The 57,671-nt window shown below is 40.6% G+C and carries 43 protein-coding genes (2 of these 43 only partly in view); 27 read left to right on the top strand and 16 right to left on the bottom strand.

Annotation, left to right across the window (positions count from 1 at the left end; all coding sequences use genetic code 11):
• From WAA15_RS08725 to WAA15_RS08690, 8 genes are all read left to right on the top strand, one after another.
• On the top strand, positions 1-434 hold the 3' portion of the coding sequence (locus WAA15_RS08725) for a universal stress protein (protein WP_337042344.1). It extends 430 nt beyond the left edge of the window; 434 of the gene's 864 nt are visible here — the last part of the coding sequence; its start codon lies off the left edge, out of view; its stop codon occupies positions 432-434.
• Between the two features lie 41 nt (positions 435-475).
• Entirely contained in the window at positions 476-868 is a 393-nt protein-coding gene (locus tag WAA15_RS08720) for a hypothetical protein (RefSeq protein WP_337042343.1), read from the top strand.
• A 303-nt stretch (positions 869-1,171) separates the two neighbouring features.
• Positions 1,172-3,316, top strand: a complete 2,145-nt coding sequence (gene ccoN, locus WAA15_RS08715; RefSeq protein WP_337042342.1) for a cytochrome-c oxidase, cbb3-type subunit I — start codon at positions 1,172-1,174, stop codon at positions 3,314-3,316.
• Positions 3,317-3,324: 8 nt separating this feature from the next.
• Positions 3,325-3,483, top strand: a complete 159-nt coding sequence (locus tag WAA15_RS08710; protein ID WP_337042341.1) for a CcoQ/FixQ family Cbb3-type cytochrome c oxidase assembly chaperone — start codon at positions 3,325-3,327, stop codon at positions 3,481-3,483.
• Positions 3,484-3,555: 72 nt separating this feature from the next.
• Positions 3,556-4,368, top strand: a complete 813-nt coding sequence (locus tag WAA15_RS08705; protein WP_337042340.1) for a cbb3-type cytochrome c oxidase N-terminal domain-containing protein — start codon at positions 3,556-3,558, stop codon at positions 4,366-4,368.
• A 51-nt stretch (positions 4,369-4,419) separates the two neighbouring features.
• Positions 4,420-5,823: a cytochrome c oxidase accessory protein CcoG gene (gene ccoG, locus WAA15_RS08700; RefSeq protein ID WP_337042339.1), complete on the top strand. Its 1,404-nt coding sequence runs from the start codon at positions 4,420-4,422 to the stop codon at positions 5,821-5,823.
• A 98-nt stretch (positions 5,824-5,921) separates the two neighbouring features.
• Positions 5,922-6,359 carry a FixH family protein gene (locus tag WAA15_RS08695; RefSeq protein WP_337042338.1) on the top strand — a complete coding sequence of 146 codons (438 nt, stop codon included), beginning with the start codon at positions 5,922-5,924 and terminating at the stop codon, positions 6,357-6,359.
• 1 nt (position 6,360) lies between these two features.
• Positions 6,361-7,056, top strand: coding sequence for a sulfite exporter TauE/SafE family protein (locus tag WAA15_RS08690; protein WP_337042337.1), 696 nt, complete (start codon positions 6,361-6,363; stop codon positions 7,054-7,056).
• A 44-nt stretch (positions 7,057-7,100) separates the two neighbouring features.
• On the opposite strand, the gene WAA15_RS08685 is transcribed toward WAA15_RS08690, so the two are convergent.
• Entirely contained in the window at positions 7,101-7,976 is an 876-nt protein-coding gene (locus WAA15_RS08685) for an AraC family transcriptional regulator (protein ID WP_337042336.1), read from the bottom strand.
• Between the two features lie 213 nt (positions 7,977-8,189).
• Between WAA15_RS08685 and WAA15_RS08680 the strand changes: the two genes are divergently transcribed.
• The 4 genes from WAA15_RS08680 to WAA15_RS08665 all read left to right on the top strand — a co-directional run bounded on the left by WAA15_RS08680 (position 8,190) and on the right by WAA15_RS08665 (position 14,582).
• Entirely contained in the window at positions 8,190-9,764 is a 1,575-nt protein-coding gene (locus WAA15_RS08680) for a sodium:solute symporter (RefSeq protein ID WP_337042541.1), read from the top strand.
• 1 nt (position 9,765) lies between these two features.
• Positions 9,766-10,728 (top strand): dihydrodipicolinate synthase family protein, encoded by a 963-nt coding sequence (locus WAA15_RS08675; RefSeq protein WP_337042335.1) that lies wholly within the window; start codon positions 9,766-9,768, stop codon positions 10,726-10,728.
• A 157-nt stretch (positions 10,729-10,885) separates the two neighbouring features.
• On the top strand, positions 10,886-11,896 hold the full coding sequence (locus WAA15_RS08670) for an LLM class flavin-dependent oxidoreductase (protein ID WP_337042334.1): 1,011 nt from the start codon (positions 10,886-10,888) through the stop codon (positions 11,894-11,896).
• A gap of 223 nt (positions 11,897-12,119) precedes the next feature.
• Positions 12,120-14,582 (top strand): AsmA-like C-terminal region-containing protein, encoded by a 2,463-nt coding sequence (locus WAA15_RS08665; RefSeq protein WP_337042333.1) that lies wholly within the window; start codon positions 12,120-12,122, stop codon positions 14,580-14,582.
• On the opposite strand, the gene WAA15_RS08660 is transcribed toward WAA15_RS08665, so the two are convergent.
• Genes WAA15_RS08660 through WAA15_RS08635 form a run of 6 tightly spaced genes read right to left on the bottom strand, consistent with a single transcriptional unit; the run spans position 14,566 to position 25,282 of the window.
• A complete protein-coding gene (locus WAA15_RS08660; RefSeq protein WP_337042332.1) occupies positions 14,566-15,915 on the bottom strand; it encodes a DUF3748 domain-containing protein in 1,350 nt (449 codons plus the stop codon). The two genes, WAA15_RS08665 and WAA15_RS08660, sit on opposite strands and share 17 nt — an antisense overlap.
• A gap of 26 nt (positions 15,916-15,941) precedes the next feature.
• The gene (locus WAA15_RS08655; RefSeq protein WP_337042331.1) at positions 15,942-18,167 is read right to left on the bottom strand and encodes a hypothetical protein; all 2,226 of its coding nucleotides are present in this window, start codon (positions 18,165-18,167) and stop codon (positions 15,942-15,944) included.
• A gap of 46 nt (positions 18,168-18,213) precedes the next feature.
• Positions 18,214-19,392, bottom strand: coding sequence for a sialidase family protein (locus WAA15_RS08650; protein ID WP_337042330.1), 1,179 nt, complete (start codon positions 19,390-19,392; stop codon positions 18,214-18,216).
• 54 nt (positions 19,393-19,446) lie between these two features.
• Positions 19,447-20,508: a polysaccharide deacetylase family protein gene (locus WAA15_RS08645; protein ID WP_337042329.1), complete on the bottom strand. Its 1,062-nt coding sequence runs from the start codon at positions 20,506-20,508 to the stop codon at positions 19,447-19,449.
• A 12-nt stretch (positions 20,509-20,520) separates the two neighbouring features.
• Positions 20,521-22,824 (bottom strand): ligand-binding sensor domain-containing protein, encoded by a 2,304-nt coding sequence (locus WAA15_RS08640; protein ID WP_337042328.1) that lies wholly within the window; start codon positions 22,822-22,824, stop codon positions 20,521-20,523.
• Positions 22,825-22,873: 49 nt separating this feature from the next.
• Complete coding sequence (locus tag WAA15_RS08635) at positions 22,874-25,282, bottom strand: GH92 family glycosyl hydrolase (protein ID WP_337042327.1); 2,409 nt, start codon at positions 25,280-25,282, stop codon at positions 22,874-22,876.
• A 168-nt stretch (positions 25,283-25,450) separates the two neighbouring features.
• Between WAA15_RS08635 and WAA15_RS08630 the strand changes: the two genes are divergently transcribed.
• On the top strand, positions 25,451-26,317 hold the full coding sequence (locus tag WAA15_RS08630) for an alpha/beta hydrolase (RefSeq protein WP_337042326.1): 867 nt from the start codon (positions 25,451-25,453) through the stop codon (positions 26,315-26,317).
• Between the two features lie 10 nt (positions 26,318-26,327).
• Here WAA15_RS08630 and WAA15_RS08625 read toward each other — a convergent pair whose 3' ends face one another.
• Complete coding sequence (locus WAA15_RS08625; protein ID WP_337042325.1) at positions 26,328-27,479, bottom strand: DmpA family aminopeptidase; 1,152 nt, start codon at positions 27,477-27,479, stop codon at positions 26,328-26,330.
• A gap of 463 nt (positions 27,480-27,942) precedes the next feature.
• On the opposite strand from WAA15_RS08625, the gene WAA15_RS08620 reads away from it, so the two are divergent.
• The 8 genes from WAA15_RS08620 (at position 27,943) to WAA15_RS08585 (ending at position 39,279) form a co-directional block, all read left to right on the top strand.
• Positions 27,943-28,482 (top strand): RNA polymerase sigma factor, encoded by a 540-nt coding sequence (locus WAA15_RS08620; protein ID WP_337042324.1) that lies wholly within the window; start codon positions 27,943-27,945, stop codon positions 28,480-28,482.
• A 135-nt stretch (positions 28,483-28,617) separates the two neighbouring features.
• Positions 28,618-32,007 carry a SusC/RagA family TonB-linked outer membrane protein gene (locus tag WAA15_RS08615; RefSeq protein WP_337042323.1) on the top strand — a complete coding sequence of 1,130 codons (3,390 nt, stop codon included), beginning with the start codon at positions 28,618-28,620 and terminating at the stop codon, positions 32,005-32,007.
• 23 nt (positions 32,008-32,030) lie between these two features.
• Positions 32,031-33,671 (top strand): SusD/RagB family nutrient-binding outer membrane lipoprotein, encoded by a 1,641-nt coding sequence (locus WAA15_RS08610; protein WP_337042322.1) that lies wholly within the window; start codon positions 32,031-32,033, stop codon positions 33,669-33,671.
• 85 nt (positions 33,672-33,756) lie between these two features.
• On the top strand, positions 33,757-35,109 hold the full coding sequence (locus tag WAA15_RS08605) for a metallophosphoesterase family protein (RefSeq protein WP_337042321.1): 1,353 nt from the start codon (positions 33,757-33,759) through the stop codon (positions 35,107-35,109).
• 235 nt (positions 35,110-35,344) lie between these two features.
• A complete protein-coding gene (locus WAA15_RS08600) occupies positions 35,345-36,634 on the top strand; it encodes a hypothetical protein (RefSeq protein ID WP_337042320.1) in 1,290 nt (429 codons plus the stop codon).
• 47 nt (positions 36,635-36,681) lie between these two features.
• The gene (locus WAA15_RS08595; RefSeq protein ID WP_337042319.1) at positions 36,682-38,034 is read left to right on the top strand and encodes a PhoPQ-activated pathogenicity-related family protein; all 1,353 of its coding nucleotides are present in this window, start codon (positions 36,682-36,684) and stop codon (positions 38,032-38,034) included.
• A 106-nt stretch (positions 38,035-38,140) separates the two neighbouring features.
• Complete coding sequence (locus WAA15_RS08590; RefSeq protein ID WP_337042318.1) at positions 38,141-38,332, top strand: hypothetical protein; 192 nt, start codon at positions 38,141-38,143, stop codon at positions 38,330-38,332.
• A gap of 83 nt (positions 38,333-38,415) precedes the next feature.
• A complete protein-coding gene (locus WAA15_RS08585; protein ID WP_337042317.1) occupies positions 38,416-39,279 on the top strand; it encodes a glycerophosphodiester phosphodiesterase in 864 nt (287 codons plus the stop codon).
• Here WAA15_RS08585 and WAA15_RS08580 read toward each other — a convergent pair.
• The 3 genes from WAA15_RS08580 to WAA15_RS08570 all read right to left on the bottom strand — a co-directional run bounded on the left by WAA15_RS08580 (position 39,276) and on the right by WAA15_RS08570 (position 42,277).
• Positions 39,276-39,677: a hypothetical protein gene (locus WAA15_RS08580; protein WP_337042316.1), complete on the bottom strand. Its 402-nt coding sequence runs from the start codon at positions 39,675-39,677 to the stop codon at positions 39,276-39,278. The genes WAA15_RS08585 and WAA15_RS08580 overlap by 4 nt on opposite strands.
• A 111-nt stretch (positions 39,678-39,788) precedes the next feature.
• Entirely contained in the window at positions 39,789-40,952 is a 1,164-nt protein-coding gene (locus tag WAA15_RS08575; RefSeq protein ID WP_337042315.1) for a CPBP family intramembrane glutamic endopeptidase, read from the bottom strand.
• 17 nt (positions 40,953-40,969) lie between these two features.
• On the bottom strand, positions 40,970-42,277 hold the full coding sequence (locus tag WAA15_RS08570) for a hypothetical protein (protein ID WP_337042314.1): 1,308 nt from the start codon (positions 42,275-42,277) through the stop codon (positions 40,970-40,972).
• 154 nt (positions 42,278-42,431) lie between these two features.
• Here WAA15_RS08570 and WAA15_RS08565 point away from each other — a divergent pair, with 154 nt between their 5' ends.
• Genes WAA15_RS08565 through WAA15_RS08555 form a run of 3 tightly spaced genes read left to right on the top strand, consistent with a single transcriptional unit; the run spans position 42,432 to position 48,369 of the window.
• Positions 42,432-45,104, top strand: coding sequence for a glycoside hydrolase family 2 protein (locus tag WAA15_RS08565; RefSeq protein WP_337042313.1), 2,673 nt, complete (start codon positions 42,432-42,434; stop codon positions 45,102-45,104).
• A 4-nt stretch (positions 45,105-45,108) separates the two neighbouring features.
• Entirely contained in the window at positions 45,109-47,457 is a 2,349-nt protein-coding gene (locus tag WAA15_RS08560) for a hypothetical protein (protein ID WP_337042312.1), read from the top strand.
• Positions 47,458-47,463: 6 nt separating this feature from the next.
• Entirely contained in the window at positions 47,464-48,369 is a 906-nt protein-coding gene (locus tag WAA15_RS08555; RefSeq protein ID WP_337042311.1) for a dihydrodipicolinate synthase family protein, read from the top strand.
• On the opposite strand, the gene WAA15_RS08550 is transcribed toward WAA15_RS08555, so the two are convergent.
• From WAA15_RS08550 to WAA15_RS08540, 3 genes are all read right to left on the bottom strand, one after another.
• Entirely contained in the window at positions 48,370-49,533 is a 1,164-nt protein-coding gene (locus tag WAA15_RS08550; RefSeq protein ID WP_337042310.1) for an AraC family transcriptional regulator, read from the bottom strand.
• Between the two features lie 41 nt (positions 49,534-49,574).
• Positions 49,575-50,828, bottom strand: a complete 1,254-nt coding sequence (locus tag WAA15_RS08545; protein WP_337042309.1) for an MFS transporter — start codon at positions 50,826-50,828, stop codon at positions 49,575-49,577.
• Positions 50,829-50,951: 123 nt separating this feature from the next.
• A complete protein-coding gene (locus WAA15_RS08540; RefSeq protein ID WP_337042308.1) occupies positions 50,952-51,809 on the bottom strand; it encodes an ROK family protein in 858 nt (285 codons plus the stop codon).
• Positions 51,810-52,170: 361 nt separating this feature from the next.
• On the opposite strand from WAA15_RS08540, the gene WAA15_RS08535 reads away from it, so the two are divergent.
• A complete protein-coding gene (locus tag WAA15_RS08535; protein ID WP_337042307.1) occupies positions 52,171-54,321 on the top strand; it encodes an outer membrane protein assembly factor BamB family protein in 2,151 nt (716 codons plus the stop codon).
• Between the two features lie 31 nt (positions 54,322-54,352).
• Positions 54,353-55,480 carry a YncE family protein gene (locus WAA15_RS08530; RefSeq protein ID WP_337042306.1) on the top strand — a complete coding sequence of 376 codons (1,128 nt, stop codon included), beginning with the start codon at positions 54,353-54,355 and terminating at the stop codon, positions 55,478-55,480.
• A gap of 68 nt (positions 55,481-55,548) precedes the next feature.
• Here the strand turns inward: WAA15_RS08530 and WAA15_RS08525 are convergent, their stop codons facing one another.
• Both WAA15_RS08525 and WAA15_RS08520 read right to left on the bottom strand, forming a co-directional pair.
• Positions 55,549-56,061 (bottom strand): hypothetical protein, encoded by a 513-nt coding sequence (locus WAA15_RS08525; protein ID WP_337042305.1) that lies wholly within the window; start codon positions 56,059-56,061, stop codon positions 55,549-55,551.
• Positions 56,062-56,160: 99 nt separating this feature from the next.
• The gene (locus tag WAA15_RS08520; RefSeq protein WP_337042304.1) at positions 56,161-56,871 is read right to left on the bottom strand and encodes a porin family protein; all 711 of its coding nucleotides are present in this window, start codon (positions 56,869-56,871) and stop codon (positions 56,161-56,163) included.
• A gap of 229 nt (positions 56,872-57,100) precedes the next feature.
• Here WAA15_RS08520 and WAA15_RS08515 point away from each other — a divergent pair, with 229 nt between their 5' ends.
• A protein-coding gene (locus tag WAA15_RS08515) for an ABC transporter ATP-binding protein (protein WP_337042303.1) crosses the window boundary here: on the top strand, positions 57,101-57,671 show its 5' portion. The gene runs 335 nt beyond the window's last position; 571 of the gene's 906 nt are visible here — the first part of the coding sequence; the start codon lies at positions 57,101-57,103; its stop codon lies off the right edge, out of view.

Here is a 57,671-nt window from a genome sequence, read left to right as displayed (position 1 = left end):
AGGTAGAGCCAATCAAGAATGTAGTTTTAGCTGTTGATTATAACCCCATTGCTTCGTTCAAAGAATTTGATGGTCTGAAAGAACTTCTACTGCAAAAGAAAGCTACGCTTACTTTATTGACAGTATTAAAAGAAGGCCAAACAGCCGCCGAGATGGACGGCCTCCTCAAATTTGAATACCATCACTACTTTAAAGGAGTAACCGTAATTGATTATCAGCTTCATGCCGAAAGCGTCGAAGAAGGTATTATTGAATATCTGGCTTTTCATAAAGCCGATATGCTGGCAATGCTTACACGCCACCACTCGTTTTTCGATGTACTTTTTAATCGTTCGTTAACCAGAAAATTTGCTTATAATCCTACCGTACCACTTCTAAGTGTGTTCGATTCAATAGAAGTTGAAGTGCCCGAACACGAAATTGTAACTTTTTAAATACCTCAAGTTCCCTATACAAAACCTTAAAATTCAAAAAGATGGATAATTACTCACAATTAAGTCATACGCATTTCCAATACAAACTATGGCGAAATGAAGTTGAAATGATAAAACAGGAAACAGATTTTTTTCTGACTATCATCAATGAAATACCCGATACTGATGATACTGCGTATAAAACAGAGAAAGAAACATTCATTAATCAGTTTCATCATTTTCAGCGATTCGCTACCCATGTACTGGAAGAACTGGATAATGCCGAGAAAAATCTGGCAGAAAGCGTAGTTAATCATAAAACGCTTGATAAAGAACAGAAACTTGACCAGAAATACCTGCGCGAAGAAGTAGATTATTTTGAACAGGATTACAGAGAAGTAAAAAGTAAGTTCAGAAACTTTGTGGCTTTGTCTGACGCCCTCCCTGTCGATTAAAATTGCTTTAACGCAGATACCGAAAAAGAAAATAGCATTTTTCGGTGATTTATCATACCTAGTGCTTGTTCAGGACAAAGCCACAAAAATCAACAGACTGACTTCTGATTACAAATAATCATTCTTCCAGAAACAATCCTTCGTTTCAGTGTTCCGTATGCTTGATTTTCCTGTGCTGTGCCGAGAAATAAGCCCAAAATCAAATTATGACAAATCTCATATTTTTACCGAACTGTCGTCATGTTTTGCCCATACACAAGCCGGTAATTTTATGCCATCAAAGTTTCATAAAACTCAATAACTATGCAGTCTATTACGCAGCAGGTAGAATCGGTTGAAACCATAGAACGATTCGAGTACGATAACAAAATTGTAAAAGCCTTTTTAATTGTTACCATAGTGTTTGGCTTGGTCGGAATGCTGGCTGGCTTAACACTGGCGGTTCAGCTTTTTTGGCCAGGTGCCAATTTTGAAAACCCGCATGTAACATTCGGGCGACTCAGACCCCTTCACACAAATGCTATCATTTTTGCTTTTGTAGGTAACGCAATGTTTGCCGGTATTTATTATTCTATGCCGAGGTTACTTAAAACAGCAATGTATAGCAAAATGCTCTCTTGGATTCATTTCTGGGGGTGGCAGTTAATTATTCTGGCAGCAGCCATTACATTACCCTTAGGCATGACCACCAGTAAGGAATACGCCGAACTGGAGTGGCCTATTGATATTGCCATTGCATTAATATGGGTAGTATTTGCCATTAATATGTTTGGCACTATTCTTAAACGCCGCGAGCGCCACATGTATGTAGCTGTCTGGTTTTATATTGCAACAGTAGTAACAGTAGCCTTGTTACACATTGTAAACTCTTTTGAATTACCAATATCTTGGACAAAAAGTTACTCTTTTTATGCAGGTGTACAAGATGCCCTCGTGCAATGGTGGTATGGCCACAATGCCGTAGCATTTTTCCTGACAACCCCATATCTGGGTTTAATGTACTACTTCTTGCCTAAAGCAGCCAATCGTCCGGTATATTCGTACAAGTTGTCAATTATTCACTTCTGGTCATTAATATTTATTTATATCTGGGCAGGCCCTCACCACTTGTTGTACTCTTCATTACCCGATTGGGCGCAAAGTTTAGGTACAGTGTTCTCGATTATGCTTATTGCACCTTCTTGGGGTGGTATGCTTAACGGGCTGCTTACGCTAAGAGGTGCTTGGGATAAAGTTCGTGAAGACCCTGTTTTAAAATTCTTTGTCGTAGCCGTTACAGCTTACGGTATGGCAACTTTTGAAGGCCCGATGCTTTCATTGAAAAACGTGAATGCGATTTCTCACTTTACTGACTGGACAATCGCTCACGTACACGTAGGAGCGTTAGGCTGGAATGGTTTCATGATATTCGGGATTTTATATTACCTGATTCCAAGAATGTGGAAAACCCAGCTTTATTCTAAAGCATTAACTAACACACACTTCTGGTTAGGTACATTGGGTATTATTTTTTATGCTTTGCCTATGTATTGGGCTGGTTTTACACAAAGTTTAATGTGGAAAGAGTTTACAAAAGATGGTTTTCTGGCGTATCCGAACTTCCTTGAAACTGTAACTCAGATAGTGCCTTTGTATATGATAAGAGCCGTTGGTGGTACGCTATACCTGATTGGTACGCTGGTAATGATATATAACCTTATCAAAACTGCCAAACAAGGAACATTTGTGCCGGCAGAGTATGCAGAAGCTCCGGCCTTAGAGAAAAACGTGAAAGTCGTAGGCGGTGGCTGGCATACAGTACTGGAACGCAAACCTGTTATTTTCACTGGCCTTGCCCTGATAGCCGTAGCCATAGGGGGTATCATAGAATTTGTACCTACGGCATTGATTGAATCGAATATCCCGACTATTGAGGCTGTAAGACCATACACACCACTTGAACTTGAAGGACGCGATATTTATATTAAAGAAGGCTGTGTGGGTTGTCACTCGCAGATGGTTCGTCCTTTCCGTTCTGAAACCGAGCGTTATGGCGAATATTCAAAAGCCGGAGAGTTTGTGTATGACCACCCGTTCTTGTGGGGTTCTAAACGTACAGGGCCTGACTTACACCGTGTAGGTAGTAAATATCCTGATAGCTGGCATTATAACCACATGATGGACCCTACCACAATGTCGCCTGGCTCTATTATGCCTCCTTATCCGTGGCTGTTGGAAAATGACTACGATAAAGAAATGATTCCGGCTAAAATTAAAGCCATGCGTACTTTAGGCGTACCTTATCCTGACGGATTTGAAGATGTAGCCATTGCAGCAGCCGAAAAACAAGCCGAAGAAATCACTAAAAGGCTGGCCGATGCTAAAATCAAAACAAGTAAAGACAAAGAAATAGTAGCCCTTATTGCGTATTTACAACGATTAGGGACAGATATTAAAACCACTAAATAATTAATACCATGTTTAAACATTATTTTGAACAGATAAACGGAGTTAGTATTTATCCTATATTCTCCTTGCTTGTTTTCTTCTTTTTCTTTGTTGGTCTGGCATGGCATGTATTCAGATTCGATAAAAAGAAACAGCATCATCTGGAAAAATTACCATTAGATGAATAAGCCCTTAGCAGAGGGTAAAAATTGAGAAATTGACTTTAGCAAATCAACAGATTTAAAAATATTCTTTCGTTTATGGGAAAATTAATAACATCAGGCGAAGACCTCATTCAGCTACTGATACTGATTATATTGACACTCACAGCTATTATTCTGCTGATAGTGGTAATAAATATGTACAGTGTAATTCATAAAATTATAGCTGCAAAAGAAGGTAAAACCGTTGAGCCATTCAGTTTTAAAAGATGGTGGCAAAAAGAAGCCGGAACTACAATTCCGCTTGAAAAAGAAGAGGATATACTTTTACATCATAATTATGATGGTATTCAGGAACTTGACAACCATTTGCCGCCATGGTGGGTAAAACTATTCTATGCTACTATTGTTTTTGCGGTTATTTATTTAGGGCTTTACCATGTCTGGAATATCACACCTTTGCAAGAAGAGGAGTACCAGATAGCCATGGATGAAGCCAAAAAACAAGTAGAAGAATACGAGTCGAAAATGGTTAGCAGTATCGACGAAAAAACAGTTAAACTACTCGTAACCGATAGCAAAGTGGTAAGTAGCGGTAAAGAGATTTTTACTTCAAAATGTGCTGCCTGCCACGGGCAAGCAGGCGAGGGGGGCGTAGGGCCAAACCTTACCGATGAATATTGGTTACATGGAGGTACTATTAACGATATTTTCAAAACCGTTAAATATGGCGTACCCGAAAAAGGAATGATTTCGTGGAAAGCCACTTTAAAACCCAATGAAATTCAGAATGTAAGTAACTATATTTTGTCTATTCAAGGGTCAAATCCGCCTAATGCCAAAGCTCCGCAAGGAGAAAAAACAGCCTCAAAAGCCGACTCGTCGGCTACTAAACCTGTGGCAAGCCTCTGATAGAAGCCACCACAGTTATTTTTGAACCAACAATATAAATTACAGAATCAAGTGAGCAATTTGGATTTTATAGATGAAGCATACCGTGACAGCATTGCCACAGTTGACAAAGAAGGAAAACGAATATGGGTGTATCCGAAAAAACCAAAGGGTAGCTATCATAATTACCGTATTATAGCTACCATCATATTCCTGACAATATTCTTCTCGGGGCCGTTCATTAAAATAAATGGGCAACCTTTATTAATGATAAACATATTTGAGCGCAAGTTTGTATTGTTTGGGCAGTTATTTTTGCCACAAGATTCTGTAATTTTTAGTGTTGGTCTTATTACTTTCTTTTTGTTTATTACCTTATTTACAGTAGTATACGGGCGTTTCTGGTGCGGTTGGGCTTGCCCTCAGACCGTATTCATGGAAATGGTTTTCAGAAAAATAGAATACTGGATTGAAGGCGACCGTAAACAACAGCAAGCCCTGAATGCCGCTCCGTGGACCGCCGAGAAAATCATTAAAAAAGGCACAAAACGGCTTATATTTCTGCTTGTTTCTATTCTGATAGCTCATACAACAATGGCGTATCTGATAGGTATTGAAGCTACTAAAGATATTATTACTCAATCACCTTCCGAACATTGGGCTGGCTTTGTGGGGCTTACCGCTTTTACCCTTATTTTTTACTACGTTTTTGCTAAACTCCGCGAGCAGGTTTGTGTAGCTATTTGTCCGTACGGCCGTTTGCAAGGGGTACTAATGGGTAAAAATACCATAAACATTATTTATGACTGGGTAAGAGGCGAACCAAGAGGTAAACTGAACAAACATACAGTTGAAGCCCCTAAGGGTGACTGTATCGATTGTAAATTGTGTGTACAGGTGTGTCCTACAAATATTGATATTCGTAACGGAGCGCAACTGGAATGTGTGAACTGTACAGCCTGTATTGATGCCTGCGATGAAGTAATGATTAAAATTGATAAACCAACGGGTTTAATCAGATACGGCTCTGCCGAAAGCATCGAAAAAAGAACACCTTTTAAATTATCTCCTCGGGCTTATGCTTATTCGGCAGTTTTGCTTTTGCTGGTTGCTGTTGAAGTATTTTTACTATTGAGCCGCTCAACCATTGAAACTACTATTATGCGTGTGCCTGGACAAATGTATCAGGAGCAACCCAATGGTAAAATCAGTAACCTGTATAATGCGCAGATAGTGAATAAAGCTAACGAAAATATGGAGGTATATCTGAAAGTGGGCGACAATGCAGGTGATATCCGGCTTATTGGTGGGAAAAAGAAAATACTTGTACCCAAAGGCGGAAAAGCCGAAGCTGTGTTTTTTCTGGATATGGATAAAGCAGCTATCAAGAAGATAAAAACAAGTCTAGAGATAGAAGTATGGCAAGGTGATGAAAAACTTGAAACGATTAAAACAAACTTCTTGGGTTATAGATAAATATATTTCGGCCAATAATAGCTTGGCTTAATAAATACAACTTTATCAAATTCTGGGTAAAAAAATAGATAATACCTCAACAGTAAATAATTATAAAAATGAACTGGGGACACAAAATCGGAATTCTTTATGGGCTGTTTGTAGTTTTTATGCTTACACTTGTAACACTCTGTATTAAACAGAAAGATATATCTTTAGTAAGCGACGATTACTACAAAAAAGAAATTGCGTATCAGGCTGAGATAGAAAAGCAACACAATGCCGCGGGTTTGTCGGTGCCTGTCAGCATAAAATATGATAGTAATACACAATCGGTAGGTATTAATTTTCCTGAAAACCAGCAAGGAGCCACAGGGAAGATACAGTTTTACCGTCCGGCAGATGCTAAAAAAGATTTTAATCTGGCTTTGAATCTTGGCACTACTGCTACCCAACAAATACCTGTTGCTACTTTGCTTAAAGGGCTTTGGGTTGTAAAAATAGAATGGGAGAAAAGCGGCATACAGTATTCAACCGAAGAAAAAATAGTACTTTAAGATGTTATATACGGCTTTCATACTTGGGCTTGCGGGGAGTTTGCACTGTATGGGTATGTGTGGCCCTATATCTATGCTATTGCCAGGCGATAAAACTAAACTAAACCGATACATTACCGGTAGGGTATTGTATAACCTCGGCCGGATTCTTACTTATAGCTTGCTAGGATTGCTTATAGGGTTGGCTGGTGAACAGATTTCCTTATTTGCTTCTCAGAAAATCCTGTTTATCCTAGTAGGAACCGGTATTTTGTTAGCTTTTATTATGCCGGCTCAATGGCGTGCAAAACTCGATATATTACCCTTTGTGAGCCGTTTTAATAATTTTATCAAATCGTCATTTACAGGTTTATACAAAAAACATACGTTGTTTTCTCAGTTTATATTCGGCGTTCTGAATGGGCTGCTTCCTTGTGGGCTTGTATATGCTGCTTTGAGTGGGGCATTTTTAACAAGCAATACTTTTGAAAGTATGCAGTTCATGGCTTTATTTGGCTTGGGAACCCTACCCATGATGATGAGTTTTGGATTTCTGGGAGGTTTTTTGCGGCGTATAGTTGGTTTTCGCCCCAAAATGATTTATACTGTTTCTTATATTCTTTTGGGTATCTGGCTTATTTTTAAAGGGGCAAACTTGCCCGCCACCAGTTTTGGTAGTCATACAACACAGGAGATTCCGGTTTGCCATGGCAAATAAAATTGCCTGTATTACTAAATTATCGCTTCGTCTGTCCTTTTGGTTTATGCGTCGCTTTTGAGGTACTTTTTTTTGTATTCAAGTGGCGTAGTGCCTTTTACATTCTTGAAATGCCTGTAAAAGTTTGACAGGTTATTAAAACCACTTTCAAAACAAATAATCTCGATACTTAAACGGTTCTCCACCAAAGCTCTGCACGCATGGCTCACCCTGATTTCAGTCAGAAAATCGTTATAGGTTTTATGAGTCATGAGCTTAAAATAGCGGCAGAAAGAGGTAGTACTTAAATTGGCAATAGCGGCAATATCTTCCAGCCGAATGTCTTTGGCATAGTTGGCAAGCGTATAACTACAAACATTATTGAGGCGCACTGTTTCCATTTCGTTCGATTGATAAAATGTATTTGCGTCAGTAATCATCTCCATTTCATCCGATTCGGTAAGTAATTCAAGTATCGATAATAATATAATTAATCGTTGTAAGGCACTCGCCGATAATGCCGATTGCAGTAGGTTTTTTATCTGTTGGGCAGTTTGTCCTTTAATAAATAAACCTTTTTTTGCTTTATCATATAGTTTCTTTATGGCAAAGGCTTCACTCAGGTTCAGAAATTCGTTTCCCATGCAGTCGGGTCTGAACTGCATAACAATGGCTTCAACTTGTATATCCTGATTGCCCTGAAAATATTTTGCGTTACACCGCCAAGTATGGGGCAGGTTTTCACCCAAAAGTAAGACTTCATCCGACGAAAAATTACTCACATTATCACCTATAAATCTCACACCTTCACCTTTTATTACGTAGTGTAGCTCAAGTTCAGGATGGTAATGCCACACCGTGCCAAAGTTAGGTTTAACGTCATGGCGGATGCTAAACGAATGCTCGGTATTGGTAGGGACTTTATGAAAATGTGGTTTCATATTCAGAAAAAGTTTATGATAATATTGTATAATGATTGGGAAATTGCTTATACAAAACTTGTTTTTTTATCCTCTATCTTTGTAAAGTTAAATAAAATATTTGCCTGATTATAAAAAATGCCCATTGTTCAGAAAACCAATGTATATTTTTATCATAATACTGGCAATTGCCTGATTTGGTCTATTGAATCTTTTTAAACCTGACACATGAACCTGACGAAACTTCCTGTTATTGATTTACTTATCATTTTTACCTATCTCATCGGAATGGTAGTGATAGGTGTTTATTTTTCGAGAAAGAATAAAAATGCAGAGCAGTTTACGAAGGCTTCGGGTAAAATTCCGGGGTGGGCCATAGGTTTATCTATTTACGCAACTTTTCTGAGTAGTAATACTTTTTTAGGTGTACCCGGCAAGGCGTTTGGTAGTAACTGGAACTCTTTTGTATTTAGTTTATCAATGCCCTTGGCTGCATGGGTATCTGCACGCTACTTTGTGCCTTTTTACCGGAATTCGGGCGAGGTTTCGGCCTACACACACCTCGAGCATCGGTTTGGTTCATGGGCCAGAACATACGCCGTTATTTGTTTTTTATTAACTCAGTTGGCCCGCATGGGGTCTATATTTTTCGGTATAGCCCTGAGCCTTCAGGCACTTACAGGGTATTCAATGGCTAGTATCATGATTGTGGTAGGTATTTGTATCATTATCTATACTGTATTAGGAGGGATGGAGGCCGTTATCTGGACAGAAGTGGTGCAGGGGGTAATAAAAACAATTGGTGCATTAATTATTCTGGCATTAGTTATTAAAGGTATGCCGGGCGGAATCAGCCGCATTATAGAAATAGGTCAGGCCGATAATAAATTCAGCTTGGGTAGCTTTGTTCCCGACTTTACTCAATCCACATTTTGGGTGGTATTGTTATACGGGTTTTTCATGAACCTTAATAACTTTGGTATGGACCAGAACTATGTTCAGCGGTATCATACTACCACCTCCGTAAGCGAAGCTACCCGTTCAATCTGGTTATGTGTGTATTTATATTTACCGGTTTCACTCATATTTTTTGTGATAGGTTCTTGTTTATATGCTTATTATCAGACCAACCCAGACCTACTTAACGAAGTTCGGATGCAGGTAGCAGCAGAGCGTTTGCCCAATGGCAGCACTACTGCTATCAGCCAACTGGCGGCCAGTTTAAGCCCTTCCGATATTGGCGATAAAATAATGCCACATTTTATGGTTACTAAAATTCCGGCTGGTTTGGTGGGCTTAATTGTTGCGGCCATCATGTCGGCAGCTATGAGTACTATCAGTTCGGGCATGAATGCCTCAGCTACGGTTTTCTCAGTAGATATTTACCAGCGATACATCAAGCCTGAGTTAACTTCAAAACAGTCGTTAAAAATTCTTTACATAGCTACTACCATGTTTGGCCTGTTAGGTATGTTTACAGGCGTTGCCATGATTGGCGTAAAAAGTGTATTAGATATATGGTGGATGCTTTCTGGTATTTTTGCAGGTGGTATGCTCGGGTTATTCTTGTTGGGCATAGTATCACATAAAGCCGGAAATGCCGAAGCTGCCATTGCTACCGTAATAGGTTTACTGGTTATCTGCTGGATGACCTTTTCAAAACAAATACCGGATGAATATGCCGCTTTAAGGAGTCCGTTCCATCAGAATATGATTATGGTAATCGGTACGCTGAGTATCTTTCTGGTGGGTATTCTTCTAAGTAAATTCCGTAAAAACAAATCCTCAAATACAGAACAAACAGTTTAACATGAAGTCTTCTTCTGCACACGCTTTACCGGAAGGGTTTATTCCGGTGATGCTAACGCCTTTCTCAGATTCAGGGGCGGTTGATTATAAAGGGCTTGCCCGCCTGACAGATTATTATATGCAAGCAGGGTCGGCAGGTTTATTTGCCAACTGCCTGTCGAGCGAAATGTATGAGCTTACCGACCAAGAAAGGCTTGCCATTACTAAGCAAGTAGTAGACCAAACCAATGGGCAAATACCTGTGGTGGCAACCGGAACATTAGGCGGCACAATAGCACAACAGGCAGACTTCGTAAAAAAAATATATGATACTGGCGTTCAGGCTGTAATTGTTATTACAAGCCAGATTGCACAGGAAAACGAATCAGATGCTATTTTTATAGAACGTATGCACGAGCTAATGAATCTGACACCCGATATCCCGTTAGGTTTTTATGAATGCCCCGTGCCTTATAAACGCCTGATAAATACTTCAATACTGGCCGAATTATTGCCTTCCAAACGCCTTATCTACCACAAAGATACTTGTCTGGACGAAACCGAAGTTAAACGCCGTCTTGCTGTTGCACAGGGCTATAACTTTGGTTTATATGATGCCTACATGGTAAATGCGGTGTCGTCGCTAAGAGCCGGAGCAGCAGGGTTGTCATGTATACAAGGGAATATTTATCCTGAACTGATTGTCTGGATTTGTAAATACTTTAATGATGCGTCGAAACAGGAAGCAGTCGAAAAAGTACAACAATTCTTTACCGACTCTATGGAGGTTGTTCACTCGGCGTATCCGACTATTGCCAAATATAGCTTACAGAAAAGAGGGTTCCCTATTTCTACGTACACTCGTAGAAAAATAGACCCCCTAACACAGGACCTGAAAGAAAAAATGGATGACTTACTGATTACAATTGATAATTTACACAACGATTTAGGAATTAAACCTGTCTATCAACCCGTTTTCGCCTGATTTATAACACAGTTAAAAACAAATGCAAAAGTGACGTCTCCGGTAATTATTGCCGGAGATTTTTTTGTTAGTATAGTTGAGTATACTATCATTAGAGTAATTCTGGCAACGAACTAAATAAGTTTTGTGTTAGGTAATAATAAAGATTAATAAACAAATGAGTATACTTAAATTAGGCATTCTTGACCAATCAATTGTTACGCAAGGCAAAACGGCACGTCAGGCCATAGAAGAAACAATTGCTACCGCAAAACTGGCAGAAAAACTTGGCTTTAACCGTTTTTGGGTGTCAGAGCATCATAACTCTTCTTTTATTGCAGGCTCAACCCCTGAAGTATTAATGGTAAAGCTGGCCGACGAAACCAGACACATCCGAATTGGTTCTGGTGGTGTTATGTTACCTAACCATAGTGCCTTAAAAGTGGCCGAAAACTTTCGGATGCTGGAAACGCTCTTTCCGGGTCGTATTGATTTAGGGATAGGCAGAGCGCCGGGTGGCGACAGAATAACCGCCGCATTTTTAAATCCTGCCAACGATTTCAGTGAAGAAAGCTACCTCCAACAACTGGCCTATCTGCAACATTTTTTTAGCGATACCGCCGCAACAAAATATGGGCCTGTTCTGGCCGTGCCACAAGCAACCTCAACACCTGAACAGTGGATATTGAGTTCGAGTGGGGGAAGCAGCAAGATAGCCGCACAATTTGGGATGGGGCTGGCTGTTGCCCGATTCATTAATGGCTTTGCTCAGCCAGATATTGTAGATACGTATCGCAAACACTTTGAGCCTTCGGCACAATTATCAGCACCCCATGCCGTTTTATCCATTTCAGTTCTTTGTGGAGAAACAGAAGCTGAAGCCCTGAAAATGCGTAAATTTCTTGATTACGTACTGGTACAGTTTGAGCAAGGCAAATTCGATAACTTCGGCGATGAAAAGTTTATTGATAATTACCAGTTTTCGTTAGCCGAGCAAGAACGTATTCATAGAAACAGAGGCAGGGTTATTTCAGGAACTAAAGAAGAAGTAAAAGAAAAATTACAGGTACTTGCCAACGATTTTGGAGTTGACGAAATCATTGTTTCAACAATGGCTAATAATGCAGAAAACCGGAAACGCTCTTTTGAGCTACTGGCCGAGGCGTTTAACTTAAAAGCAGTGGCATAATTTTTTAGCGTATTATAATAGGGGTAAAACGGCTAAAAGTTGTCGTTAAATAAAAATTATATAAAATAATTGTCAAATCAGAATGTGAAGTTGTAGATTAGTTTTTAATTAAAAATAGCGTTTTCTTAGCCAGAACTAAAGATTGTTGAGTAATTTCGGTCCATCAATGTGTGCTTTTGTCTGTGAAACTACATGATTCACACGTTCGTTAAAATTTCCTATTATGATGCCTAAAATCGTTCGAGTAGCTTTAATACTATTGGGTGCTTTTATTTTGCTTCTGGCAGGAGTAGCGGGGTGGGTGTATTATCATCAGGGCGAACTCTTCGGGCGTTTAAAAAGCCTCGTTAACGAACGTATTGACGGCACTCTCGAAATACGTGACTTTAAATTTACCCCTTTTCAGAATGGCGTCGGATTTACCTTCTCGCTTTTGGGAGTTAAGCTGAATGACAAATATTTTGACACTCATAAGACCAACCTCATTGAAGCAGGGGTAATTAATGTTACCTTAGAAACACAAGCATTAATAAGAGGTAAGTTACAGATTCATAGCCTGAAATTTGCCAATGGCAGACTTAACGTTTTTAAAAGAAAAGATGGATTCACAAATCTTTCCATCTTTTCTTCAAAAAAGGATAGCTCTAGCGTATCAACAGGAAAAAACAATACCAATGCTTTAAAAGAACTGGAAGAAATATCGTTTAAGGATTTTCAGATTCAGTATGCCGATTCTCTACTTGAAAAATTTTATGGGGCAGATTTCCACAAGTTTGAAATAGATGTTTCGTATGCAAACGGTGTCTGGGAAACCGAAAGCAAAGGGGACTTATATTTTAAAGGACTAATTTTTAATCCGGCCAAAGGTGGTTTCCTGATTAATCAGGAGGCCGAACTACAATTAAAAGCGAATTACAACGAAAAAGATAAAACATTAAGCATATTACCCTCACAACTCGAAGTTTCTACAAAAGACAAAATTAAGCTCTGGGGACAATTTAACTTCGCCGAAGATAAACGGAACTTGCAATTAAACTTTGCTACGCAGGATATTCAGCTTAGTAACGCCCTGAAATTATTGACCCAACATCTCGAAAAAGTTGTCGGACGAATCAGGATTGACCCATTAGTAACGGCTGAAGTGCATCTGAATGGAAAATTTGGTGAGCGTATACCAAAGGTGGATATTAATTTCGATGCCAAAGCATTTCAGTACCGCCTGCGTGTGGGGCTTTTGCGAGAACTAAGCACAACGGGTACTTTTACTAACCATGCCGATACCACCAAGCCTGTGGGCGATGCTAATACCAGAATTATCGGGAACAATATCAAGGGCTTTTTTGAGTCAATTCCTGTGCAGGGAAATATCGTTATCAATGACTTAGAACAGGCACTGGCAGAAATTAATTGTACCTTGCAGGCCGATGTTGCATCGCTAAATGCACTTCTGGACCCTGACCGTTATCAGGTAAAGCAAGGCAAGGCAATAATGAAAATGACTTATAAGGGCAATATCAAGAACTTTTTTGATACCAATACAAAAAAACTTAATGGCCTTTTATACGGTAATGTTTCTTTACAGAATCTGGGTATTATGTATTTACCACAAAAAGTAAGTATAAATCAGATACACGGCGATGTGGCCTTTAATGGAGAAGAAGTGAGTATTCCTAATATTCAGTTATATGATGGACTCAACAAGCTGTACATAAACGGGCGCATTACGGGGCTGTTTCCGTATTTATATATGGAAAACTATCCGTTAAAAGCTATGGTGAATATCAAAATTCCTGATTGGCAACTGAACTGGTTGAAAGTGTTATTGAACCTTGACCACTCACGCCCTAAGGGAAATAAAAATTCTAAATTTGCGCTTTCGGCCTTACTCGATAAAGCCATAGATAATATCGGAATAGAAGCAACGCTTGAGGCAAATCGTTTCAGATATAACCGTTTTTCGGCTCAGAATCTGAAAGGGAAAATGACCCTGAGTGCCGACAAAATACAACTCAATAATTTTTCGATGGATGCTTTTGGTGGGAAATTCCAGCTTGTAGGAACCATGAATCAACTTCGCTCGGCTAGGCCCATCAAACTGAATGTAAATGCCCAACTAACTAATACAGACGTGAAGTCGGTTTTTTCTTCCTTCAATAATTTTGGACAGTATACGCTTACCGACCGTAATATTAAAGGGAAACTCAATAGTACATTTAAATTTACGGCCGACCTAAAAAATGATGTGTCGCTGGTGCCTAATTCTGTGGACGGAAAACTATCGGTTGAATTAACAGATGCTGAGATTATTGATTTTGACCCTTTTCTGAAAATGAAAAGGTTTATATTCAGAAACCGCCAGTTAGAACACGTTCAATTTGCTCCTATTGTTAACGATTTCGTGATTAAGGGTAAAGAAGTAGAAGTAAAGAAAATGCAGATTGAAAGTAACGTACTAACTTTCTTTCTGGATGGAATTTATAGCCTCGGAGATAAAACCGACCTTAATATTCAGATTCCATTGAGTAATCTGCGCAAAAGAGATTCTACTTATCAGTTTAAAGAATATGACCCCGATACCATTGGGTCAAATATCTTTTTGAAAGCCATTGAAGAAAATGGAAAAGTGAATATCAAATATGTGATGAAAAAGAAAGCCCGAAAGGTACCTTTCAGAGCTTTCCGATAAATATTTGTTTGGCTTTTCCTATCAGACGATTAAACGCAATTGTTTTACCATCGTGTGAAATAACAAGATTAGTCGGAGATGGGGCCGTAGGAGCTGTTAAGACCTTGTGCCGTTTCTCAAATGTTTCGTTTGTTGTTGTACAACTTACAATACTACCATTATGAACATAATAAAGGGTTTTGCCTGATGGATGCCAACGCACGTTGCCTTCAACCGCACTTTCATGATAAGTAACCTGTGTAAGGTTTTTACCCTCAGGATTGATAGTAAATATCTGCAGAATGCCTTTGTTGTCTTTTGCCAGAAAAGCTAATGATTGCCCGTCAGGAGATGTTCTGACAATACCTACACAGCCCGGCTGATTACTATCGGCCGTAAAAGTTAAACGTCTTTGAACAGTTCCTTTCGGAGGCATGGGCATGGTGGTGGCAGTACCTTCTAATGGGCCTGATTCTCCGGCAATGCTTATGTCGTCAGGAATATCTACTATAAAAACTTCATCTACATTTTTGCCATTTTTATCTTTTACGGTTCCAATAAAAGCACGGGCTATCTGGCGTGAGCCATCAGGTTTTTCATAGCCCTTAGCACCTACCCAACTATCGCCTGCGGCGTGGCTAATTTCATCTGAGCCAGCTTGTGGGGTAGGAGTAACTTTTACTACCAGCGCACTGAACCATTCGCCTGAAATGTTTTCACCTGTGGCATCTTTTTCCAAAATTACGGGAGTAGTTTTCTTCGACACGCCAATTGTACGAAGATTATGTTTCTGACCTGTCGAGTCTTCGAGGGCCTTCATAACGGCATCGTTATATGTATAACCAATCCATTGGCCATCTCCGCTCCATTCGTGGCGGTGAGTGCCTCCGCGTAAGGCTCCTTTCGTGTAGGGTGGGGTTATATCGCGAGCATCCATAAAAATACGTCTGCCTGCGAGATTCTCGTCAATAATTACACCCGTGCGTCGCCATTGCTGATATGGATTTGCCTCTGTAACACTTGGCAAACCATGAATAAATACTACTGCATTGGCTACCGGCGAATAACTGACAGCCCCTGCACCCGGCCCCCAAGGTTGGTTGTTTGTTACTTCATAAACAATCTTTTTTTCGCCAGATGAAATATTTACCTTTTCGATGCGGGCTGAGGCCGCAATGCCGCCTTCGTCGGTTCGGGTATCGTATACCAGCCATTGGTTATATGGCGAGAAATTATCATTGTTATCCAAGTCATGATGATAATTCGGGTCATTTGTAAGCTGCTTCTCGTTCATATACGCCATTTTGGTACAAGCTGATAAGGATAAAACAAAGGTCAAAAGTAAATATTTCATTGGCTTGCTGCTGATTTTTTTTGATTCTACTTCTCAGGCGCACTAATTACACCCAAATATCTTCCTAACCAATAAGGTAATAGCCAGATGTCTCCGGCACTATGTTCAGAAGTACCATTCCCTCCTTTGCGGTCCAGACTGAACATATTGCCATTGTGGCGTTGAATCGGGCGTTCGTCGGGTGGAAGTACCTCTTTAGTTGTCTGATTACGGAAGTTTGGTGCAATCTTTTCAATATCTTTTCTGTGGCTGTTCATAATTACCCAGTCAACTAGGTCAAGCGGATGCTCACGTAAATACCATGCTGCCTCGTTTAAATCGAACTCTTTTGTACCTGTTAATGCTGTGAAAATATTCCAAGCACCCTCTTTTTCGGGGCGTTCGGCTTGCCAGTGGTCAATAATTGCTTTTTTGTAAGCGGCTTTCAGTGTATCGTTAAGGGCATAACGATATAAACCCCAATAGCCTACAAAATACATTTCGTCATCAGAGTGGTTCCAACCGTCCGACATGTGCTTGCTGTGGTCATCGGCATCTTCTGGTGCTTTACCAATAATACTCATCGGGCGCATCAGGTTTTCATAATACCCGTGTTTTGTCATTAGTTCAAATGCCTTTTGCTTATACTTCTCTTTTTTAGTGAAATGGTAAGCTGTTTGAAGCATAGCTACGATATTTGACGAATTGAGCTTTCGGTCACCGACATTAATCGGGAAGGCATTCACATATTCAGGATTCCAACGACCCCACTGTGTAGGTTTGCCATTATAATCAATCAGATACATATCGTTTTTGATGATATGGCTCATTAGGGTATCAATCAATGTAATAGCACGTTTCTTGATAACTGGCTCCTGTATTAACTCAGCCATTGCACCAAAGGCAAATATATGCCCGATTACCTCGTCACTACTGGTAGTGGCTTTCCAGTCCCACTCAGGGTCGGCCGAATGTTGCCAGCGTTCAGGGTCAGAAAGTTGGTCGATATAACCACTTCTTTCAAAAGACCGTGACGGAAACCCCGGAATACCATTTACGGTATATAAACGCTCCATAGCATCAAGCGATTCAACACAATTCTGAAGTGCTTCAGGGTCTTTGGTTACGGCATATCTGAATATTTCTCCTCCCAGATACATCGATGTCCACAAACCGTCATTATCAGAGTCAGACAGATAACCAGTGCTTAGGTTTCCTTTTTCCATGCGGCTCACAGAGGCGTTAAATCCATTACGAATATGGCGGCTGCGCACTTGTTTGTCGTAGAAAACAGCTTTATCATGCAAGGTCATTTTCTTGAAACAGATTTGGCCAAGCCCTTCGGTAGTTAGTACCAGAACAGAGTTTTCAGGGCCTTCTGCAATGTTTGTCACGGTATTGCCCGGCAGCCAGCGTTCGCCATTATAGTAGTCAAACTTACCATCGGCACGTAAGGCAAAAGCACCATTAACAGACCCAAACCAGAATTTATCACCAATTACTTTTACATCTGTGATTTCGGTTACAGGTAATTTCTGGTTTTTACTGCCTATTTGTTTTTTAGTAGTGGCGTCAAGAGTAATAATGCCATCTTTGGTTCCTATAATTATTTGTTTACCGTTTGTATCAAATGCAGTGAAATCAGTGCCTTCAAAAACTTTTGTAAATTTTGAGCCTGATAGCGAAGATAATGACTTTTTGCCCAAAATCCAGAAGGTATCGTTGCTTGGTTGGTAACGTAAAGAAATAACCTCGTCGCCGTCAAGGTTGCCTTTCCAGATAGTTTTAGAGTCTTTAACCAACTGCAAAGACTTGCCGTCTGATACAAGAAAAGCGAAGTCTTTGCCACCGACAAATGAACTGGCTTTGGTTAAATCGTGTTTGTTAAACAATTTACCTGCCCATGCATTGCTTAAAACGGCTTTGTCGTCAAGCAACACGAACTGATTCTGGTAGCTGCTTAAACCCTGAATGTTTTTGCTTCCGATAGTCCGGTAAGTTTTATCGGCTTCTAAAGAGCCGGGGTATAAAAATTGCCCATCATGTGCGTGTAATAATCCTGCCGATGAAAAGATTTTAATATTGCCGTTTCTATCGCTGGCGGCCTCAATAAGTTTAGCATTGCCTGATTTTGCATAATACTTAATGCTGTAATCTTGCCAATAGGGTTTGTCATGATACACAGGTTGTGCTTTAGTAGTTGTTGGCTTTTGCGCATAGGAGGCTAGTCCTATAAAAGCAAGACAAATAAAAATGTAAGAAGATACTCTCATAAGAATGTAAGGTAATTGATTAGTATTTTGTGTGTTAACAGGATTTTTACTTGATTTTTTGCGGGTCAACCACCGCGTATTTGATTGATTTTCTATTGTTTTCTAAATGATATGAATACGTAAGATGCAGTAAGCCATCTTTGGTTTGAATGAGCGAAGGGTAAGAAAAGCCTCCTTTTTTGGGTTCGGCATCTTCCAAATGTATTTTCCATTTCCAGTTTTTACCTTCGTCGTCAGATAGGTACAAGCTCAAACGATAACGGCCGTCGTAAATATCATTACCCAGAAATGCCCATTTACCATCATTCAGCACCAGCAATTCAACACTGGCCGTATTAGGGATATCTGTTTTAACAGAGCCTAACCAACTTTCGCCTTTATCGCTTGATTCACTGATATGCACACGTGTGGGGCTGTCGCCGCTGTCACGCATATAAGCAACCAGATTACCATTTTTTTTCTGAACTACTGCGGGCTGAATAGGGCCACGGCCTACAAGGGGTAAGCTTGGGTGCCAGGTGGTACCTTTATCGTCCGAAATAGCCATCATTGACATATTGAAGCCATCAGAATAGAGCGGTAATACAATACGGCCGTTTTCCATAAGCAGAGGTTTTATTCGGGTCATCCAACCTATACTACGTTTGGTAGCATCGGTACTGGCGTTAATAATCATGTCGTCATATTTAGGGGCATAGCCAGCCCAACCAGCATGATTTTCAGTCAGTGTTTTGAATTTTGAAGCTACCTCTTTTGCAAATTCATCGCTCGGCTTTAACAAGATGTTATCCTGCCAGTTCCATACAGGAGCCGCGTCGGTGTTATAATCAACAGAGGTTCTGACCCTTAAAATTGATTGCTCCCACTTATTAGCTTGTACGGCTATCCAGACCAGAAAAAGTTTATTATCCTGATTCAGAAATAATACCGGATTACAGTCGGGCAAATTCGGAGTATCTGCCATCAGAAAAGGTTCACTCCATATTTTTGTGCCTTTTTTTAAGCGTGCCCCCATTATTTTTACGTCGTCGGCTGTGCGTTCGCCACTTCCCTGAAACCATACTGCCAGAAAATCACCATTAGGTAAACTCACAATACTGCTGCCATGTACGTGCTTTTCCTGTACCGGAAAAATCAGACTGGTTTGTAATATAGCCGGATGCTGGGCATATATAAGCTGAATATTTAAGAAGAACAGTAGTGTAGCTACAAATACTTTTTTCATTAAAGTTTTATGATTTGAACAAATAATTACTAATTGTTTGGATTTCCTAAGGCATTACTTTACTTTTTTTCGTCTTTCCATCAAATCACGGAAAGTAGTCAGAATGATACCTTCTGATTCGATATAGGCTTTTAACTCAGGGCTCATCATCGATAACATATCGGCATATCTTGAACCCCCTGACCCACTAATGTACTGGAAGGCATCGGTTATATCGCTGCTATGGACAATCATCATGGCTACACCCGGTTGCATATTTTTCAGGGTTTCTATAAATTTTTGTGCTTTATATTTCCCCCATGCTTCGGGTGTAATGTTGTTGCCTTCCGGTTTCCAGTCGCCGCTAATGGTGTGTAAGTCGTCTAAGACTGGTAAACCTGCTTTCCAGAGCATTTCGCCTACTGCTTTGGCTTGTTTAGTAATAGCTGGTTCAGGAAGTTGCATTCCTTCTTTCCATTGTCCTTTAGCTTTCAGGCTCTTAATGACCGGAGCATTCAGGCATTCGACCAGTAATTTATTATTACCGCCCGGAAACATGACAGGGATACCGTTTTCAATGCCTACTTTGATGTATCTTTCAAGAAAAGGTTGATGTGCAAAGAGTGTACCCATGTGCGAATCGAGGTGGGTAGGTTTTAAGCCTATTTTTTGTGCGCGGGCAAGTTGTGCTCTTATTTCTTTTTCAACTTCGTCGGCTGAAGCATTTTTTACTACCTGCTCAACAGTATGCCACATACAGGCTTCGTCATCTACCAGACCCGGGGCATTCTGGAAGCCAGCTACTGGAGCCCAGCGATAATCTTTCCATTCAGACGTAAGTGTAAGATGCAGACCTGCGTCGAGGTTTGGATTTTTTTTCTGAATATAGTTTTTGATAAAACTAGGTGCCCACGGGCAGGGCATCATGATGCTGCAAGACGTAGCAACGCCCTGCTCAAGTGATTTGATTGCCCCCTGATTAGAGGAGTACGACATCCCGCAATCATCAACATGGAAAATAACCACTTTTTTGCCTTTCGGGAAGCCCAGTTTTTCGGCATACGTTTCCTGAGCCTGTGCAAAAAGGCTTGTGCCAATCAGAAACGTTGTTAATAGTTGTATTCTTAGCTTTAACATTGTATAAAAGTTTTATTGAATCATATTTAAATACCGGCCCATCCAATACGGTAGAAGCCAGAAAACAGGCTCTCTTTCTACCTGTGGGTCGCCGCCTTTGGCATCCCATGGGTTTTTGTCCCAGCGTACAGTTTTTCGGATACTGGCAGGAGGAAGTTTGGATACCTGTTGCTCGTCCAACACAATGCTCCGTACAAGTTGTATATCTTCGCGTTTGGTGTGGTCAATGTGCCAGTCGACTAAATCAAGAGGTGTATCTTTCAGGAAATCGACTGAGTTAGTAATTGCTGCCTGTTTTTGGCGCGAATAGCAATAAATAAAATTGATAAGCGGGTTATGGTCGTCTTTGCGTTTCAGAAACCAATCATCAATGTGTTTCTGATAAAAAGCTAGTTTTTCAGGGTCGGTTTCGCATTTTAATAAAATAGGGTAGAGGTACGCTTGCAGCATGGTATCAAAATAAATAAACCACGCCCGATTCTGGTTAGGCACCTGAGCCATGTTATCGAGGTAATGCTCTTCCTTGATAAGCCTTAAATACTGTTTCTGATATTTTTCGTCTTTGGTTATGTGGTGGGCAAATTTCAGAAAAGCCAGCATTTCCATTGAATTCTGACTTTGGTCTGGAGCCCATTCAGGGTCGCGGTTCAGTTGTTCCGGCGACCACACCGACCACCGTGTTGGTTTGCCATCAATATCTATAAAATTGAAATTATGTTTTATCAGATAATCAACAATACGGCTTACGTGTTTTCTGATAATGACTCTCTCGGCCTCATCGGCTACTAGTTCGTAGTAAAAGAAATACCCAAAGATATGCCCACACATTTCGTCGCTGCTGGTATCGCCTTTCCACAACCATTTTCCGTCTTTCGATTTCCGCCAGCGTATTTCAACAGGCTTAAAACGTGGTTCTTTTACCTGCTCGTCGGCCAGTTGTCGGGCAGTAAAAGCTCGGTTGCCGTCATGTACAAAACTCCATGACGATGGCACAATGGTGCGGGCAAAAAAACCTTCGGTATCGGTTACTTCCTGTAATTGTTTCAAAAAACCAAATGCTTTACGGGCATTTTCTTTTGCTACGGGGTTTTTGGTAGCGGCATACCTGAAAGATTCCATTGCCAGATAATTACCTGTATACTCGCCGTCGTTGTCGTCATCTTCGGGTTGCCATGAAGTGATATCCCCAGCTATGCGTAAATGGCATTGTCCGGCAATCCAAGGGGCGCGTATATGGCGTTTCATGAGCACATCCATAAAGAAATCGTTCTTCTGAGCCAGCGTTATTTGTCTTTTTTTAATGGCACTTACCCCTTTAGGAGTTGCTACCCAAGCATTTCCGGCGTTATCAAAGGCAATATCGTTTACATGGTCGTCGAGCAGCCAGCGGCGGCTGAATAGCATTGAATAAGTGCTATCGGGTGGGTTTCCATAAGGCGGGTAACGTACAACGCCCTGTTCGGTGCCAATCCATAATTTGCCATCGGGGGCATTTTCAACACAGGTAACAAAAACCGTAGGCAACCCTTGTTTTGGTGTAATTTCTCGTAGTTTAAGTTCTTTTTTAAGGACACTTACGCCTCCCAAGCCCCCTGCCCAAAGATTTTGGTTACTATCAAGCGCAATTCCCTTTATGTAGCCACTTATGACATACTCTTTATTTCTGTAAAACTGGGTTGCTTTAGGTGAGGTATGATACAAACCTACATCGCTGGCAATCCAAAGCCCGCCTTCATTATCTGAAATAACATCTCTGATAGAGCGGGGCAACTGGTAACCTTCTTTAGTAGCCTGTGGTTTACTGAATGTTTGCCCATTAAATAGCCATATTCCGTTTGGTCCTAGTGCATATACCCCTTCTTTGGCTATACAAATGGCCGATATAGGGCCGGTTACACCTGTTATTTTTTCTAATGTAGCATTTTTATAACGATAAATACCATCCCAGTTGCCTAGCCATACATCGTTTGTTGTGGTGTCAGCCGCTACTGAGAAAGCAGGGCCTTTGCTTTCTCCGTTCAGCATTGATGTCCAGTTAGCTTCATTGGCTTTTTTTATGAAAATGCCCGAAGCAGTAGCTACCCATACATTCTGAGCCTTATCAACTGCAATGCTTCTTACTTCGTTTTCTTCGGGGTTGGCACTTATTGGGTAAGCTTCGTGGTATTCCTGCCAGAAAGGGGTGTCTTTATAGACAGCGGAAGAATCTTGCGTTTGAGTTGATTTACAGGTACATACAAAGCAAACCACCAGAATGCTCCCTGATAAACGTAACCAGTTTTTGAATAATGGGCCAAATGGGGTTGTAACGCTCATAGTATTGCTTTAAATCAGCGTATAAAATTATTTTGTTCTGAATAACATTTTACTTACTAAATGAATACGGCAGGGCATCTTTACCCACTCCCCAGTTTTTATTAGGGTTTGGCCCCATTTCAAAAACCAGTTCGCCTCCGGCCATTATTTCTGACTGGTCTATGTAACAGCGGTTAAATGGCTTACCGTTTAATGTAGCCGACTGTATGTATCTGTTTTGTGCCTTATTATTATGGGCGATAATGCTGAATGTTTTGTCATTTTTTACCTCTAATTCAACCTTATCAAATAAAGGGCTTCCAATAGCATATTGGCTGCTACCGGGTGTAACGGCATAAATACCCATGCTACTTAAAACAAACCACGACGACAACGACCCCATATCTTCGTTACCACAAAGACCACCTGCCCCTGTTCTGTAAAATCTTTGCATAATTTCGCGTGTCCAGTACTGGGTTTTCCATGGGCTTGAGGCATAGTTATACAAATAGGCTACATGGTGCGAAGGTTGATTGCCATGTACATATTGCCCTATGGTGCCTACTACGCCTACATATTTAGGTTCGCTGATAGAGGCATCCATGGCAAAGAAGGTGTCCAGCCGTTTATTGAAAGCCTCGTTGCCCCCTAAGAGGTTAACCAGTCCTTTGGCATCATGCTGAACCGACCATAAATATTGCCATGCGTTTGATTCTGTATAATGGCGATTCGGACGACGACCCACCAGCAGAGGGTCGAAATAACGATAATAATGATGTTTGCCAACCGAATCTATGGCTTGTTGATTATTACCCTTTTCAGGTAGCCATGTGCCATTTTTCATGCGTGGGCGCATAAATTGTGTAGTTGGGTCATATACGTTGTGGTAGTTCTGAGCGCGTTTATAAAACAAGGCAGCATCGTCTTTTTTACCGAGAGCATCGGCAAGTTGGGCAATACACCAATCGTTATAGGCTAGTTCGAGCGTATTTGGCACTGATTCTGTTACTACGTCGCAAGGAGCATAACCCAGACTCATATAATCGGCCAACCCTGAACGGCCTGCCGAAGCAGGAAAAGGGGCAGGGGGTTGCTCAAGAGCTTTGCGGCGCATGGCGGCATATAAGCCTTCAATGTTCCAGTCTCTATATCCTTTTATATAAGCATCAACAATTACAGGCACCAGATGGTCGCCTACCATACCTTGCCCGAATACATTTCTGAAATGTTGTGCAGGTAGCCAGCCATACTCCGACGTTTTGGCTGCAATAGATTTCACAATATCATTTACATGTGCAGGCGCAATAAGCGTAAGCAAAGGGTGTTGGCTTCGGTAGGTATCCCAGCATGAAAAGTTTGGATAAAAATCAAATCCTTTAGCCGTGTGGATTTTATTATCCATACCCATATACTGGCCATCCGTATCCTGCCCAATATATTGAGCCAACAGGCTGTGATAAACCGCTGTATAAAAAGTTTGTTTTTGTGCTTCGTTATCGCTGCTGACATTTATTTTTTTCAATTCTTCATTCCATGTATGGTACGCATCGGTTTTTACTTTATCAAAATCCCAGTTCGGAACTTCTGCTTGCAGGTTCTTTCGGGCCCCTTCAATGCTTACGAACGAAATCCCTACTTTTACCAGTATTTGTTCGGCTTCTTTGGTTGAGTAGCTTACAAATGCGCCTACGTTTTTGCCTTTTTCTTCATTTTTGTAAGGCCAATAGCCCTCTGCCGACTCGGGTGTAATATAGTCAGCATCCCAAGTACCATAATAATCGAACGGGCGGCTGAATTTAGCTACAAAATATACCATAGTTCCATTGGCATCTTTATAGCCTTCAATGGTTGAATCACCTGCTATTTTCAAGATGGAATTACCACTTTTGTCATCGTTGCCTATTTCATGCCCTAAGTCGAGAAGTATATTGGCGCGTCTGGCTTTCGGGAAGGTATAGCGGTGCATTCCAACACGCTTGGTGGCAGTAAGTTCGGCTTTAATATTACCATCTTTGAGTAATACACTGTAATACCCGGGCATAGCCTTTTCGTCAGCTTTGTTGTATCTTGAGCGGTAGCCCGAGTCTGGGTTTTCTTTTGTTCCGGGGCTAGTTTGTAATTTATCGGTTACAGTAGGCATTAACAGAATGTCGCCGCCTGATGTCATACCAACGCCACTGAAATGCGTATGGCTGAATCCGGCAATTGAACTATCGGCATAGCTATAACCGCTGCTGTATGTCCAGCCTTTGGTGTCATGGTCAGGGCTAAGCTGAATCAAGCCATAGGGCACTACTGCTCCCGGAAAAGTATGTCCGAAAAAATCAGTACCCAGAAATGGGTCAACGTAATCTGCGGGGTCTTTATCTTTACCACGTGAGCATGACTGTATGCTTAAAGTACCGATGATAGCAACAGCACATAAGCAGAAACTACAAGTTTTTTTCAGGGTTGAATATTTTAATGAACGCGTATTCATACAAAGCAGCAAAACTCAGATTGGTTTTATAATATAATTATGAAATAAGTACTTCAAGAAAGCGTTTCAAGACTATTGCGGAGTTAAAAAAAACAATAATTTGCTGTTTTTTCTGTTGGTACAATTGATGATTCTTTACGTATTAAAGAATATATCTCATTTTAAACGATGAATAACCTCATGCGCACATTCTTATCAATCTTTGCCTTTGTATGCCTGATGTCGGTTCAGGCTTGGAGTATAGAGCCTTTTTTACAGGATTCAACCTATAAGCAGCACCTTAATTTGACCTATGGCCCTGCCGAGGGCAATGGCAACCTGTTAGACTTATATCTACCTGTTAATCATTCAACTAATACGCGTCTGATTGTTTATGTACACGGTGGGTCGTGGAAATGGGGTAGTAAAAACGATTTTCCGAAAATGCTCATTAACACACTTACTGCAAAAGGTTATGGGCTTGTGTCGCTCAATTATCGTCTGTTGCGTGAGGGTAACAACCGTTTTCCTGTACAAATAGAAGACCTGAAAAATGCTTGTGCTTTCCTGACAGCCAATGCTGCCAGTTATGGGTATAACGGAAACGAGTTTGCACTATTAGGGGTGAGTGCTGGTGCGCACTTATCCTTATTATATACTTATAAATATGATAAGGGGAAACAGATAAAAACTATTATCGATATTGTTGGCCCCACAGACCTCACAGACAAGGCTTTCAGAGAAAACCCATCGGCAGGAAATATTATTAATCAGTTTCTGGGCGATACTGACCCTAAAGCTCAGATTGCCAAAGATGCTAGCCCTATTTATTATATAAATAAAGATACCGCCGTACCTACTATTCTGTTTCATGGTGAAAGCGATGAACTGGTACATGTGGGTCAGGCTAAGGAATTATATAAAAAATTACAATCGTTCGGTATTCTGTCACAACTGGAACTATATCCTAACGAAACCCATGAAATGAAAAAAAGCCTTCTGAATATTTATACCAAACTTGGTATCTGGTTGCAGAAAGTGTATCCGGCTCAATAAGTATTTAACGTTATTTTTCGGTAAGGCGGTTATATTTTTTCATGATGGCCTTTAACCTGTCATGTGGAATACCGAAGTATTTATTGCCATTAATACCTTCCATGTCGTCGGCAGCTACTAAAGCATTGATAATAGCTTCTTCGGTAGCTTCAACGGTAGCTTTAAAAACGGGGTCAAGATGCCACTTCGGAAGTACCCGCCAGACTTCCTCTGTATTATCCTTATTATATATAGGCAAGGCTGTCGAAAATGCCAGAAAAATCTCGCCTGAGCCATGATGCGAAAACGTGCCTGTACGGGCAATACCATGGGTTACTCGTTTCGTAACTAGTTTCAGTTGGTTGGCTAATAAGGGGGCATTGGTTGCTACAATAGCAATGATGGAACCATCTTTTCTTTTATCCTTATTTATAAGGGGCATCAGGTCCTGAATTTCTTTGCCCACAGGCACGCCTGCAATGGTTAGTTCGGTACGCCGGCCGAAATTAGCCTGCACAAATACTCCGACGGTATATTGTACCGAGTCAATCATAAATACTCTCGAAGCAGTGCCGCTACCACCTTTGAAACTATACAGTGCCATGCCTGTACCACCGCCCACATTGCCCTCAGGTATTTTGCCGCTTTTGGCGTGGTTTAAGGCATCCCACACGTGTTCTTTTTTTACATGAAAACCATTAATGTCGTTCAGAGCGCCATCCCATGTTTCTCCAACCACCGGAAGCCCGAAAGAATAATCGACAAAATCTCCCTTCGAGAATTTTTTAAAACACCATTCTCCGATTGCATCCTTTACTATACCTACACTATTAGTGTTTGTAATGCCAATGGGGCCATAGCCCATGCCAAAGTCATCGATTGATGGAAGGCCCGTTAACTCCCCATCCCCATTGAGCGAAAACCAAGCTGCCGGATAGCTGGTATCTGTTTTGCCTTTAGGGAGAATTACAGTTACGCCTGTTCGTACGGGGCCTTTGCCCGTTTTTAACTCACCCGAACCGCTGATAAGCGTATGGTAACCTACTTCTACACCCGGCACGTCAGTAATAGTATTGTTGATGCCTGTTATGCCATCAAAAGGAATGCCTAAATCTCTGGCGCGGGGTTTTTGTGCCATTGCCTGAAATGATAATACAGACAGGATAATAAATATTTTTTTCATACGGAAAATGAGGATTCTGCTCTAAAAATAGCACAAATGTTATTAGGTTAAAAACATTGCTTTGTAAGGCGTAACAACACCCATAATTTTATGAAACTGTTATTAAAAAGGGGGGCAATTTTAGCTTAAAGTTAATAATTCAGGGGTGTGCGTTTTTTGAGGATTATTTTACGTAATATGCGAATATACTCTGTAAAAATCCTTGTATATTTATTTCATAATTCAACCAGCTGTAAAATTCCTATAAAACTTTGCTGATTTTTGACTGCATTTGGGTGCCATTTTAATTAATCATTTTACTTTTTAAAGAATAAAAACTGGCAGCATTTTTTACTGTAACGATATAATTATAAGAATTTTGAATTGGTATTATTGAGAGAATATTTTGCATTTATTGACGATTACAAGCATACTCTTTTTATATATTTTTTTTGACCCACTATCCTTACTTTAAGCTTACATCATGGAAGCATTAGATAACATCATTACTAAAGTCGCCGAAGGAGATAGCACGGCTTTTACAAAACTATACAATTACTATAAAGAGCCGGGTATCCGGTTTTCGATGGCCATTGTGAAAGATGAAGAAGAGGCCGAAAATATGCTGCATGAAGTTTTTATTAAGATATGGAATCGAAGAGACCAGATTAACCCTGAATTGAATTTCAATTCTTATATCTTCACTTGTTTGCGGAATATGGCTTTCGACTACCTGAAAAAAATGGAAAGAAACCAGCTTATGCAACAGCAATATATGCAGTTAATGGAAGAAGACCATTCAGGGAACTCAGACACCGAAGAGGCTAAGATAGTTTTGTTACGCAATGCGATGAATAGCTTACCGGCTAAACGTAAAATGATTTTAAAGCTAAATGTTGAAGACGGGAAATCGTATCAGGAAATTGCAGAAATGATGCGAATCTCGAAAAACACTGTTAAAAACCAGTTAGTTAAAGCCAAGCAATTTTTAAGAGGCAGTGTAGACCTGGCACTAGCCCTCTGAAATAATTTCCTCTATCAATAAATATTATATAATCATTATATAAACAGAGTAGTACATTTTGCCAATTCAAGAGTAATTCTGTAAAAATTAAAAACTAGAGTTACAATTCAATCTTCACTTTTAAAAAAACATATTATGAAGTTAAACTTTACTCTCCGAAGCATGCTTAGGGGTTTGGTTTTTTATGGATTCCTGCTAGGAGTTTGCGCTCCTTCCGCCTGGGCTCAGACCCGGACGGTGACAGGTAAGGTAACCTCCAAAGAGGATGGTTCGGCCATGCCCGGTGTAAACATTGTATTAAAAGGTACACAAAAAGGAACAAGTACAAATGCTAATGGTAACTACTCTATTGAAGTAAGTGGTAGCAATGCAGTACTTGTACTTTCTTTTGTAGGTTATGATGCTACTGAAATTGCCGTAGGCAACAGAAGCATTGTTGATGTAGAAATGAACGTAAGTTCTGAAAGCCTGAAAGAAGTAGTTGTAACAGCCTTAGGTATTAAACGTGAAGAAAAATCGTTAGGGTATTCTGTCGGCAAAGTTGACGGTAAAGATTTAAGCCGTATTACTAACGAAAACGTATTGAATGCCATGTCGGGCAAAGTTGCAGGGGTTGCTATTAACTCTACTGGTGCAACGGGTTCTTCGGTAAGTATGGTTATCAGAGGAGCAAAATCTTTGAGCAACGACAACCAACCATTGTTTGTAATAGATGGTGTACCGATTATTAACACACTTAATAACGTAGGGCAAATTGGTGGCGATAACCGCGTTGACTACGGTAACGCAATAGCTGACCTTAACCCTGATAACGTTGAGAGTGTATCAATCCTGAAAGGACCAAGTGCTGCTGCACTTTATGGTTCAAGAGCAGGTAATGGGGTTGTGATTATCACTACCAAAAACGGTTCAAAAGCAAAGAAAATGACTGTGAATCTGTCGACAAATACAGTTTTTGATATGCCGTACAGATTCCTTGATATGCACTCTAAATTTGCTACTGGTATTTTACCATTTACACCAGACAACAACCCATATCCGGGTGGTGTATTGGTAATTGATGAAGGCTCGGCCGGTGGTGTAGGCCCTGAATTGAACAAAGGCTATAAAGCCATTCAATGGAATAGCCCTAAAGATGCAAACGGTAAACAAATACCTACTGATTTGATTTCTCACCCTAACAACGTAAGAGATTTCGTACAAACTGGTATTACTACTACCAATGGTATTTCAATTGCTAACAGCAACGATTTCATGAACTACCGCATTGCCTACTCGAATATGACTAACCGTGGTATTATTCCCGGGGCAGACCTTTTCAAGAACTCGTTGGCTATTGCTACTGCTGTTAAATTGAGCAATAAGATAAGACTAAGCTCTAACATTGACCTGAGCCGTAACAACTCAAACAACCGTCCTGCGGGTGAAAGAGGTGCTAACCCATTACAATGGGCTTATGCGGTATCTCCACATATTGATATTAACGAACTGAAAGATTACTGGGTACCCGGCCAAGAAGGGTTGCAACAAAAATCACAGTCGGCTAAGAACTTCAACAACCCTTGGTTTCTTGCGCATGAGGTTAAAAATGCTTTTGAAAGAAACCGTGTATTCGGTAACATGAAGTTAGACTGGCAAATTACTCCTGAACTAAGCGTATTTGGTCGTTATGCTCTTGATACCTACGGTGAGAAAAGAGAAACAAAAATCTCGAGCAGCTACACTGCCGAACCAAGAGGTGCTTATGGTATCAGTAACCTTGCCCGTTATGAACAAAACATTGATATGTTAGCTACTTATAACAAAAGCCTGAAAGATTTCTCTTTCTCGGTTTCTGCTGGTGCTAACGCACGTAATACCAGATATGGCGATGTAACAAGCAAAAGCCGCAACGGTACAGGGTTAATTATTCCGGGCTTGTTTACTTTACAAAATATTGCCCCTGCTAACCTTGACTACACAAGCTATCTTTCAAGAAAAGTAGTTTATAGTGCTTACGGAATGGCTAATATTGGCTTTAAAGATATGGTATATCTGGATTTGACAGGCCGTAATGACTGGTCGAGCACACTACCTGTCGAAAACCGTTCTTATTTCTACCCATCAGCTTCATTGAGCTTATTGGTAAACGAATTATTTACAACTTCGTCGCCTAATCTTAATATGTTGAAGGTAAGAGCCGGTGTTGCTCAGGTAGGTAACGATACCAACCCTTACAGCTTATTAAATACTTTGGCTAGTAACGAAGCATGGAATGGTATTACTCGTTTGTCTAAATCAAGTACTATTCTGTTGCCAGACCTGAAACCTGAAATTTCTACTTCGTATGATTTAGGAGTTGACCTGACCATGTTTAAAAACAAACTGAGAATTTCGGGTACTTACTATGTGGTAGAAAACAGAAACCAGATTATCCCAACCAAATTGCCTCCTTCAACAGGTTATATCTCTAAAAACATTAATGCTGGTTTGTTAGTAAGTAAAGGTACTGAAATCACTATCGGTGGTACTCCGTTCGAGAAAAACGGCTGGAGACTTGACCTGACTGCTAACTTCTACAAAAATGCAACTACTATCAAAGAATTGTCGCCCGGTCTTGACTTCTATACTTTATGGACAGATGCCAAAGGTGGTGCTTGGACTTACGTAGGCGAGAAAATCGGTGATATTTATGATTCAGAGTTAGTAACAGTAAAAGACAAATCGTCTCCTTATTACGGTTACCCAATCCTTGACTCGGACGGTTCTTGGCAGTCTGTAAGTGCAAGTAATTCGCGTAACAAAATCGGTAACTTCAACCCTGACTTTATCATGGGTTTACAAGCGTCATTGTCATATAAAAACTTTAGCCTGAACATGACGTTCGACTGGAGACAAGGTGGTGATTTCGTTTCTCAAACTTATCGTTATAGTGAGTCTGACCTTAAGTCACAACGTTTCCTTGATAACCTGATTAACCCTAATGGTTTAACTGGTGATGCGCTTCGTAATTACCTGATTGATAACAACCTTGTAGTAGTAAACGGCAACAGATTTAACATTGTGGGTGGCCCTACTGCCGAATATGGCGGATTCCCATTCCAATATGGTGGTAAAACTTATATGTATGGCGTATTTAACCCTGGTGTAATTGCTCAATATGACGAAAGCGGAAAAATAATTGGTTATACTGAAAACCTTGGTGGCCCTGGTACTAAAATTATTCCTTATGGTGATAACTATCCATGGGACTTCACAAGAGCCGCTTTATTTGATGCCTCTTTCATTAAACTAAGAGAGATTTCATTAGGTTATGATTTACCAAGTGGCTTTGTGAAAAAACTAGGTTTACAAAATGCAAACGTTTCAGTATATAGCCGTAACATTATGTTATGGACAGCCGCTAAAATCGGTATCGACCCTGAAACAGCATTCCAACCACAAACCGGCGCACAAGCAGGTACTCAATTTAAACAAGGTATAGAAAGATACAACGTTACACCATGGGTTATTCCGGTGGGCTTTAAGCTGGGTGTAACCTTCTAAAAAATCTTAAACTCTGAAATCTAATGAAAAGCAGTTATAAAAAAATTATTGCATTTGTTTTTCTGTTCGCTGGTTTCTTCTCATGTCAGGACCTATCAAAAGTGAACGAAAACCCTAACGGGGTACAGCCAGATTTGGTTAACCCTAACCTAGTATTGCCAACCGTACTGACAGAAGCTGCAAAGCTTTATGTAAACCTTGGGTATCAGGATATCGCAGGTGTGGTGCAACACACGCAAAAAGACGCTTGGTCGTCTGGTCATAACGATTACGACTGGGGTGGTAACCAAAGCTGGACTTCTTATTATGATATTTTGCGTAATAACCAACTTGTATATGACAGAGCAGTAGCTCTTGGCCTAGAGTATCATCAGGGCGTAGCGTTGGTAATGAGAGCCTTTATGTTTGGTTTGATAACCGATTTGTGGGGCGATGCACCTTATAATACTGCCCTTAAAGGTGAATTAGGTAAAACAGAAGATATTCTTCCGGCTTTTGATAGTCAGGAAACTATCTATACAGGTATTCTTGCTGATTTGGAAAAAGCTAACACGCTTTTATCAAAATCAAAAGCTGAGTATTCAAGCATTGTTGATAACGTTGATGTTTATTACAGCGGTGACCCAACCAAATGGAGAAAAATGGCTAACTCACTTGCACTACGTTATTACATGAGAATTTCAGCCAAAAAACCAGACGTAGCGAAAGCAGGTATCGAAAAAATTGCAGGTAATTCGGCTCAATATCCAATCATTACTGCTAATACTGATGATGCCACTATGGGTTTCCCGGGTACAAGTGATGCTACTTCATGGCCTGCTAATGCAGTATATGATGTGTCTGGTAGTAACTACCGTCGTATTAAAATGGCTGCTACGTTAGTAAAATCATTACAGTCATTGAAAGACCCTCGTTTGGCTATATGGGCAAACAAAGTGGAAATTCCATTAGTTGTTGACCCTAAACTTCCTGCCGGAACCGATAAAATTGAAGGAGGTAAAAGATATTTATCGCCCGATAAAGTAGGTAATACCGTAGTTGACACTGACCCTGAGTATGTAGGGCTTCCTACAAGTTTCTCGGCGTTGCCATCGGCTTATAACCTGAACCCAACACCCGGCCAGACATCGTTCAACCCTCATGTTTCGTTCCTGAACGACATTTACAAAGCAGCTACTGGCTCATTATTAAAAGCCCGTTTGATTTCTGCCGCAGAGGTGAACTTTATTCTTGCCGAGGCAGCTTTAAAAGGCTGGGCAGCAGGTGATGCCAAATCACGCTATGAAGCAGGTGTAAGAGCATCATTAACTACATGGGGTGTAGGTGGTACCGCTAATACATACCTTACTAACCCGGGTGTGGCTTATGATGGTACATTAAAACAAATCATTGAGCAAAAATGGATTGCTAGCTGGACAGCCGCTACCGAAGCGTGGTTCGATTTCAGAAGAACAGGTTTTCCTGCTTTAAAAGCTGGCCCTGCCGCTAAACGTCAGGCATTGCCACTTAGATTCTACTATATGCAGGATGAACTGAACATTAATAAGCAAAACGCTAACGCAGCCTTAGATAAACTTGAAATAACTAGTTTCTCACAAGCTGACGGTAAAAATAGTGCATGGTCTAAGCCTTGGTTAGTACAAGGTACTGGTAAACCATGGTAATAAACAAAAGTACAAAATTCAGAGGCGGCATTAAAAGCCGCCTCTGAATTTAATCCCTGAATATTCGACCCCAACTTACTGAAATATGAATCCTATCAGCAAAAAAAAGATATTTAAGATTTTTTGTTTTTTTATTTGTAGTAGTATCCACACAGCTTTTTCTCAATCACATCACCACCCGCACGACCACGCTGTATCATTAAACATGGATGTAAAAGTGCTGTTTCCATCAGCATTTCCCGACCGTATCATCTTAAACCTCACAGCTACGCCTGAAACCTCAATGGCTGTTAACTGGCGTACAGATACCACCATCACCAAAGGTGAAATACAGCTAGCATTGGCAACAGACGGAACACAATTTCTAAAAAATGTGCGTACCATCAATGCTAATACTGAATTTCTGCAAACAAAATACCAGAATGAGCCAGAAGTAAAGGCATTCTACCACGCTGGCATTATGGATAACCTTACTCCCGGTAGCCTTTATGTATACCGTGTAGGGTACGACAAACATTGGAGCGAGTGGTTTCAGTTTCGTGTACCCAAAAATACACCCGATAGACCTATTTCATTTTTATATTTTGGCGATGCTCAGAACGACGTAAAATCTCAATGGTCAAGGGTTGTCAGAGAAGCCTACAAAACCATGCCCGAAGTTTCATTTATGTTACACGCCGGAGACCTCATTAATCGCCACGACCATGATGTTGAATGGGGTGAGTGGTTTTATGCTGGCTCGTATATACATGCAACAGTACCAAGTGTAATGACACCCGGAAACCACGAGTATGGCAAAGGGAAATTATCGCCACAATGGAGACCACAGTTTAACCTACCTGTAAATGGCCCGAAAGGCTTGGAGGAAACCTGCTATGAAGTAAATTATAATGATTTAAAAATTATTTCGTTAAATGCCGAAGAAATCGATGAGTCAGAGCATTTTGCTACGGCACAGGCTAAATGGCTGGATTCTGTTCTGACACATAATCCAAGAAAATGGACCGCCATTACACTTCATTATCCGTTTTATTCAACCAAACCTAACCGTGATAACATCGAACTTCGGAATCGTTTCAAACCAATTATTGATAAGCATAAAGTAGATATAGTATTGCAAGGCCACGACCACGCCTATGGCCGTGGAGTAGTGAGTAATTCGGTTAATGGAGCTAATAATAAAAACCAGAATTCAGGCACAGTCTATGTGGTGTCGGTGTCTGGCCCTAAAATGTATGATGTTTCAAACGACCCATGGATGAGCCGTAAGGCAAGTAATACACAGTTATTTCAGTTGCTGACCGTTCAGGGAGACGAGCTTCTATATAAAGCATTTACTGCCACAGGCGAATTATACGACTCATTTCAATTAAAAAAACGGGCAAATAAAACCAATTTGCTTATTAACAAGATTCCTAAAACTGCCGAGAAAAACTAGTTTTTTGCAGTTTTACATCACTTGAGACAAGAGGTAACTCTTGTCTTTTTTTGTTATATCTGACTAGGATACTTCAAGGCACATAAAAAATGTTTTAGCGGCAATAGTACTTTCTTGTAAACAAGTAGTATAGAAAAAGCAGGTGGTTGAGGTAACAATAAGAGTTTTACTTGATAAACCACCGAATTTTAACCTATAAAAGTGCGAGCTTAGCATTTAAACTACCTATTTTACAATGAGAAAGTATTACTTTACAAGTATCCTGCTTATTTACTGCCTCTTAAATGCCTCTGTCGGTTATGCTCAGACCCTAAAGGTTGGGGCAGCAGTACGTGTAATTACCCCTAATCCTTTATTACCAGTATCCGGTGGAATAGGGACACCTAAACCAACAACCCAGAAAAAAGGAGATTTATTTGCGCGGGCAATGGTTTTTGAGAAAGGTACTACGCGCATTGCTATTGTAAATGTAGATAATCTGGGCTGGACATCTATACTGGGTAATAAATCAAGAGCTTTAATTAAAGGCATTCCGCCTGAAAACATTCTCATTGGCGCAACACATACCCATAGTGCGCCCGATGCTTACGCGTTTCCTGATGCCAGTGGCAAAGCCTCGGCTGATTTGAAATATCTTGACTGGTGTGTGCAACAGATTGCCGATGCAGTAAATGAAGCTATCAGTAAACTAGAACCTGCCTCTTTAAAAATTGCTGTTGATGAAGCTAAGGGGAAAATAGCTTATAACTATTATGCCCCAGCTTTATATGACCCCCGCTGCGGTATTATTCAGGCCATTGCTACCACAGGTAACCGGCAGGGCAAACCAATTGCTACGTTGGTTAATTATGCCGTGCATCCTGAAGTAATAGGTTCAGGTCGTGGAATCTTGAGTCCAGACCTCTGCGGGCCGCTTTATGACCGTATCGAATCTAAAGTAGGTGGTGTTGCCTTGTTTATGAATGGCGCACAGGGAGGAATGGTAACTGCTGATACGCGTCTGGAATACGGAAAAGAAGGAGAGGGGCAGAAAGAAGCCAATACTTGGGAAGAATGTATCAGAATTGGTGAACTATTGGCCGACGAAGCCTTACGCATTGTTGAAAAAGCACCAGTACTCGAAAATCCGAATATTTATTGTGTGGCACGTAAAATAGAATTTCCGGTTGATTCAGAAATAATGCGGTTTATTCTTAAAAACTCACCTTTAAAACATGAGCTTAACAAAAATAACGTTGTAAGTACTCAATTAAACCTCCTGAATATAGGCCCTGCACAAATTCTGACGATTCCCGGCGAGGCCCTGCCTAACATTGGTTATTATGTAAAACGTAATATGTCGACCAAATACCCGTTCTTATTTGGTCTTACGAACGATGCCTTTGGCTATATGTTAACGAAGGTCGATTTCAATAGCTTTAAAAGATACGAGTACGTTAGCCGGACTAGTTTGGGCGAAATGACGGGCGAAATTTATATTGAACAGGCTCTCAAACTGGTAAAAGATAGCCCCAAACCACAGTAAGTATTTAAAACCATCTCTTTTTATTAACATAATTAAAGACCTCATCTATGAAAAGCACGCTGATAAAGTTTATTACCATTTGTACGGCTTTTGTTTTTACATCGGCTTGTATGTATGCTCAGAAGGTTACTCCCGAAACCGCCTTGAAAAGCTACATTAACAACGGCGATAAAAATTTTAAATGGGAAATAAAGGATTCGTTGACGAAAGATAATGTAACGATGTATAACCTTTTATTGACTTCGCAGAAATGGAGACAATACGTCTGGAGACACCAGCTAACCATTTTTGTGCCTAAAAACAAGCAGTATGATGGCGCGCTCTTATTTATTACAGGAGGTTCAAACAAGGAAGAGCAACCCAACTGGAGTAAAGACGATAAACTGTGGCCTTCATTGGCAGGTATGGCAGAAAAAACAAAAGCTATTGTAGCTTTAATTAAACAAGTGCCTAATCAGCCACTTTATGGAGACCTGACCGAAGATGCCCTCATTTCATACACCCTTCACAATTTTAAGCAAGATAACGATTACACGTGGCCTTTGCTGTTTCCGATGGTTAAGTCGGCCGTAAAAGCGATGGATGCCGTGCAGGAATTTGCCAGAAAAAATAATAATTTTGCAGTAAACAGATTTGTGATTTCAGGTGCTTCTAAACGCGGCTGGACAACGTGGTTATCAAGCGCAATTGATGACCAACGTGTTGTAGGTATCGGGCCAATGGTAATTGATATGCTTAATATGCCTGCTACGCTCGACTACCAGTTTAAAACGTATGGTGAATATAGTATCCAGATTGAAGATTATACAAAATTAGGTATTCCGCAAAGTGCTGGCTCTAAAGAAGGACAAGCCATTACAACGATGGTTGACCCGTATTCTTACAGAGCTAAACTAACGATTCCGAAAATTATTTTTATCGGAACCAACGATGAATACTGGACAGTAGACGCCATTAAGCATTATTATGACCAGATACCGGGCAAAAATATGATTCATTATACCCCTAATGCCGGACACGATTTAGCGGGTGGCAAACAAGCCTTTGAATCATTGACTGCTTTCTTTGGTCTAACCTTGATGAATAAAGAATATCCTTTTAGTACTTGGACAACCACTAACGGAAAAGAAGGAGTGGAACTAACTATTAACACACCTCAAACCGATTTGGTAGGTTTAACGCTTTGGGCTACAACGTCGTCAGACCGTGATTTTCGTAATAATCTATGGTTGAGCCACAACCTTAAACTAAACAAGGAAACCCCGCTTAAAGTAACTGTGCCTTATCCTGCAAAGGGTTATGCCGCTTTTTATGTAGATTTAAAATACAAAGACCCTAACGGCGGAACTTACACCGTAAGTACGCGGGTATTTGTTACAGATAACAATAAAATATTATAAAAAGCCAATGGCTTGTAGCAGGCATCTGAAAGTCATTAGCTCAGATGCCTGCTTTAAACAAAATCCCGTATTGCCCTTGTGACTTTTAATACCAACCTGCAATAAGATGGAACGTACTCGTTCAGATTATTTAATGGATAGACTCATTAACAGCAAACTCTCGAAAGAAGAGCTGGAGGAGCTATTGGCGGGTATTGGAGAAAACGAGATGTCGCCGGAATATTCTGCCTTTCTCGAAGAGTATTTTAATCAACTTCTGTTAGAAAACAGTATCACTAAAAATACTGGTACCGATTGAAAAAATACCAAAACAGATTCAAAAATAACTACTACAAAACGTGTTTCGATAACTGAAAAAATCCTTCAAAAGTATCTTTTATTATGAACTTCCGTACTAAATCTCTCCAGATTTTGCTTTTTTCTTTGCCTGTTTTCTTTTCTGCTACCGCCTATCGGGTTGCAGATAATAATGCGAACAATAAAGGTCTGGATTCTCTACAAACATTAAAAAAAAGGTTTCATCTGGGGGTGTCGGCTCATCGTGGAAACTCAAAACTAGCCCCTGAAAATACATTAGCTACGTTTAAATCGGTCTTGGCGATGGGAGTTGATTATATCGAAATAGATGTACGTACTACTAAAGATGGCCAACTCATGATTTTACATGACGGAACTTTAAACCGTACAACAAATGGAGAAGGGCCTATGAAAAACTTTACGTTTGACGAACTCAAAAAGTTGTCGGCAGGAAAAGGGTTCCATGAAACATTCCAGAATGAGCGTATTCCAACTTTGCAGGAAACTACGCAGCTAGTAGCTGACTGGAACAAAACTCATAAAACTTCTACAAATCTTTATGTCGATTGCAAAGATGTTGCGCCTGAACCCTTAGTAAAGGAACTTGCTGCAAAAAAACTACTGAAAGAGGCTGTTTTTTATGGATCTGACGAGTTTTTGCTTTCGCTAAAGAAAATATACCCACAAGCAAGGTTAATGCCTTCGTTAGACAAACCTGAGGAAATTGAAGAAAAAGTAAATCGTCTACATCCTTATGCTTTTGATGTACGCTGGACAATCCTGACCGACTCGCTGGTTAATCAGATTCATCAGAAAAAAGTAAAAGTTTTTTCAGATGTTCTGGGTATTTTAGATAATCCGGTCAATTATAAAAAAGCTACCGACATGGGTGTAGACATTATTCAGACAGATTTCGTAAGAAAAGTATATAGTTCACTCCTGAATTAAAGGTCTTGTGTTTTCAGCATTAATTGTCGGCCTAGCAATATAAGTGCGAAGCCAACAGCCCCAAAAATAAATTGAAGTGGGTGTAACTGTTGTATTAAAATTATCTGAATCACAATCCAGCTAAAAAGTATAGCTCCCTGCACCATTACCAGCCACAGGTATTTTCTTGGCTTAGCTATGATGCTTGCATAGATACCAATACTTGACACTCCATTGAAAAGAAAGAGAATCAGCCCCGGAATAAAGTAATTATTGAAGGGGCTTTTTTGTAGCCACTCAGTAGATAATTCCAGACTGCTCCCGTCAGGATATACCATCAGGTTCCAGCCACCATATAAGGCACTTATGCCATTAAATAGCAAGAGTATAGAAGCAATTCGAGACAAGAAAGATTTCATTAGATAATAAAGAATTATTGATTCGGATAAATCACGTATCAAAATTCAATAAACTGTGCAGGTTATTTTATGATTATCGTCAATCTTAAACCTGATTGAAAACACAGCTACTCACTTTAAGCCATCTAAAGCAAACAGAAATTCAGAAGAGTTAACCAATGTGTGTACCAGAGCGGCATAAAAAACATTGTTAGTTTTCAGGTAGGTATATCCGTAGGCCCATCCGGCTACACTAGCCAGCCCCACAAAAATTACTGAGCCCGCATGGAAATGTACCAAACCGAAAAAAATACTTGTAATGGCAAGGGCAACATAGGTGCCCTGTGGCTGTATTTGCCTTTTTTCAAATATAAAAGCCGCTAAAAATAGCAAAATTGTAATAAGCACCGGAAACCAGAATAACGGCTTATTCATCAGGTAACCAGTTATAAGGGCTAATACCAGAAAAATACCAAAACCCCATTGCCACGATTTATGCCAGCTTGTATAACGTCCTATTTTTTGTTTGAGCATGTTTTGTATCAGCCCTCTGAAATATAATTCTTCAAAGAGGGCGGTACCAATAAAAATTCTGGTAAAATTCCGAAAGACCTCAGGCAAATTTTTAGAAATCAGACTGTCAGTCGCTGCAAGTCTGACAAACCCTCCGGTATAGGCAACCAGAAATACCAGCCCGATGAAGCCAACCCAACAAAGAATGGCTGTTCCAAGATACTTTAAGTTAAATTCTGGGTAAAATCCAATATCTTTAATACCTCTGATAACACCAAAGGCATATACGCCCATCAGCACAATAATTATCTTATATACAGACCCAAAATTAACTCCATTAACGGGTAAGCCTGTGCCATTTTTAAAAGAAATAAGTGTGGCAGGTATCAGGAAAAACAATAGAATAATGAAATCAGACCAGACAACCTGAGTCTTTTTGAATGCCAGAAACCCCAGTACAGGAAACAGAAAAAAGAAAGGAAATAAAGCCGCTGTTCCCTGAAACGGCGAAAACCCATGAGCCCACATATAACTATAAAGCAAGGCAATGAGTATAACAGGAAAAATTAATGATTTCTCTGCTAGGCTATGTGTGTTTTTCTTAATCCACTCAGTTGTAAGAGGATGGCCTGTCGTAAAAAGTAAAAAATACAATACCAATAGATAAATGCCAGCTACCAACAACTCATTAGTGGGTTGTTGGTAGTTAAAATAAAGAAATATCCCGAATAATAGTATGCTCAGGCTTGCACCTGTAACAATTGTGTGTAAATACTTCTTCATCAGCATGGCAGTTATAATTATTTACTGGTTTCTTCAATTACTTCTTCTCCAAACCTTTTGTGACTCCCTTTAAGTTCTCCGTGCGATTGCATAGCAATAAAAGCTAAAACAGCAATAATAATACAAACCCCCATGGTATTTATGAGCCATTTACGCTCCTGAATGGGCCTGTCGCTGAAGATAGGCTGTGTTTGCTTCATTAATGCAATAATTGCTATCAGGTTTAGAATATAAAGATATTGTTCAATCCGATAAGTACTTATAAATGCGCCTGTAATAATTAAGCTAAAGATAGTATATAGTGCCAATTGTCCTATAAAGAAGGTTGCTAAATCCTGATAACTGTAATTTACAGTATTAGCTCGACCGAAATAATACTTATATAGCCATACCACACTCATAATTAAAATCAACACTAAGCCGCTCCACTCGGTTATTGCAAACAAATTACTACCGTCGGGCACATTAATGTTGATGAGCGTTTCGTAAATGCGTTTGGTGTCGAACGATTGTTGCCATACAACAAACGGAATAATCAGTACGAGCATAAGTAGCGGAAATAATTGAGATGATTTTTTTGGTTCACTTTCCGAAACCTCCCACGAGGACGTAAAAGTACCATAGGCCATGCCCAAACCGCCAAAAAAACCAATCGAATACTCCATTACATTCCAGAAATTGAATTTAATGCCCGATACGCCCCCAAGCACTTGCAGAAAGTTCCCGAACGCAAAACCAAAGCCTGCCCCCAAACCTGAAAAAGCAGCCAATCTTAAAGCAGAATATTGCTTATGGCGTACCATAAACCATGTAAGTGCAGCAGCCATACCCAAACAGGCAGCCCATAATTCAGAACGGGGTGGAGTCATAAACCATTCAAACTCCATGATAATAAAGAAGTAGAACATTACCCCTCCGATAACCATTTCGACAATGAGGTTAACCCATTTAACCGGATTTTTAGCATTACTTGCCAGCGATAACCCGAATAACCCCCCACCGATGAATCCATATAATCCACCAATCACAAAGAGCATCATCAAACCATAATATACATTAATAAAGTCGGATGCCCTGCCGTAGCCTACTACTATTCCATAACTCATAATGCCTCCAATACCCCAACCCAACGCACCAGCCATAGTGGCACTAAATAGCTTGGTGTACCAGTCGGTTCGTTTTGCTACCAGCAAAACACTCAGGCAACCAATAGCACCAGCCCAAGAGGCACCATGCTCATGCCCGAATTGCCCACGAATAGCCCATGCAGTGCCTAACGAAAGGCCCACCACCAGCATACTTAAATATAATTGTCTGTTTTTCATTTGTTTAGGGATGTCAAGAGGGTGAATGAAAATTTAATAGTATACGTCGGGCTTTCAGAAAAAGGCTATTATCTTTCAGATATTTTGCAGGCTGATAGTCCGAAATTTATTTTTACAAGTATTAGAAAGAACAGCAATCAAGAACACATAAAGTATGAAAAAAAGATGGTATTTACTTTTAAGCCTGCTCAGTGGTATATATTTAAGTGCTTGCGGCCCGAAAGTAAAAGTGGAAGAACGTATTTTAAACGACAACTGGGCAATAGCCTCTACTAAAGACACAAAGGCAGATGCCAAAACAATTTCAACACAATTAATCAATCCTGAGAAGTGGGTGAAGACCACCATACCTACCACCGTACTCGGAGCATTGGTAGAAGCCGGAGTTTATAAAGACCCCTTTATGGGTAAAAACCTCGAAAATATTCCAAGAGCTCCTTTTGAAAATAGCTGGTGGTTCAGAAATACTTTTCAGATTAACGACCTCGACACAAACGAAGAGCAATTAACCTTACTCATTGATGGGGTCAATTACCGAGCTAATTTCTGGCTTAATGGCACACAAGTAGCAACACAAGATACCCTTTTTGGTGCTTTCAGGCAGTTTGCGCTTGATATTACTAAAGCCACCAAATCGGGAGAAAATGTGTTGCTGGTAGAGGTTTTTCCGCCGCAGGTCAGAAACTTCTATATGGGTTTTGTTGATTGGGCACCTACACCGCCCGACCACTATATGGGTATTTATCGTGAAATAAGGCTGAAACGGTCTGGAAAGGTATCGATGAATGCCAGTTTTGTTGCACCCGACCTCGACCCTAAAGATTTATCAAAGGCAACATTGACCGTCAGTACAGAACTCACCAATCATAGCGATGTATCAAAAACAGTTGAAGTAACTGGCCATATAGAAGAAATAGTTTTTAAAAAAACGGTTACTTTACAGCCGCGTCAGCGTAAAGAAATAAAGTTTACACCTGCTGATACAAAAGAGCTTACTATCAAAAAACCTCGTTTATGGTGGCCTAATGGCTTAGGAAAACCAGAACTATATACCCTGCAACTGGAAGTGAAAGAAAATTCAACCCTACTTGATAAACAAAGTACCCGCTTTGGTATACGTAAGATTGAAACCTACCTGAATGCAAAAGACGTACGCGGTTATAAAGTAAATGGCAGAGAAGTATTAATAAAAAGTGCCGGATGGGTCGATGACCTGTTTTTAAGATATATGCCCGAAAAAGACGCTGCCCAAATCAGATACGTAAAAGAAATGAATTTGAATTCGCTGAGGCTGGAAGGAATTTGGGGTAATAATCACCATTTATATGATTTGTGCGATGAAAACGGAATTTTATTGATGGTTGGCTGGAGTTGTCAATGGGAATGGCCTGATTATCTGGGAATGGAGTTGAAAATTAAGCCTGGCGATGAAAATCTGCCTATTAATGAAGGGGTCGATTTGTATGCGGTTAAACTAACATCCGATGAAGAAACCCTTTTGGCCAATTACCTTAGAGACCAAGTAAAATGGTTACGGAACCATCCGAGTATTTTTACATGGGCAGGTGGAAGCGACGCTATGCCTAAACCATCACTCGAAAAACGTTATCTTCAAATATTGCAACAATACGACCCCACACGCCCTTTCCTGATTTCTTCCGGCGAGTTTACCAGTACACTTACAGGTAAATCGGGTATGAAAATGAACGGTCCTTATGAGTATGTTCCGCCAGTGTATTGGTTTGAAGATAAAAAGCTGGGAGGTGCCTTTGGTTTCAATAGCGAAACAGGCCCCGGCCCTCAGATTCCGCCTGTTGAAAGCATCAAGAAAATGATGCCAGAGGCCGACCTCTGGCCGCCTGATAATAAAGTCTGGAATTACCACTCAGGTCGTAAAGACTTTAATACACTAGGGGTGTTTCTGAAAGCCTTAAATAATAAATATGGTGCATCACAGAATCTGGACGAACTAGCTTTAAAAGCGCAGGTTATGAACTATGAGGCCATCCGCCCCATGTTTGAAGCGTTTGTTATTAACCGACCTGTTGCCACTGGTGTTGTGCAATGGATGTTAAACTCTCCGTGGCCTGAGTTCTACTGGCAGTTGTATGATTATTACCTCATGCCCACAGGTGCTTATTATGGCACCAAAAAGGCATCTCAGCCTGTAAATATTATCTATAATTATTTTGCCCATACGCTGCATTTGAGCAACGACACACGCAATGCTCTTAGCAATTACAAGGCTGAGGTAAAAATCTATAATAAAGATTCAAAGTTGATTTTTGAAAAGACTGAAAACGTGAATTTAGGAGAAAATTCGACTAAAGAATGGCTTAAAGTTCCGGCTCTGGAAGGTACACACGAAGTATATTTTCTGGATGTAAAATTAAAAAATGCCAGTAACGAACTGATAGCTGATAACTTCTATTGGCTGGCAACACATCAAGATAAACTCGACTGGTCGAAATATTTCTGGTTTTATACGCCACAAAAACAATATGCCGATTTTACCCCTCTCAACAACTTGCCAAAGGTGAGCCTAAAAGCTGAGAAGAGTATCAAGGAGTCAGGGAACGACGAATATGAAATAAGTCTGAAACTCACTAATACGTCTGATAAACTGGCCTTCTTTGTAGAAGCCGAATTAGCAAAAGGGGCTAATGGCTCGGCTGTATTACCTGTATTCTGGTCAGACAACTACATTTCGCTAGCACCCAATGAAACTAAAATACTGACCGTGAAATGTTTTAAGAAAAATCTGGATGGTGCTAGCCCAAGTATCAGACTGAAAGGGTATAATCTATTAAAACCAATGACTTTGTAAACCAATGAGACTTAAATCTATTCACCTGACCGTTTTTTTATTCCTGACTTTTGTTTTTGCTAAAGCTCAACAGATTACAATAAAAAGCGCAAATATTATTGCTTCGGCCAATGTGCCTTCTCCCGTGAAAGAGACAACCGTTAAAATGCTAACAGAAGAAATTCAGAAGCGTACGGGCATTGTACTTAAACCTATCAGCAGCCAGCCCAAAACTGGCGAATATGCCATTGCGTTGGTATTATCAAACGAGAAAGACCTGTTTGGTAAAGCCATTCCGGTTAGTGCCGATAAAAACAGTGCCGAGTTTAAGCCTGAAGGTTTCAGGGTTGTATCAGAACTGACAGATAAAGGGGGGATTTTATGGATAATAGGAGCCGATGCCCGTGGTGTGTTATTTGGTGCCGGATGGGTGCTTCGCAAAGCAACATTAAACCCTAAAGCAATACAATTAGAAACAAAAATCAATATAGCTTCCTCGCCTGAATATCCTATCAGGGGGCATCAGTTAGGGTACCGGCATACGGCCAATTCCTATGATGCTTGGACGGTAGCACAATTCGACCAGTATATCAGGGAACTGGCTATTTTTGGGTCAAATGCAGTAGAAGGCATTCCTTTTCATGAAGACGAAAACCCAAGCCCTCATTTTAAAATGTCGGCGGCTGATATGCGCGTAAAGATAAGCGAGATATGTCAGGCTTATGACATGGACTATTGGGTCTGGACACCCGTAACCTTCGACCTGAAAGATAACCAGAAACGAACAGCCGAATTAAATCTTCATGAAGATTTATACAAGAAATGCCCACGTTTAGACCACATTTTTGTTCCGGGCGGCGACCCGGGCGATAATCACCCACGTGAGGTAATGCCATTTCTGAAAGAACTCCACGAACGGCTGGTAAAGTATCATCCGAACAGTAAAATATGGTTGTCGTTACAAGGCTTTAGTGTTGAACAGGTCGATTATTTCTATCAGTACCTGAAAGAAAACAAACCCACATGGTTGCAAGGGGTGGTTTCAGGGCCGGGTAGCCCGCCAATGGCAGAAACACGTTACCGACTTCCTAAAAATTATCAGCATCGCGAGTACCCCGACCTTACGCATAACGTCAGGTGTGAATTTCCGGTACGGGAGTGGGACCAAGCCTATGCTTTAACTTTAGGAAGAGAGGCCAGTAATCCACGCCCTTACGAATTTGCGGCAATTCATCAGACTTACGCCCCTTTTACTGATGGTTTTGTTTCTTACTCGGACGGGTGTCATGATGACATCAACAAAGTTACTTGGAGCATGAGGGCATGGAATACCCAAACCGATGTGAGAGAAATACTGGTTGATTATGGAAACTTTTTCTTCGGCAGAAATCTGGCCGATAACGTAGCAGACGGTATTGCAGCTTTAGAAAATAACTGGAAAGGGCCTTTGGCTCGTAATGGTGGGGTGGAAGCTACTTTTACATTCTGGAAGGGTATGGAGTCATCGGCTACGCCGCAATTAACCGAAAACTGGCGTTGGCAGATGTTGCTCCTGAGGGCGTATTATGATACCTATACCAGAAGACGCCTGATTTATGAGCAAGACCTTGAAAAGCAAGCGAATCAGGTTCTGGCAAATGCTTCGCAACTAGGCGCAGAAAAAGCTATGGCCTCGGCTGCCGAAATCATGGAAAGAGCAGATAAAATGCCTGTTGGTTATGATTTAAGAAAAAAAATTGAGCAATTGTGCCAGATGCTTTATGCCTCTATTGGTTTACAGACAAGTGTGCCTAAACACAAAGCTAAAGGCTATGAAAGAGGCTGCTTGCTCGATTTCATAGATTACCCGCTTAATAATCGGTGGTGGTTACAGGATGAGTTCAAAAAACTTATACCAATGGTAGCTACCAGCAAAGAGGCTGTATTAGAAAGGCTAAAGTTAATTAGTACATGGGAAAACCCCGGTGCAGGTAGTTTCTATGACGATGTGTCTAGCGTGAGTAAAGGGCCAAGAGTAAAAACAATTATTGATGATGCCACCGATATTGCATGGTGGGACAACGGCTTTAGTCGCACACGCTTATCGTCTCAGACGTTTCAGAAATGCCCCGAATTAGTGTATGATAACCTACAAGCTGATGCACGATATATTATCAGGGTTGCAGGGTCAGGAGAAGCGTTGTTACGTGTAGATGGCAAGAGGCTTGACCCGATTCTGTATAATCGTGAGACCGAAACTTTTAAAGAATGGATTGTGCCTTTCAATCTTACTCAGGATGGGCGCATCACAGTTACTTTTGATGAACCAGAGGAATCTCATCTGAACTGGCGTAAACATTCCAAAATTTCTGATATCTGGCTACTTAAACAATAAACAGCCATGAAAGAATTATTTCCGCTTGTCGGGATTGTCACGGTATTAAATACTCCCTTTAATACATCGGGAGACGTTGATATTCCGTCTCTCCGAAAAAATGTGCAATATGCCCTGCAAGCGGGAGTAAGTGGTTTTCTGGTACCTGCGTTAGCTTCAGAAGTAGCGACCCTAAATTTGACAGAACGCCTCAGCATTGTAAATGCTGTATTAGAAGAGGTGGCCGGACGCGTACCGATATTTGCCGGAGCAGGAGAGCTAGATGTGCTAAAACGCAAAAAGCTTATTGCTGAATACCTGCAAGCGGGCCATAAAAATATACTACTCCAGCTCCCTTTTACAGACATAAAGGGTTTTAAAGCTCAGATACATGAGGTGGCAGCTACCGGAGTAGAAACAATCATGATTCAGGATTGGGATGCAAGCGGCTATGGTTTGCCAGACGAACTGATTCTGGAGTTGTTTCAGGAGGTAGAAGCATTCCGATGTTTAAAGGTTGAAACCGTACCTGCGGGCGTAAAATATAGCCGGTTATTAGCTTTAACCGAAGGTAAATTACATTTAAGTGGAGGTTGGGCCGTAACCCAGATGATAGAAGGCTTAAAAAGAGGAGTGCATGCTTTTATGCCCACAGCTATGCACAAAACTTATTGCCGTATTTACGAGTATTTTCAGGCCGGAGAGCTACAAAAAGCCGAGCAGTTGTTTTATCAGCTATTGCCTGTACTGGCTTTTTCAAACCAGCATCTCGATATATCTATTCATTTTTTTAAAAGATTATTACATAAGCAAGGTATCTACAAGACACCTGCTGTGAGAGCGGCTTTATTACCTTTCGATGAAATACATCAACAAATAGCTGACACTTTGATAGAAAAAGTAATAACGTTGGAGAATTACACCCCTGCCTGATTATTTCCCTGCCAGATATTGGTTTCTGTATTCAATAGGAGTACAACCCTTGACTTGCCTGAACTGTCGGGCAATGTTTTTACTATCTGTAAGCCCCATATCAAGTGCAATTTCAAAAACAGTCATATCCGTTTCACGGAGCTTCTGGGTAAGTTTCTCAATCCGAAGATTAAAAATATATTTGTAAATAGGATACCCTGTAATGTACTGAAAACGTTTTTCGAGTGCTCTTCTTGACAAAGGAACCTGTTTCACTACATCGTCAACTTGCAGATTTTTATCAATATTCTGGTGAATAAATTTTAACGATGCAGCAATATAATCGTCATTAGTAGCATAAATATCTGTCGAGTGTCTGGTAACTACCTGTGTAGGTTTTACAATGATGTCATAATAATTTGCAGTGCCGTTTTTAATCATGTGTTCAAGCAATCTGGCGGCATCGTAGCCTCCTTTTTCGGCATCTTGCCCGATACTAGAAAGTGGTGGGTCTGAGAACTCACAAATCATTTCATCATTATCAACACCTAACACGGCCACTTCCTCAGGTATTCTGATTTGTGAATGCCGGCAGGCTTCTGTAATGTGTTGTCCCTGATTATCGTCACAAGCCATCAGAGCTATGGGTTTGGGTAACGACTTAAGCCATTGGCTCAAAGAACTAGGCTTATAATACCAGATTTCAGTTGAGCGCGCCATGGCGTGTTCAAAATAGTGTACTTTATAGCCGGCCCTTGTAATACGCTCTTCGTAGCCTTCGGCTCTCTCGCGTGACCACACGATATCTTTGAACCCATAAAAAGCAAAATTCTTGAAACCCTTGCGCAGAAAATATTCTGCACCCATTTCTCCGGCCTCTTTGTGCGCACCCGTAATATTCGGAATATCCCTGAAACGTTCTTTAAAGTCTTGAGCAATAACTGGTATACCTGCTTCAATAAATTTCTCAACGGCGGGGTCATTATATAGCTGTCCGATAATGCCGTCAGCACCCCATTCCAAAGCCCATTCCAGAATACCCTCCATCCCGATGGTTTCACGCTGAAAAAGGGGCATCCGGCAGAAAATCCATGGGCCATGCTCTTTCGAATATTTGGCAATCCCTTTCAACAGAGCCTTGCTATATTCTTCAGCAAAGTCAATTAAAAGAATAATCTTATACATATTGTTAGCGTTAGCTTGTTTTGCCGTATCAGAGGTAACTGTTAATTAAACAAGTCTCTCCAGCTTTTAACGGTTGCGTTGTTAACCAGTGGTTTTGCCCAGATACCAATACTAAATAAATACCCTAAGGTAACCAATAAAAATAGCATGGCAAAGCGTAGTTCGAATAATTCGCCAAGCCCTCCGATAATCAAGGGAACAATGGCACCTCCGGCAATACCTGTGCATAATATACCCGACAAAGTGCCGTGGTGTAACCGCACAGAATTAAGTGCCAGTGAAACTACAATAGACCACATAACCGACGCAAAGAAACCCGCAGCAGGAAATGCATAAAGAGCTATTTCAAGCGGGCCGAATAACCCAGCCAGTAACGAAACAATAGCGCCAAGCGTAAACGACATCAATACGCGGCGGCTATCAAACAGTTTCAATAAGAACAAACCTAATATACACCCGATAGTTAACAAACCCCAGAAATACGAAACAACCGAAGCCCCTAAGGTAGTAGGGTCAACTTTATGGTATATTTGCAGGAATTTAGAAATCCAGTTGGCAATGCCCTGTTCTGTACCTACATAGCAGAATATCCCCAGAAAAAACAACCATACGTATTTGTTGGCTAATAGTTCTTTAAAAGATTTGCCAGTATCGATTCGTTCGTCGTCTTTTAATACTACAACCGGAAATTTCACTACTTGAACAATAATTATCATTACAAGGGAAATCAAGGCGAAAGCCCAATATAACGACACCCATTTAAGGTCTGGTGGCACAACCTTGTTGAGCATTGAAATAATAAAGTTCGGATTCGCACTCGTATGAACATTCTTTACAAAATAGGTATATAGCATGGGGCTTAAAAAAGAAGCTCCTCCGAAGAATAACTGAGCCATTACAGAATTAAAGGCAAAGTTTGCTTCGCCTCCTGCAACTCTTAAAAGCGGGTTAATCACTACTTGTAGCATAGCCATACCCACGCCAATAATGAATAAAGAAACCAGTGCAACCGTAAAGGTAGGAATAACAGCAAATAGTAAAGCTCCTGCAAAAGCCAGTAAAAAGGCCCAGAATAAAACGCGTTTTTCGCGGTATTTCTCTACCAGTATACCCGACGGAATAGAGGCAACACCATAAGCCACAAAAAAGGCAAAGGGCAAAAAGCCTGTAAGCCCGATACCTAAATGAAAACCATCCGACAAGTCGGGAGTAATAGCAGAAAGGATATTACTTAAAAAGGATATAACAAAGAAAATGAAGAAAATAAGAATAACAATAAAAGTATTTCTTTTCATAGAAACGTAGATTTGTTCGGTTGAGGTGTTTTAAAGGTAAACATTAGATTTCTAAAATCAAAAATCTAATGTCGGGCAGCTATGAGCCAAAAGCTATGTTGGTATTAAAAGACTGACACAGTATCAGTCTTTTAATACATAATTTTTTAAACCTTGCGGAATTAATGCCGCAGCCCCAAGAAGCGCGATGTTATCGTCGGTTGATTGAAAAATCTTTAAGCGTTTCAACGACTCAGGAAAAGAAAAATCACTCAATGCCGCATACATACCATCTTTAAAAAACGGATAAGCCTTTGCCAGAGAGCCACCTAAAACAATGGCTTCGGGGTCATATACATACATGACCGCTTTCAGGGCTGTGCCGAGGTGTGCGCCAAATTCTTTCCAAAGCATAATTGATTTCTTGTCGCCGGCAGCGGCAGCTATGTTGGCTTCTAAAGCCGTAATGCCATGTATGGCTTCGAAGAAATTGTTGCTGGCATAATACTCAAAGTTTTTATCCAGATACGGCAGCAGGCCAATTTCGCCCGCTCCGCAGTTAATACCTGTATACAACTCATCTTCAATAATTATACCCGACCCCAAACCTGTGCCAGTAGTAACACCCACTACTGAGCTAAAACCTTTAGCAACACCAAAACGGTGTTCGCCTAAAGTAAAACAGTTTACATCGTTATTGACAAAAACCGGAATGTTAAATTCATCTTGCAGAATATCCCGCAGGGCTACTTCCTGCCACGACGGAATATTGGTTACGTTGTAAACGATACCCTTTTCGATATCAACTACCGAAGGTACGCCAATGCCAATGCTGTTTACCGAATAAGCCATAAAAGGCTTAATTAAATCAATTAATTGTTGTAATGTGGATGTAAGAGAATCTTTCTGTTTCAGCAAAATAGTGTCTTGCTTAATAACCGACCCATTCAGCTCGATTCCTGCTTTAATTTTAGTTCCTCCCAAGTCAACCCCTATATTCATAAGTATTTAGATTTTATCAGTCCATTGGTCTAGCCATAACAAGCCGTTTCCAACAGATTATAGTTTTTGTATGGCGTAATTGAATCAATTTTTACTCACGTTAACAATACTCAATATCAAGCAAAAGATACCATTCCAAAATAAAGGAATTTTAATTTTTTATTATTCTGTTTTCCGTATTCAGGGGGCATTTGTTTGGTAATCAGCCTTTAAGGGGTTTATAAATAATGGCCTGTTTTTGAGAAGAAATTTTACTAATTTTGACAAACGCTATTCAACCGAAAAATTAACTCCTGCCAGTATATCTCTTTAGCCAATTGGTTAAAAGAGCTAATGCTGGTTAACAACAACTGATTAATCTATGAATAAAATTACTCCCTACAACCAACAACTTAGGCATTACCACACAAAAGTAAAACTGTTTGCCGCGGCTTTATTGGCTTTGGGTATAGCAGCCAGTACTACACTCGAAAAACCAGCAGATACAGACTGGACTGAGTATAACGGTGGCCCAGACCGGAATCATTTTTCATCGCTTACACAAATTAATGTCGATAACGTAAGCCAGTTAAAACCTGCATGGGAGTATGCTTCTGGAGGAGCCGACACAATTAAACAAACTACACAGATACAGTGTAATCCGATTATAATTAAAGGAATACTTTATGGTGTATCGGCTGGGTCACAGGTTTTTGCAATGGATGCTGCCAACGGAAAAGAAATCTGGAAGACCCGATTAAATGATGATACTTTTAACATGACCAGCAGGGGAGTAAGCTACTGGACAGACGGAAAAGAGGCCAGAATATTTTTTGCTTACGGGGCTTTTATGTATGCCTTAAACGCTGAAAACGGACAACCCATAGAGACATTTGGCAAGAACGGAAAAATTGACCTCAAAGAAGGAATCACCCGTCCCGGTGCTGACGACTACGTGGTGTCTAATACTCCAGCCACTGTTTTTAAAAATACGCTTATTGTAGGCACAAGGGTTTCTGAGAGTGCATCGGCACTTTTAGGGGATATTCGTGCGTATGATGTCAGAACGGGACATCTACGCTGGACATTCCGTACCATACCCCGCCCGGGCGAATACGGGTACAATACATGGGAAAAGCAAAATTATCAGAACGTGGGCGGGGCCAATAGCTGGATGGGCATGGCCATTGACCGCCAACGCGGAATTGTGTATGTGCCTACTGGCTCGGCTGCATTCGATTTTTATGGAGGGAATCGGAAAGGTGATAATCTTTTTGCTAATTGCCTGATTGCGCTTGATGCCAATACAGGTAAAAGACTCTGGCATTTTCAGACTGTACACCACGATATCTGGGATAGAGATATTCCTGCGCCTCCTAATTTGTATACCATTACCCAAAACGGAAAGAAAACTGACGTTGTATCGGTGGTAAGTAAACAAGGGTTTACCTTTGTATTTAACAGAGTAACAGGTAAGCCTATTTTTCCGATTGAAGAACGCCAGTTTCCAGCTTCAGATATTCCTGGCGAAAAAGCAGCACTTACCCAACCTATACCTGTTTTGCCTGAACCATTTACGCGCCAGAGTTTTACGGCAAACGATATAAATCCATTTGCCTCTAATAAAGCAGAAATACTCGAAACATTAAAGAAAACCAGAACCGGCTCACCTTTTATTCCTTTGGGTCGAGAACGAACCATTTTTTTCCCGGGGAGCGATGGCGGTGCGCAATGGGGTGGGGCAGCCGTTGATGAAAACAGCGTGATGTATGTGCCTGCCAAAGAAAATCCGGTTTTTAGTTCTATCATTGATGCACCCGATTACACTACTAGCAAAGCCATGATTTCGGGTAAACAATTGTATCAGTCTTATTGTGCGGCTTGCCATGGTGCTGATAGAGAAGGAAACCATGATGGCACAATTCCGGGTTTACTAAATGTAACCAGCAAATACAACAATGCAGCTATTCAGCAGATTCTGGCAAAGGGTAGGGGAATGATGCCCGCCTTTACCAAGATAAAAGAACAGGATAGGCAAACAATTATTGATTTTCTGGCAGGCAAAAACACTTCTACGCAAAATAATACCAAAGCCAAGTTATCGACTGTACCTTATACACATACCGGATATAACCGCTGGTATGATAGCAACGGGTATCCGGTAAGTACACCTCCGTGGGGAACCCTCACGGCTATTAACATGAATACAGGTAAACGCCAATGGCAAGTGCCTTTGGGCGAGTATCCTGAGCTGACAGCTAAGGGAATCTCACCTACCGGAACCGATAATTACGGTAGTGCTGCCGTAACTGCCGGCGGGCTGTTGTTTATTGCTGCATCAAAAGATGAGTATTTCAGAGCTATTGACCGCAATACAGGAAAAACCCTGTGGAAGTTTAAACTACCTGCTGCCGGATACGCTTCGCCAAGCGTATATGCTGTTAATGGAAAACAATATGTAGTAATTGCTTGTGGTGGGGGTAAACTGAAAAGTAAATCCGGCGACCGCTATATTGCCTTTGCTTTGCCTTGAAAATATATTTTACCCTTGAAATTAAATGACTATGAAATTCGTAAGTATGAGAATATTGCCTTTTTTGCTGGTACTCCTCCTGTTGGCAGGATGGAAACCCGCAGTTGAGAACGTACAACCTACCCCTAAGGTTAAAAGGTATTTATATGTAGCTACCCCGGGTGTACGCGACTATCTGGGCTATGGTGGGCATGGTATTCAGGTGTTCGACATCGACAATAAGCATCAGTTTGTGAAGTTTATCCCTACTGCTGGCCTACACCCCGACGGCAAGCCTTCAAATGTAAAAGGTGTATGTGTAAGTCTGGCTACAAATTGTATTTATATAAGTACAGTTGAGGCCCTGCAATGTATTGACCTGACAACCGAAAAACTGGTATGGGAAAAGCAATTTGAGGGTGGAGCCGACAGAATGTCGGTGTCTCCCGACGGGAAAATAATTTATCTGCCTTCTTTTGAAAAAGAATTCTGGAATGTAATTGATGCCAGAACGGGTAATCTTATACAGAAAATTGTAACCAATTCGGGTTCTCATAACACTTTGTATGGGTTGTCGGGTAAGTATGTTTATTTGGCTGGGCTTAAGTCGCCGTACCTCACGGTCACAGATGCTAAAACTCATACTATCAGCAAGCAGGTAGGGCCATTCAATGCTGAAGTGCGGCCTTTTACCATTAATGGTGCCGAAACCCTAGCTTATGTAAATATCAATGGTTTGCTGGGCTTTGAAGTGGGCGACCTCAAAACAGGAAAGAAGCTACACAGAGTTGAGGTACAAGGGTTTAATAAAGGCGAAGTAAAACGTCATGGATGCCCCACACACGGTATCGGGCTGACACCGGATGAGAAAGAACTCTGGATTTGTGATGGTGCCAACAACCGCCTGCATGTATTTGATAACACCCAGATACCTCCTAAGCAAGTAACAACTATTACTGTAAAAGATATGCCCGGCTGGATTACCTTTAGCCTCGATGGTAAATATGCATACCCTTCGACCGGAGATGTAATTGATGTAAAAACACGTAAGATTATAGCCAGCCTTGAAGACCAAAACTATAATAGTGTGCAAAGTGAGAAAATGATAGAAATACACTTTTCTGGTACGAAACCCATACGTGCAGGCGACCAGTTTGGTATTGGAAGAGTATTAAAATAAGCCAGAAACAACAAACGAGGGAGCTTTTCAGAAAGCCTCCCTCGTTTGTTATATTATGATTAAACTTGTTATTGGGTTTTTCTGAACAGAAATGCAGGCGCATCAAAAGCCATACCGTTATCAATCATTAGTTCTCCTTCGCAAATCCTGATTGTACCTTTAATGAAATTATAGGTGCCGTCGTCTAAAGTTTCTTTTTCTGGTACTATTTCTACCCATAAATGTTTTTCGTATTCTTTTTGCACAAGACTAAAATTTACCGAATATTTCTTTTTATCGTTTTCATAGATTTCAGCCAGATTCTTATTTTCAGAAACTGCCGAAATAGCTATTTTAAGATTAGGCACTTCTTCGGCTGGTGGCGACATGGTTATAGTACCTTTCAATTGCCATAAGCCATAAATATTTTTTTTGGCATCGCTTACTTTGAGCGGTACATCGGCAGAATTATATAAGCACGCAAAATCTAGAATCGATTCTGCTTTGATGGAATTAGTAGCGGGAGCTGCCTCGTCGGGTTTTTCACAGGCACTTAAACCCAATAAAGTAATAAAAGCAGTACCCAAGAATAGGTTTTTCATAAATCAGTACAGTGTTTTTCTGACTAGGATGCTTTTTGGCTGAAAATAGTTGTAAGGCACTTGAAATTTTAATAAAAATTAACATTTCTAGCAACCATATCATAGCTTATAGGCTACCCAAAATGTCAGGTTCCTATTCCGGTATTCATACTCAATGTTGTCAGAGTATTTGTAATTAACATCTTTAAAACTGGGTTCATAATTAATGCCTAACTGAATTTGCTTGAGTTCAATTCCGCCGCCAACAGTCAGGCCCACGTCGAATCTCTTAACCCCTTTTTTTCCAAAAGTATTAGTCCAGACTTTTTCATCAGGTAAATTTACACCTGTATGATTTTTTTTAGTGATATTTCTACCGCCTATACCATAAGCAACATACGGCCCTGCATTACCTGTTATTTTAATTTTATTTCTGAGCGATTTCTTAAAGGCCAGTGCCAGAGGTATTTGCATATATAATTGATGAATCGTATTCACCCAAAAAGTTACTGGCGGTTTAGACGAGCCAAGCCATATATCGCTCCCTTTATATTCAGCCCCTTTGTTAGAAAAATATAAACCCGATTGCAGAAAACACGAAGTGTTCATGGCATATTCGGCAGAAAACCCAACCATGAAACCTTTTTTAAGATTAACGCGAGAATGAAAGTCGGGCCTGTATGAGGAGCCAGATAAATTAATGCCTGTTTTTACGCCATAACTGAAAGTAGTTTGCTGAGCCAGTGTATCGGCTGCATTGAAAAGACTGCCTGCGCCCAGCAAAAAAATAAACATAAAGTTTTGTAGTGTACTAATAGAATAGTTTTTCATAAATGTGTTGAGGTAAAAAGGAAAATACCTGTAAAAAACAGGATGCTCCATGCAAGCAAAAGGTTGGGAACCCCAGCAGATTTATTTAGTAACAGCCAATAAACAGAATGTGTGCCTTAAACTTACCTTAAAAATTGTCCGTTTAACCGATAAAAGCCACTAGTTGACCTAATATAGTTTACTAACGTATGTAGTATAGGTAACTTTGAACGAATAAAATAAAAACTTTATGATATCTGTTAAAGTCACCGATGTATCACATCAGTTTTCTAATCAGGAATATGTGCTGAACCATATCAACCTGAGTGTGCCGGAAGGAAGCATCTATGGGTTTCTTGGCCCAAACGGAGCCGGAAAAACTACTACTTTGCGACTTATTCTAGGGCTTCTGAAAAAACAGAGAGGAAGCATAGAAATTTTTGGAAAACCATTCGAAGAAAACCGAATTGAAATCCTGCAAAAAATAGGCTCTTTAATCGAAAGCCCCTCTCTTTACGGGCATTTATCGGCCATTGAAAACCTGCAAGTCTGGCAAAAGATTTACCAAGCTCCCGACAATCGTTTACCAGAAGTACTTAAAATGGTTGAGCTGTCAGATACCGGACGGAAAAAAGCCGGCCAGTTTTCGCTAGGTATGAAACAACGTTTAGGTATTGCCGTGGCCTTGTTGCATAGTCCGTCGTTACTGATTCTGGACGAACCCACCAATGGCCTCGACCCAAGTGGTATTGTCGAGATTCGGGAACTCCTGAAAAAGCTCAACAAGAACCACGGTATCACTATTATTATTTCAAGCCACC

It is taken from the genome of Emticicia sp. 17c (genome assembly GCF_037153985.1).
In the GTDB taxonomy this organism is placed as follows: Bacteria; Bacteroidota; Bacteroidia; order Cytophagales; family Spirosomataceae; genus Emticicia.
Note: the sequence above shows the minus strand (reverse complement) of the source record. Positions and strands in the feature narration are given on the sequence as shown.

Excerpts from the sequence above, each read along its gene's own strand:
- WAA15_RS08685 (WP_337042336.1), bottom strand. The coding sequence starts at position 7,976 with ATGAAACCACATTTTCATAAAGTCCCTACCAATACCGAGCATTCGTTT.
- WAA15_RS08610 (WP_337042322.1), top strand. The coding sequence starts at position 32,031 with ATGAAAAGCAGTTATAAAAAAATTATTGCATTTGTTTTTCTGTTCGCT.
- WAA15_RS08570 (WP_337042314.1), bottom strand. The coding sequence starts at position 42,277 with ATGAAAAACAGACAATTATATTTAAGTATGCTGGTGGTGGGCCTTTCG.
- WAA15_RS08605 (WP_337042321.1), top strand. The coding sequence starts at position 33,757 with ATGAATCCTATCAGCAAAAAAAAGATATTTAAGATTTTTTGTTTTTTT.
- WAA15_RS08640 (WP_337042328.1), bottom strand. The coding sequence starts at position 22,824 with ATGAGCGTTACAACCCCATTTGGCCCATTATTCAAAAACTGGTTACGT.
- WAA15_RS08520 (WP_337042304.1), bottom strand. The coding sequence starts at position 56,871 with ATGAAAAACTATTCTATTAGTACACTACAAAACTTTATGTTTATTTTT.
- WAA15_RS08560 (WP_337042312.1), top strand. The coding sequence starts at position 45,109 with ATGAGACTTAAATCTATTCACCTGACCGTTTTTTTATTCCTGACTTTT.
- WAA15_RS08710 (WP_337042341.1), top strand. The coding sequence starts at position 3,325 with ATGTTTAAACATTATTTTGAACAGATAAACGGAGTTAGTATTTATCCT.
- WAA15_RS08590 (WP_337042318.1), top strand. The coding sequence starts at position 38,141 with ATGGAACGTACTCGTTCAGATTATTTAATGGATAGACTCATTAACAGC.
- WAA15_RS08575 (WP_337042315.1), bottom strand. The coding sequence starts at position 40,952 with ATGAAGAAGTATTTACACACAATTGTTACAGGTGCAAGCCTGAGCATA.
- WAA15_RS08625 (WP_337042325.1), bottom strand. The coding sequence starts at position 27,479 with ATGAAAAAAATATTTATTATCCTGTCTGTATTATCATTTCAGGCAATG.
- WAA15_RS08595 (WP_337042319.1), top strand. The coding sequence starts at position 36,682 with ATGAAAAGCACGCTGATAAAGTTTATTACCATTTGTACGGCTTTTGTT.
- WAA15_RS08655 (WP_337042331.1), bottom strand. The coding sequence starts at position 18,167 with ATGAGAGTATCTTCTTACATTTTTATTTGTCTTGCTTTTATAGGACTA.
- WAA15_RS08580 (WP_337042316.1), bottom strand. The coding sequence starts at position 39,677 with ATGAAATCTTTCTTGTCTCGAATTGCTTCTATACTCTTGCTATTTAAT.
- WAA15_RS08565 (WP_337042313.1), top strand. The coding sequence starts at position 42,432 with ATGAAAAAAAGATGGTATTTACTTTTAAGCCTGCTCAGTGGTATATAT.
- WAA15_RS08690 (WP_337042337.1), top strand. The coding sequence starts at position 6,361 with ATGTTATATACGGCTTTCATACTTGGGCTTGCGGGGAGTTTGCACTGT.
- WAA15_RS08650 (WP_337042330.1), bottom strand. The coding sequence starts at position 19,392 with ATGAAAAAAGTATTTGTAGCTACACTACTGTTCTTCTTAAATATTCAG.
- WAA15_RS08615 (WP_337042323.1), top strand. The coding sequence starts at position 28,618 with ATGAAGTTAAACTTTACTCTCCGAAGCATGCTTAGGGGTTTGGTTTTT.
- WAA15_RS08645 (WP_337042329.1), bottom strand. The coding sequence starts at position 20,508 with ATGTTAAAGCTAAGAATACAACTATTAACAACGTTTCTGATTGGCACA.
- WAA15_RS08535 (WP_337042307.1), top strand. The coding sequence starts at position 52,171 with ATGAATAAAATTACTCCCTACAACCAACAACTTAGGCATTACCACACA.
- WAA15_RS08705 (WP_337042340.1), top strand. The coding sequence starts at position 3,556 with ATGGGAAAATTAATAACATCAGGCGAAGACCTCATTCAGCTACTGATA.
- WAA15_RS08525 (WP_337042305.1), bottom strand. The coding sequence starts at position 56,061 with ATGAAAAACCTATTCTTGGGTACTGCTTTTATTACTTTATTGGGTTTA.
- WAA15_RS08635 (WP_337042327.1), bottom strand. The coding sequence starts at position 25,282 with ATGAATACGCGTTCATTAAAATATTCAACCCTGAAAAAAACTTGTAGT.
- WAA15_RS08670 (WP_337042334.1), top strand. The coding sequence starts at position 10,886 with ATGAGTATACTTAAATTAGGCATTCTTGACCAATCAATTGTTACGCAA.
- WAA15_RS08630 (WP_337042326.1), top strand. The coding sequence starts at position 25,451 with ATGAATAACCTCATGCGCACATTCTTATCAATCTTTGCCTTTGTATGC.
- WAA15_RS08695 (WP_337042338.1), top strand. The coding sequence starts at position 5,922 with ATGAACTGGGGACACAAAATCGGAATTCTTTATGGGCTGTTTGTAGTT.
- WAA15_RS08600 (WP_337042320.1), top strand. The coding sequence starts at position 35,345 with ATGAGAAAGTATTACTTTACAAGTATCCTGCTTATTTACTGCCTCTTA.
- WAA15_RS08620 (WP_337042324.1), top strand. The coding sequence starts at position 27,943 with ATGGAAGCATTAGATAACATCATTACTAAAGTCGCCGAAGGAGATAGC.
- WAA15_RS08660 (WP_337042332.1), bottom strand. The coding sequence starts at position 15,915 with ATGAAATATTTACTTTTGACCTTTGTTTTATCCTTATCAGCTTGTACC.
- ccoN (WP_337042342.1), top strand. The coding sequence starts at position 1,172 with ATGCAGTCTATTACGCAGCAGGTAGAATCGGTTGAAACCATAGAACGA.
- WAA15_RS08720 (WP_337042343.1), top strand. The coding sequence starts at position 476 with ATGGATAATTACTCACAATTAAGTCATACGCATTTCCAATACAAACTA.
- WAA15_RS08550 (WP_337042310.1), bottom strand. The coding sequence starts at position 49,533 with ATGTATAAGATTATTCTTTTAATTGACTTTGCTGAAGAATATAGCAAG.
- WAA15_RS08555 (WP_337042311.1), top strand. The coding sequence starts at position 47,464 with ATGAAAGAATTATTTCCGCTTGTCGGGATTGTCACGGTATTAAATACT.
- WAA15_RS08675 (WP_337042335.1), top strand. The coding sequence starts at position 9,766 with ATGAAGTCTTCTTCTGCACACGCTTTACCGGAAGGGTTTATTCCGGTG.
- WAA15_RS08540 (WP_337042308.1), bottom strand. The coding sequence starts at position 51,809 with ATGAATATAGGGGTTGACTTGGGAGGAACTAAAATTAAAGCAGGAATC.
- WAA15_RS08665 (WP_337042333.1), top strand. The coding sequence starts at position 12,120 with ATGATGCCTAAAATCGTTCGAGTAGCTTTAATACTATTGGGTGCTTTT.
- WAA15_RS08530 (WP_337042306.1), top strand. The coding sequence starts at position 54,353 with ATGAAATTCGTAAGTATGAGAATATTGCCTTTTTTGCTGGTACTCCTC.
- WAA15_RS08585 (WP_337042317.1), top strand. The coding sequence starts at position 38,416 with ATGAACTTCCGTACTAAATCTCTCCAGATTTTGCTTTTTTCTTTGCCT.
- WAA15_RS08545 (WP_337042309.1), bottom strand. The coding sequence starts at position 50,828 with ATGAAAAGAAATACTTTTATTGTTATTCTTATTTTCTTCATTTTCTTT.